The following is a 54368-nucleotide window of genomic DNA, read 5'->3' on the forward strand; positions in this document are numbered from 1 at the left end:
TCGGAGGTGGCCGGCGTGATGCGGTCGACCATGCCGTTCGGAAAGGCGACGTTGTCGCTCGCCCAGTTGGCCAGATCCTCGTCGATCAGGCGGGCCAGCCCAATGACGCCGTCCGAGGTGACATGGCCGTTATGAGGAATGTTGTCGCAGGACATGACTGTGAAGGGCACGATGCCGTCGGCGCGGCGGCGCATCAGCCCGGCCAAGATGAGGCCGAACACCGTCTTCGGCGTCGTGCCGGCCTGCGCATCGGCGACGATATCGGGATGGGTCGGGTTGAACTTGCCGGAGGCCGGATCGATGAAATAGCCGCCCTCGGTGATGGTCAGCGAAACGATCTTGATCGCCGGATCGGCAAGCTGGTCGATGATCGCGTCGGCGTCGCCGGGCGTCAGGAAGTCGATCATGACGCCGGTGACGCGGGCGCTCATATGGTCGGAATCCTGCTCGACCACGGTGGTCAGCCAGTCCTGCTCCTGCAGCTTGGTGCGGCCAACCTTTTCGCCCTCGAAGACGCCGGCGCCGATCAACGCCCAGTCATGGCCGATACCCGAATTGAAGAGGTCGTCGAGATAGACGGCCTGGTGCGAGCGATGGAAGTTGCCGACGCCGAAATGGACGATGCCTGGTTTGAGCCTGGCGCGGTCGTACTGCGGACCGGCAACCTTGGCGGGGAGTTTGGCGAGGATGGAGGAAGAGAGTTTCACGGTCATCTGCTTTACCCTTTTGCCGGTGCTTACCCGTTGCCGGCCTGACAATTCCGCCCTCAACCCTCTGAGGAGAGTGCGGGGACGGCACGTGCCTTTGGCATTCGTGCCGCCCCGCCTCGCGACGCCTTTCTCCCCGGAGGAAAGGGATAGGGGCGCCTCCCCCTCAACTCATCCGCCTCAGCTCATCCATTGGCCGCCATCGACATTGTAGGTCTGGGCGACGATGTATTCGGCCTCGTCGCTGGCCAGGAACACCGCCATGCCCGAGAGGTCTTCAGGCTTGCCCATGCGGCCGTAAGGCACGCCCTCGCCGACCAGCCGCTTCTTCTCGCCCTTCGGCCGGTTCTCGTACTTTGCAAACAGCGCATCGACGTCATCCCACATGTCGCTGTCGACGACGCCCGGCGCGATGCCGTTGACGTTGATGCGGTGCTTGATCAGGTCGAGCCCGGCAGACTGGGTCAGCGAAATGACCGCCGCCTTGGTGGCGCAGTAGACAGCGACCAAAGGCTCCCCGCGCCGACCGGCCTGGCTCGCCATGTTGATGATCCTGCCGCCCTTGCCACGCGCGATCATCGAGCGCGCGGCGGCCTGCAGCATGAACAGCGTGCCGGCGACATTGACCGAAAACAGTCTGTCGTAGCTGGCCTTCGATATTTCGACGATCGGCGCCAGGTCGAACAGAGCGGCGTTGTTGATCAATATGTCGAGGCCGCCGGTTTTGGCCTCGACCGCCTTCACTGCCGCCTCGATCGAGGCGAGCTCGGAGACGTCCAGCCTGACCGCATAGGCCGCCGCGCCGATCGCCGCCGCCGTTTTCTGCGCGGCCTCCAGGTTTATGTCGGCGATCGCCACCGTGGCACCTTCGCGCGCGTAGGCTTCGGCAAAAGCCCTGCCGATGCCGCGCGCCGCCCCGGTGATCAGCGCCGATTTGCCTTTCAGCCTCACTGCGTCAGCGCCTTTCCGTCGGGGCCGAAGCGATGCATCCGGACCTTGTCGGGCGTGAGATAGATGGTGTCGCCGTGACGGACGGGCATTTCGCCGTCAGCGCGCACGGTCAGCGTCCCGACACCGTCAGCCTGGACGTGCAGGAAGGTGTCGGAGCCGAGATGTTCGGCAACACCGACAGTGGCTTTCCAGTCGCCCGCCGTGGTCGAGATGTTCATGTGCTCGGGACGGATGCCTATGGTCTTGGCGCCGTATTTGGCGGCCGGCGCCCCTTCGATCAGGTTCATCTTCGGCGAACCGATGAAGCCTGCCACGAACAGGTTCTTCGGCGACTTGTAGAGTTCCATCGGCGAGCCGACCTGCTCGATGTTGCCGGCGTTGAGCACGACGATCTTGTCGGCCATGGTCATGGCTTCGATCTGGTCGTGGGTGACGTAGATCATCGTCGTCTTGAGCTGATGATGCAGCTCGCTGATCTCGAGACGCATGGTGCCCCGCAGCGCCGCATCGAGGTTGGACAGCGGTTCGTCGAACAGGAAGGCCGAGGGCTGGCGCACGATGGCGCGGCCGATGGCGACGCGTTGGCGCTGGCCGCCGGAGAGCTGGCCCGGCCGGCGCTCGAGATAGTTGGTAAGGTTCAGGACGCGCGCGGCGTCCTTCACCTTCTTGTCGATCGTCGCCACATCCTCGCCCGCCATCTTCAGCGGGAAGCCGATATTCTTGGCGACCGTCATATGCGGGTAGAGCGCATAGGACTGGAACACCATGGCCAGCTTGCGCTTGGCCGGCGCCTCGCCGGTGACGTCGCGGCCATCGATGTTGATGGTGCCGCCGCTGGTGTCCTCGAGACCAGCGATGAGACGCAGCAGCGTGGACTTGCCGCAACCCGACGGGCCGACGAAGACGACGAACTCACCGTTCTCGATGACCAGGTCGAGACCCGGAATGATGACCGTCGATCCGAAATGCTTGGAGACGTTCTTGAGCGTGATATTTCCCATGGTTTCCTCCCCGAGGGGTAAGTATTTGGTTTTACGCAATTCCGGACGGAAAACCGCTGCACACTTTTCCTGGAATTGCTTTCGCCGGTTGCTTCAGGCCGTTTCGGTTTACTTCACGGCTCCGAACGTCAGGCCGCGCACCAGCTGCTTCTGGCTGAACCAGCCCATGATCAGGATCGGGGCGATGGCCAGCGTCGAGGCTGCCGAAAGCTTGGCCCAGAACAGGCCTTGCGGGCTTGAGAACGAGCTGATGAAGGCCGTCAGCGGCGCCGCCTCGGTGGTGGTGAGACGAATGGTCCAGAACGCTTCGTTCCATGCCAGGATGATGTTGAGGAGCATGGTCGAGGCGATGCCCGGCACAGCCATAGGGGTCAGCACATAGGCGATCTCGCCCCACAGCGTGGCGCCGTCCATGCGCGCCGCTTCGAGGATTTCGCCCGGGATTTCGCGGAAGTAGGTGTAGAGCATCCACACCACGATCGGCAGGTTGATCAGCATCAGCATGACCATCAGGCCGATGCGGCTGTCGAGCAGGCCGGTGTCGCGGAAGATCAGGTAGATCGGGAACAGCACCGCGACCGCCGGCATCATCTTGGTCGAGAGCATCCACATCAGGATGTCCTTGGTCCACTTGCCCGGCGAGAAGGCCATCGACCAGGCGGCCGGAACCGCAACGATCAGGGCCAGGATGGTCGAGCCGACCGCGAGCAGCACCGAGTTGAAGAAGAACTTGAAGTAGCCGCTCTGCGCCTGAACCTCGGTATAGCTCTCGAACGTCCCCGACGGGATCAGGGCGAAGCCCTGGATGGCTTCCTGCTCCGACTTGAACGAGGTGATGATCGTATAGAGGATCGGGAAGAAGATCAGCAGCGCGACGATCCAGGCGGCGCCCGTCGCAATGACCTTGTGTTGGGTGGTGACTGCACGTGCCATCGTATCCTCCCTTACTTGTCCAGGTTCTTGCCGACTGCGCGCATGGCGAAGAAGGCGACGATGTTGGCGAGAATGACGGCGATGACACCGCCGGCGGATGCCTGGCCGATTTTGAACTCCAGCAATGCCTTCTGGTAGACGAGGAAGGGCAGGTTGGTGGAGGCGTAGCCGGGGCCGCCATTGGTGGTGACCAGGATCTCGGCATAGACCGACAGCAGGAAGATGGTCTGGATCAGGATGACGACGGTGATGGCGCGCGACATGTGCGGCAGCGTCAGATAGATGAAGCGGCTGACGAAGCCGGCGCCGTCCATCTCGGCGGCTTCCTTCTGCTCACCGTCGAGCGACTGCAGCGCGGTCAACAGGATCAGCGTGGCGAAGGGTAGCCATTGCCAGGCGACGATGATGATGATTGCCGTCATCGGATGCTGCCCGAACCAGTCGATCGGTTGAGCCCCGAAGAAGCGCGCAATGTCGGCAAAGACGCCGTATTGCGGGTGCATGATCATGTTCTTCCAGACCAGTGCCGCGACCGGCGGCATAACGAAGAACGGTGAGATGACGAGGATGCGCACGATCCCCTGTCCCCACATCGGTTGATCGATCAAAAGCGCCAGCAGGATGCCGCCGATCACGGTAATCAGCAGAACGCTGACCACCAGGACAAGCGTGTTGAGGATCGACTGCAGGAAGGCCGGGTTGGAATAGAACAGCGCGTAGTTGGAGAAGCCGACGAACCCGTCGCGGACCGGATTGAGCGGATTGTACTGCTGGAAGGAGAACCACAGGGTGATGACCAGCGGCACGATCATCCAGACGAACAGCAGCACCACGGATGGCGCCATCATGAAACGGGCAAGCGAACGGGTCTGCTGAGTAGCCATGACGGTCACCCTTCAAGGTCAGCCAAATTTTCAAGTGTGGGAAAGGGGCCGCCCGAACTGGGATTCGGGCGGCCGTTGCCGGTCAAGGAGGAGACCGGCAGTCGGCACCGGGAGGAGCCTTACTTGCTATAACCGCCTTCGGTCATTGCCGCGGTGGCAGCGTCCTGGGCCTGCTTCAGGGCATCGTCGACACTCGACTGGCCGGCAAGAGCCGCCGAGAAGAGCTGGCCGACGGTGGTGCCGAGGCCCTGGAATTCAGGAATGGCGACGAACTGCACGCCGACATAGGGCACCGGCTTGACGGTCGGATGCGTCGGGTCGGCGGCGTTGATGGAGTCCAGCGTCATCTTCGCGAAGGGCGCTGCCTTCTGGTACTCGGCGTTGGCGTAGAGCGAGGTGCGCGTGCCTGGAGGAGCGCTGGCCCAGCCTAGCTTGGAGGCGACGAGCTCGGAGTAGTGCTTGCTGGTTGCCCAGGAGACGAACTTCTGAGCCGCATCAGCTTTCTGCGTACCGGCCGGAATCGCCAGCGACCATGCCCACAGCCAGTTGCCGCGCTTGCCGAGACCGGTGTCAGGCGCCAGCGCATAGGCAACCTTGTCGGCGACCTTCGAGCTCTTGGGGTCGGAGACCATGGATGCGGCGACCGTGGCGTCGATCCACATACCGCACTTGCCCTGCTGGAACAGCGCCAGGTTCTCGTTGAAGCCGTTGGACGAGGCGCCCTCGGGGCCGTCGGCCTTCATCAGGTCGACGTAGAACTGCAGCGTGTTCTTCCATTCCGGCTGGTCGAACTGCGGCTTCCAGTTCTCGTCGAACCAGCGTGCGCCGAAGGAGTTCGACATGGCGGTGAGGAAGGCCATGTTCTCGCCCCAGCCGGCCTTGCCGCGCAGGCAGACGCCGTTCACGCCATTGGCGCGGTCGGTCATCTTGTCGGCGGCCTGCTTGATGAAGTCCCAGGTCGGCGCGTCGGGCATCTTGAGGCCGGCCTTGTCCATCAGGTCCTTGCGGTACATGACGAAGGAGCTCTCGCCGTAGAACGGTGCTGCATAGAGCTTGCCGTCGACCGAAAGGCCCCCGGCGATGGCCGGCAGGATGTCCTTGACGTCGTAGTCGTCGCCGAGCTTGTCGAGCGGCAGGAGCCAGCTCTGCTTGGCCCAGATCGGAACCTCGTAGGTGCCGATGGTCATCACGTCATACTGGCCGCCCTTGGTGGCGATGTCGGTGGTGACACGCTCACGCAACACGTTCTCTTCGAGCGTGACCCAGTTGAGCGTGATGTCGGGGTTCGCCTTGGTGAAGTCCTCCGTCAGCGTCTGCATGCGGACCATGTCAGCATTGTTGACGGTGGCGATGGTGATGGATTCGGCATGTGCGGCGAAGGCAAGAGCGCTGGCCGACAACAAGCCCAGGGTGAGCGTGCGCAGTTTCATCAAATTCCTCCCATGAACCAAGATGAGCATTTGCCTTGGTACTGAGCAATTACTCACTCGATGTTAATTATGTCAAGCCGGATTCGATGCTGCAGCGCAGCAGGCGCGGTGCCGCGAGGCATCTGGCGGGGAGAGAATATTGAAATAGATTGGGAGGGTAGCTGTCGGCGATTAGCAGACCGGCTTTGTGCTCGCCACAGCAACCCCATCCATGATGGAGCCAAGGACCAATGCCCTCAGCCGTGAGCTGGGTAGCTTCCGACAGAATATTCGAAAACCGTGCCATAGCGGGTTTGCTTGGCTCTGGTCAGCGTTTCTGTCACCCGGATCCAGTTGGGTTCGTCCTTGCGCAGCCTAACTTCCCGGCCGATTGCCTTTGCAGCAGCTTGAAACGGCGCGAATGCTTCGATCACGTGCGTCACACGCACGGTGTTGTTTTCGATTTCTTCGACACGATAGACTTTCATCAGCCCGCTGATCGATCCTGTTTCAATCCGCGGACGATTGATCCTCTTCGATTGAGTCGCCACAAGCACGGGGCCTGCCAGGCCAGCGATATCGACAGCGTTTTTGTCAGGCTTGGTTAACCGCCCCGCCGCAGTGCGACTGCGTGCTGGTAAGTCTTCTTGGAAAAGCCCACGGGGTCCTCTGCCCTAGGCGCAGGCGATCTCAGCCAGGATCCAGTCGCGGAAGGCGCGGATCTTCGGCACGTTGCGGCGCGCCGTCGGATAGACCAGCCAATAGGCGTGGCCGTCGTCGCCAACCAGGTCGAAGGGCTGGATCAGGCGGCCGTCGGCGAGTTCGGTCTTGAACAGCGCCGTGGTCAGGATCGCCACGCCATGGCCGGCGATCGCCGCATTCGCCTCATAGGCCTGAGCGCCCATGCTGGTGCCGGGGCGGCTGGCAAGTTCATCCGCAGGCACGCCGGCCAGGGCGAACCATTCCCGCCACCAGATGTCGCCGGGATCGAGAATGGGCAGCTTGAACAGGTCGGCCGGTTCGTGGACGCCGCCGATGCTGGCGGCGAGTGCCGGACTGAGCACCGGCGTGAAATCGGCCTTGAACAGAAGATGTGTTTCCACCCCCGGCCATTTGCCGCTGCCGGAGCGGATGGCGATGTCCATGTCCTCGCGGGCGAAATCGATGACCCTGTTCGAGGTATCGACGCGCACCGCCAGCGACGGATGCGACAGCTGGAAGGAGCCGAGATGTTGCGCCAGCCAGTTCGAGGCGAAGGTCAGCAGCGTCGAAACGCAAAGCACGCCATCAGCGCCGCCGCGTACGGCCGAATAGGCGCTCGAGAGCAGGCTGAACGCCTCGCTGACGGCAGGCGCCAGGCGCTGGCCGGATTCGGTCAGCACGATCTGGCGCGGCTGGCGCAGGAACAGCGGCGAGCCGACGCGCTCCTCCAGGAGCTTGATCTGGTAGCTGGCGGCGGCCTGGGTCATGCCGAGTTCCTGCGCAGCCTTGGTGAAGGAGAGATGCCGTGCGACGGCCTCGAACACCCTGATGGCCTGCAGCGGCGGCAGTTGGGAAATCGACGGTGACGAGCCGAGATGGGGCATAAGCCCTCCTTATGGGTCATGATCGACGTTTGATTGGCGGCAAGGGCCAATCAGACCGATATTTGGCGTCGAAGATCAATCCAGTTCAAGCATAGCGGAGGCTGAAGATCATGACCACGGTACAGCAAAAGCTCCATTCGATCCCGGCGCAGAGCTGGTTTTCCGTGCTGGCGCACGAATTCTCTCAACTTTTGAGCCGCCGGCGCGGCTATGTCGACGTCCGGGAGTTGTCCCCGCATTTGCAGCGCGACATGGGCTTCCTCGATGGCAACGACGTTTACGGGCGGCATAAGTAGCCGTGCCGATTTTATCGCCAGCTCAGGTGTCGAGCAGGGCTGAGGCGGTCCGCTCGTCGGTGATGAGGCCATTGACCAGTCGCCGGTTCACCGCGGCCAGAATGCCCGGCAATTTGCGCTCGCCCATGGCGAGCGCAATGACCAGCGACTTTTCGCGTGACGGCAAGGCCGCCGACGACACCCGGTCGTTGGTGATGCCGTCGATCATGCGGCCTTCCCGGTCGAACACCCAGCCGACGATCTCGGCGACCCCGCCGGCCTTTTGCAGCGCCTTCAATTCACTTTCCGAGATGAAGCCGTCCTCATAGAGTGGCGCCTTCGGGCCGAGATCGCCGATACCGACAAAGGTGACGTCGGCTTCCGCGGCAAGCGCCAGCGTCGGCTGGATCATTGGCTGCGCGAGCAGCATTTCGCGTTCTTCGGGTGACGAGGCGATGACCGGCAGCGGCATCGGAAACGAGCGCGCCTTGACCCTGTCGGCCATGGTGAAGATGACGTTGTAGAAGGCGGCGGAGCCGTCGGGCGAGATGTTGCCGGTCAACGACACCACCTTATGCTGCGAGCATTCCATCGGCGGTAACTGCTCGATCGCCGCCTTCAGCGTGCGGCCGGTGCCGATGGCCATGACGATCGGCGTCGGCGACCTGAGCCGCCGCTCGATCTCGGCCGCGGCCGCCTCGGCAATGCCGATCGTGGTCGAGGACGAGGTCGGATCGCTCGGCACGACTTCGACCAAATCGAGCGCGAAGCGCGACCTCAGCCGCGCGGCAAGGTCGAGGCAATTGGCGATCGGGTGGTCGACGCGCACCTTGATCAGTCCTTCCGAAACCGCCAGCGATACCAGCCGCTGCGCCGTCTGCCGGGAGATGCCGAGCGTGGCGGCGATCTGGTCCTGCGTGTTTCCGGCGACATAATAAAGCCAGCCGGCGCGCGCCGCCTCGTCCAGCCTGTTGCTGCCGCCGTCCTGCCGCGAATTCAAAATCCGTCTCCCAAGCCTGCCCCATTGGGCGAAGCGTCATAGTCTTGCAGGGAATGCGGCTGCGCGCAATTGTCTATACGAAGGGCAATTGCCTGACGCGCCGGTCGGACGGCAGCGAGGCAATCGCCCCAGCCAAAATCGCCGGCGAACGGGTTCGGCGGTTTATCTCCCGATACAAACACTTTAAGGGGATCGGCAAAAGGAGCCTCGCATGACGCCGAAAGCGGTTTTCTGGGATATGGACGGCACGCTGGTCGACAGCGAGCCGCTGCATGAAGCCGCCCTGGTCGCGGCGCTGCGCAGCGTCGGCATCGCGCCGCCGGTCGACCTGCATGAGCGGGTGCTGGGCATCGCCGCATGGCCAGTCTACGAGATGCTGCGCGCCGAGTTCGGCCTTGACCTGCCCTTCGATGACTGGATCGTGCGCAAATACGATCATTACATGCCGATGGCCGCAACGCTGAAGCCCCGCCCCGGCGCGATCGAGGTCTTCAACGAATTGCGCGCGCTTGGCGTGCAGCAGGCGGTGGTGTCCAATTCAGACCGCGTGATCGTCGATGCCAATCTGAACGCGGTTGGCCTGATCTATCCCGGCATGCGCACGATCAGCCGCAACGATGTGCGCGAGGGCAAGCCGCACCCGGAACCCTTCCTGCGCGCCGCTTGGCTGGCCGGCGTCGACCCTGCGGACGCGGTGGCGGTCGATGACAGCGTCACCGGCGCCACATCCGGTCTGGCAGCCGGGATGCGGACGATTTTCTGGCCGGAAGCGCCGATGGCAGGACCGCCGGGCGCTGTTGTTATCAATAGTGCTGAAGAGCTGCGAGGCGAACTCGGTCTCTGAGACCGATTGCGAACGTCAGCGCTGCCCCTCATCCGCCCTTCCGGCACCTTCTCCCCGTTGAACGGGGAGAAGGCAAGAGCGATCAGCTCCGGTAGACCGGTTCTTCCTCGTCGAGGATTGCCTTCAGCTCGGCAAGGTGACGCTCCGCCTGTCCGGGATAGTCGTCCATCTCCCTGGCCGCCTTTTCGGCAATGGCGTCCGAGAGCGTTCGCAGCGGACGGCCGGTCCACAGCGCCTTGATGTAGGTCTCGGCGGCGCGCTCGAAATAGAACATGCGGTTGAAGGCGTCGGCGACGGTATCGCCGATGACCATGACGCCGTGATTGCCCATCACCATCACCTTGACCTTGGGATCGGTGAGCAGTTGCGAGCAGCGCTCGCCCTCTTCCTCGAAAGCCAGTCCGCCATAGTGGGCGTCGACGACATGGCGGTTGAAGAACATGGCCGAGTTCTGGTCGATCGGCGGCAGGGTCGAGTCGGCCAGCGACGCCAGAACGGTGGCGTGAATGGAGTGGACATGCATGGCGCAGCGGGCGTGCGGGACGTTGCGATGGATGGCGCCATGCAGGCCCCAGGCCGTCGGGTCCGGTGCATTCGGGCTGGACAGTGTTTCGGGATCGTTGGCGTCGATCAGCAGCAGGTCGCTCGCCTTGATGCGTGAGAAATGCACCTGATTGGGGTTCATCAGGAATTTCGTGCCGTTCTCGTTGACCGACAGCGAGAAATGATTGGCCACGGCTTCATGCATGTTGAGCCTTGCGGTCCAACGGAAGGCAGCGGCGAGATCGACGCGCTCCTCGTAATAGGGCAGGTTGGTCAGCGGCTCTTTCTGCAGACGGGCGATGCTCATCCTAAGATCCTCCATTTCCCCGGAGAATGCCGCGCCCAACCGTGGCCAGCAACCGGTAAGTGCTGGGTCAGGCGGCGGAGCGGGCCGACTGCAGCCCGCCATGCTCGACGATGAAGTCGATCACTTCCTGCAGGCCCTTGCCGCGCGACAGGTCGGTGAAGCCGAAGGGGCGCTTGCCGCGCATGCGGGCGGCGTCGCTCTCCATGACTTCGAGGTTGACGTTGACATAGGGGGCCAGATCGCTCTTGTTGATGATGAGGAAATCGGAACGGGTGATCGCCGGCCCGCCCTTGCGCGGGATTTCCTCGCCCTGGCAGACGGAGATGACATAAAGGGTCAGGTCGGCAAGGTCGGGCGAGAAGGTGGCAGCAAGATTGTCGCCGCCGGATTCGATGAAGACGATGTCGAGGTCGGGAAACTTTTTGTTCAACCCGGCGATCGCCTGCAGATTGATGGAAGCATCTTCCCGGATAGCGGTGTGCGGACAGCCGCCGGTCTCGACACCGACGATGCGATCCTCGGGCAGCGCCTGCAGGCGAGCCAGCATCAGGGCGTCTTCCTTGGTGTAGATGTCGTTGGTGACGACGGCGATGGAAAAATCGTCGCGCAGCGCCTTGCAGAGCTTTTCGGTGAGCGTCGTCTTGCCGGATCCGACAGGGCCGCCGATGCCGATGCGCAGAGGACCATTGGCCTGAGTCATGCAGAAAACTCCGTGATGGCGAGGATTGCGAAGCTGAGCCCGATCAGCAGGCAGAGCGGCGAATAGAAACTGACGTCCAGCCGCGCAAAAGGCTGTTCCGGCGCCAGCCGGCGCCACCAAGGCGTGAAGCCGGCGATGCCGCGGCCGAGAAACACCAGCCCGATGAGCAGCGCCGTGGCGGCGAGGCCTTCCCTGGGAAAAGGCGAGGCAAAGACACCTGTGAGCGCCAGCGGCCACAGCGTTGCCAGACACAGGCAAGCGGCAACGGCAAAACAGGCAATCGGCGTCGGCATTTCGTCGACGCCGCGAAAGCCGACAACGGCGTGAGCGCAGGAAGCACCGTCCCTGCCCGGCCAGATGCCGCCGAGGCCCCAATAGACATGCAGCGCGGTGATCAAAAGCAGGACTGCCGAGAGGGGGAAAGCGAGGACAGTCATGAGCGGAACAGCCTGGAATATTGCGTCTCGTGCTTCATCGCCATGACGTCGGAGACGAAGGCGCAGCCGCCGAGCTCGTCCAATGTCGAGCCGGCCGCGCGCGCGGCGGTCGCCAGCGCCAGCGGCTCGAAGCCGGCGAGCAGGGCAGTCGCTCCGCTTTGGCCGACGACGCCGAGCCGGATCGACGCCTGGACGAGGTTGGAGAAGAAGGCCTGCAGGAAGGCGGACAGCGCGTCCTGAAGCGCAATGCCGTTGCCGCCGGCAACGGCGCCGACGGCGACGCAGTAGGCGCATTCGGCCGGCAAACGCCCTAGCACGGGGTTGGGCCAGGCCGATGCCGCTTTCAGGAACGCGGCGCCTTGCAGCATGGTTTCGGTGTGGCGCTCGGACGATCCGGCCAGCGCTTCGGCGAGCGCGGCGATGTCATCGAGGTCGCCGTCATCGCGGGCGCGACGCCAGGCCTCGGCGAACAGCACTGCGTCGTTCCAGCCCGAGCCCATCTCGACGAGCGTTTCGAGCCAGCCGGCCAGGCCTTCGCTGTCGACTACCAACCCGCCATGCACCGCCCGTTCGAGGCCGTGACTGTAGGAGAAGCCGCCGACCGGAAAGGCCGGCGACAGCCACGCCATCAGCCGCAGCAAAGCGATGCCGGAAGGCTGGTCAATCATGATCGTGGTGATGCCCGGCATGAGAATGGCTGTGGGAATGGGACTCGCTGTGCGCGTGAGAATGCCCATCATGGGAATGCGCTTCGGCGTGGCTGTGCGCGTGACCGTGATCGTGGCCGCCGGAATAGGCGCCACGCACCGGGTTGAACGACTCGGAGACCTCGTGCACCGTGGCGCCGAGCCCCTCCAGCATCGCCTTGATGACATGGTCGCGCAAAATCAGGATGCGGCCTGGCTCGATCGCCGCCGCCAGATGCCGGTTGCCGATATGCCAGGCGAGTTCGGTCAGATGCACCGCGTCGCGGGCGCGGATGTCGTAGATTTCTTCAGGCGCTGCCGTGATTTCGACATGGCGGCCGTCCTCCAGCACCAGCCGGTCGCCATCGTTCAGGGTCACAGGCTCGGGCAGGTCGACCAGCACCTTGCTGCCGTCGGCAAGTTCGATGGCGCGGCGGCGCAGATGGCGCTCGTCATGCGGCAGAACGGCACGACCGGACGGGGTTGTGGTTTCGGCACGGCCGGCAGGCAACACCGAGACGGCACGCGGGAATTTGGTGAAATCGGTGTTGAGGTTGAGTTTCATCGGATGGAACCTCCGTTCGCTTGGGCCCGCGCGCGGGCCGGCCGCGAAAGCACGCGGTCGAAATAAGCATTGACCCGTTCTGACTCGACCGGGAATTTGCCGGCGCGAGCCCAGCTGCCCATGTCGCCAAGCAGCACGTCGACGGCGGAGAACCGGCCGCCCAGCGCAAACTGCCGGTCGCCCAGCCGAAGGTCGAGCGCCTTGGTCTCGGAGGCAAAATCGTAGGCGGCGGCGGGGCCGACATCGACCCGTACTTCCTTCGGCAGCAGGAAGCGGTGGCGCAAATTGTTCCACAGCGGCGCCTCGAACTCCGACTGGGCGAAATGCATCCAGGAATCCATTTCGGCGCGCCCGGCGACACCCGGATTGGCGCCCATGCCCTTGTCGGCGTGCTTGTCGGCGAGATAGACGCAGATTGCCGCCGAATCCGTCACCGTCAGCTCATCGTCGATCAGGATCGGCACCTTGCCCGACGGGTTCAGCGCATAAGCTTCCGGCGAGCGCAATTTGACCTCGACGAATTCATAGGGCTGCCCGAGTTCCTCGAGCATCCAGAGAACGCGGCTGACCCGGGATCCACGCGATCCGATGGCCTTGTACATGGTTGAACCCTCTTTCCCCCGAACCCTAGACCATAGCATTCGCTCAGACGATGGTGTCGAAGAGCCGCAGGATGAACGATACCTGGTAGATCAGCGTGCCGGCGACGAAGGCGATGTGAAAGCGGCGGTCGCGCACCAGTATGGCGGCGATGCACAGCGCAACAAAAACCGGCGTGCGGAACAGATATTCATGGCCGTAATGAGCGAAGTGCTCAGGCCCTTTCAAAAGCGTATCGACGACGTCGAGCAGGTAGGTGACGCCGAGCAGGCCGAAGAACCAGGCGCGCCGCGAATAGAAGTAGTCTTCATAGCTGGTGTAATCGAGCATGGAGTCAGGAAACAGCAGCGCGCACAGCAGGAACAAGGTGACGGCATAGGAGATGATGAAGAGGTATTTGCCGAAGGTCCAGGTCTCGATCGTGTAGAGGCCGAACTCCCACCACCAGAAATGTACCAGCAGCAACAACATGGAAGCGACCCAGGCGAGGTGCACGGGATAGAGCTTGTACTGGCCGGGATGCTGGACGATGCGGGCGAGCCCCGACAAAAGGCGCGTGACGCCAAGCCCGATCACCATGCCCATGACGATGCGAATATGCGGGAAGACGTCGTGGGCAGAGACGATTTCGGTGGCCATGACCAGTTGCGCGGTTTCTTTGAGCCGCATATTGCGGCCGCCCCGACCGGGTCGCAACGGATTTTGCCGGGTCGATCAAATCGCCCCTCGCATCAAAACAGAAAATACCGCTGCGCCATCGGCAGCACGGTTGCCGGCTCGCAGGTCAACAACTCGCCATCGGCGCGCACTTCGTACGTCTCCGGATCGACCTCGACATGCGGCGTGGCGTCGTTGAGCACCATCGAATGCTTGCCGATGCCGCCGCGTGTGTTCTCGACCGCGACGAACTGTTTTTCCACGCCGAGCCGGCCGTGCAGGCCCGACTCGAGTGCTGCCTTCGAAACGAAAGTCACCGACGAGTTGGTCCTGGCCTTGCCATAGGCGCCGAACATCGGCCGGTAATGCATCGGCTGCGGCGTCGGGATCGAGGCATTGGGATCGCCCATCGGGGCGGCAGCGATCATGCCGCCGATCAGCACCATGTCCGGCTTCACACCGAAGAAGGCCGGGTTCCACAGCACCAGATCGGCGCGTTTGCCGATCGCGATCGAGCCGATATCCCTGGACAGGCCATGCGCGATGGCCGGGTTGATGGTGTATTTGGCGATGTAGCGGCGGACGCGGAAATTGTCGTTGTTGCCGGTCTCCTGCGGCAGCGACCCGCGCTGGCGCTTCATCTTGTCGGCGGTCTGCCAGGTGCGGATCGCCACTTCGCCGACGCGGCCCATGGCCTGGCTATCCGACGAGATGATCGAGAAGGCGCCGATATCGTGCAAAATGTCTTCGGCGGCGATGGTTTCCTTGCGGATGCGGCTTTCGGCAAAGGCGATGTCTTCGGGGATGGACGGCGACAGATGATGGCAGACCATCAGCATGTCGAGGTGCTCAGCCAGCGTGTTCACGGTGTAGGGCCGGGTCGGGTTGGTCGAGGACGGGATGACGTTGGGCAGGCCGCAGACCTTGATGATGTCAGGGGCGTGGCCGCCGCCGGCGCCTTCGGTGTGGAAGGCATGAATGGTGCGGCCCTTGATCGCCGCGACGGTGTTTTCGACAAAGCCGGACTCGTTCAGCGTGTCGGTGTGGATCATCACCTGCACGTCGTAGTCATCTGCGACCGACAGGCAGCAGTCGATGGCCGCCGGCGTCGTGCCCCAGTCCTCGTGCAACTTCAGCGAGCAGGCGCCACCCAGCACCATCTCTTCCAGCGCTGCCGGCAGGGAGGCATTGCCCTTGCCCGACAGGCCGATGTTCATGGGAAAGGCGTCGAAGGACTGGATCATACGCGCCATGTGCCAGGGGCCCGGCGTGCAGGTGGTGGCGAGCGTGCCATGCGCCGGACCGGTGCCACCGCCGAGCATGGTGGTGATGCCCGACATCAGCGCCTCGTCGATCTGCTGCGGGCAGATGAAGTGGATATGCGCGTCGAAGCCGCCGGCGGTGAGGATCTTGCCTTCGCCGGCGATGATCTCGGTGCCGGGGCCGATGATGATTGTCACACCATCCTGCATGTCGGGATTGCCGGCCTTGCCGATGGCCGCGATGCGGCCGTCCCGGAGGCCGATGTCGGCCTTGAAGATGCCGGCTGAGGCATCGACCACCAGCGCATTGGTGATGACGGTGTCGACCGCGCCTCCGGCGCGGGAAACCTGGCTCTGGCCCATGCCGTCGCGGATGACCTTGCCGCCGCCGAATTTCACCTCTTCGCCATGGATGGTGAGATCCTTTTCGACCTCGATGAACAATTCGGTGTCGGCAAGGCGCACCTTGTCGCCGACGGTCGGGCCATACATCTGCGCATAGGCGGCGCGGGTAATTCTAGCCATCAGCAAATGCTCCTAAAACCGGTCTGGCCGAAGCCGAACTCCACATCGTCGCCATCCAATGGTCATGCAATGACCCGCTCGGCGACACCTTCTGATCCCATTTGGCGGTTGAGGTTGACATGCAACCCCGAAACGACCGTTTGCCAAATCCCTGGCCCATTCGATGGAAGGAAAATTCATGCGCAAAATCATCGTTCTTGCAGCCGTCGCCACGCTGGCCTCCGCGACAATTGCCGGCGCCCAGCAGCAGCCCACGCCGCAACCCAAGCCTGCGGCGCCCAGCGCTCAGCCGGCAGCGCCGGCGATCCAGAAGGTCAACATCGTCGATATCAGCGAATTGCCCCAGGCCACCCAGACGCAGGTCAATCAGGTGATCGCCCAGCGCGGCGATGCCGGCTTGCAGAAATTGCGCAGCTCGATCGACGCGACGCCGCAGATCAAGTCTGCGCTGCAAGCCAAGGGCCTCACCTCCGCACAGGTGGTTGCCGCCAGCATGACCACCGATGGCGCACTGACCCTGGTCACCAAGAAGGCGAGCTGACGACAAGGCCTGGCGGGTCGGTATCCGACCCGCCGGCCCTATTGCGGAGGGAACCTTCGCCGGACGGGAGTCGTTTGGCTTCTTTGGCGCCGAACGGCGTTGCGCAGAAAAGTTCGCCAGGAGCGACCTATGCCGACCATTCCCTTTGCCGACGCCAGATGGCTCCAGAGCATTGCGACTTGCGTGTTCCTCGCGGCCTACGGCCCGCCTGTCGCGCGGGCCCTTGAAAGCCAGGAGACCGTCAACCGGATCGTCGGCTCCGACGTGCGGCAGGAAGAGGCGCACACGACGACGGAGACCGGAAAGCTCATCGCCGCGATCGAGCGGACGCGTGAAAACATCGGCACAGTGCGCAAGACATCCAAGCTCGATACGGTGGATATCGTCTTCCTCACCGATGCGGCGCGCAGCGAAGGCGGTCCGCCGCCTGCCGTCGAAAACAAGGTCAAGCAGCATCAGGACGACATTACCGAATTGCGCAAGGAGATCGACGCCAACGCGCTGCTGTTCAATGCTATCGATTCCAGGCGCGTGCTGGCCGAGGACGTTCTGGCCGTCGAATTCGACGGCCCCGCAGGAATCGTCATCTATGCCGCGGCAAGGCCGTCGAATTGATCCCAGGGCGTTCGACCCTGTCGACCTCACAGCTTGCCCATGATTTTCTGCTGGAAGCCATAGACCTCGCGCTTTCCCCCGAGCGGCACCAGCGTGACGTCGCGCTGCTGTCCCGGTTCGAAGCGCATCGCCGTGCCGGCGGCGATGTCGAGACGCATGCCGCGCGCTTTGTCGCGGTCGAATTTCAGCCCCTCATTGGTTTCGAAGAAATGGTAGTGGCTGCCGACCTGGATCGGCCGGTCGCCGCTGTTGGCGACTTTGAGCGTCACCGTCGGCAAACCCTTGTTGAGCTCGATGTCGCCGCTTGCGGTGATGACTTCGCCGGGGATCATGTCAGGCCTCACAGAACGCCGAAGACCAGGCCGACTCCGACCGCAGCACACGCCGCACCGGCAGCGCCGGTAAGGCCACGAAGGCCCATGCCGAGACCGAGGCCAGCGGCGATGCCTATGGCATGGAGAAGCGCGGTGGCGACGGCGAAGCCGGCCATATAGCCAAGCCCGCCGGCATTTTCCGACACTTCGGTGCCATGGGCATGGCCATGGAACAGCGCGAACAGGCCGATGATGGCGACGCCGGCCGTAACAGGCAGATCGACCGCCAGCGCCACCAGCAGGCCGAGCGCAACGATGGAGGCGAGGATGCCCGGCTCTACGAAAGGCACAGGCACATGCAGCATGCCGAGCGCGCCGCCGACCAGCATGACGCCGACAAAAGCCAGCGGCCAGGCCCATATCGCCTTGCCGCCCTTGAGCGCTGCCCACAGGCCGACGGCGACCATGACCGTCATGTGGTCGAGACCGGACAGCGGATGCGCGAAGCCCGCAGCGAAGGACGAGGTGGCGCCGATGCCGACATGGGCATAGGCCGGCATGGCCGCCGCCAGCAGCAGGAGCGCGGCAAGCGTGGTGCGTTTGGTCGCGGAGATCATCGGTCTACCTTCCAATTCAGGATAACAATCAAGCGGCCTTTCGCGGGCCGCAGCCCTCCGCCTTGAGCACGCGTCTGGTCGAGGCCGGATATTTGTTCAGCTTCTCTGCCGGCCGGATCGGCCGGGTCGAAAAATTGCCACCGCAGTTCGGGCAGACACCGCCCAGCACGTTCTCGACGCAGCCGGCGCAGAAGGTACACTCAAAGGTGCAGATCAGGGCATCCGTCGCGTCCGGCGGCAGGTCCTTGTCGCAGCATTCACAGTTGGGCCTGAGTTCGAGCATCTCCTTCTCCTCACCGGATCGGTTCGTGCACGGTCACCAGCTTGGTGCCGTCGGGAAACGTCGCCTCCACCTGCACGTCGTGGATCATCTCGGCGATGCCTTCCATGACCTGCGCCCGGGTGACGACATGGGCGCCGGCCTCCATCAGTTCGGCGACCGGGCGGCCGTCGCGGGCGCCCTCGACGACGAAATCGGTGATCAGCGCGATCGCTTCGGGGTGATTGAGCTTGACGCCGCGTTCGAGCCGCTTGCGCGCCACGATCGCCGCCATGGCTATGAGCAGCTTGTCCTTTTCTCGCGGCGTAAGGTTCATGCGCTTCCCTGAGTTTGGCCTGGATTTGGTTCAGAGTGACCATAATTTGGGCAGACCGGCCCGCCCGTTGAGCAGTTCGACGAGCGGAACCAGCCGCTTGCGCAGCTGGTAACCGTCCTCGGCAAACAGCCTCGCAAGAAGCTTGCCAGATTTCTTCACGCTCCAGGCGCTGGCACCGCCCTCAGCGCCGATGATGTCGCGGGCCGGCTCGAGCAAGGCTTCCGCCTGCGGTGAAACCATCAACAGCGTCGCCACGGCAATGGCGCCGCCGGCAACCGCCGGGCGGCCAAGGGCTGCCGCTATGGCCGGCCCGATCCGGAAATCCTCGGCATGAATGAGCGCACCGTCCCCGCGGACCCGCCAGCGGTCGTGGAAAAGACCTTGCGCGGCCTGTTCACCCATCGCCAGGCGGCCAAAGACGGTTGCCTCGAGCACCAAAGCCTCGGCGCCTGCGGAAAGCTCCACGTCGAGCGTGCGGGCAAAGGCCGAGCGGTCGAAGACGATGGTTTCCTGCGGCAGCCAGGCAATACGGCCCTCCGCGCCGACTTTAAGCTTTACCCGCACTTCGGCACGATCGCTTTCGGCGCGATAGATCTTTTCGCAGGCCTGGGTGGTGATCGAAGCGGAGGCACCTGGCCCGACCTCGATGTCCCAGCCAAGCCGATCACCGCCAGTCAGCCCGCCCGCGGTGTTGATGAGCACGGCTTCAAGCGGATCGGCCGCAACCGCCGGCATGCGGATCTTGGCCGATCCGTCCTGATAGAGGCGCGAAAGCCTGGTGCGGCCGGCGCTGATGCCGCATGCAAGCCGAGCCGCGCCTGCGACGCGCTGGGCCGGCAGCACCCGGGTCAAGCCATGTTGCAACGTATCCATCGCCCCAACGTTAAGCACTCCGGCTGCTTTGTCGATATGTAGCTAGTTGATATAGCTTGTTGCTTGACAGCGTTTCCGTTTCTATAGAGGGAGCCACTTTGGAACGGTCATGCCGCGCCTGGCGGGTTTTGAAGGCGATGGGGATTTTCATTCCAGGCAACAGGGGGGCCAACCAATCGGCACCGCCAAATGACAAAATTGGGGAAGGAATCGAATGGCTGACGAGCTGGCAACGGAAATCATCGCCAAGATCAAGGCTCATGCCGAGCCTAGCGGCGAAGAGATCACCACCAATACGGAACTGACCGCGCTTGGCATCCATTCGCTGGAATTGACCGAGATCATCTTCGATCTCGAGGAACAGTACGGCATCGAGATCGAGATGAACACGGTCGATGCCTGGAGCAATCTGAAAAATGTCGGCGACATGGTCGAGGCTGTTCGCGCGCTGATCGCGAAGAAAGCCTGAATGCACAAGCGCGTCGTCATTACCGGCATAGGCGGCATATGCGGCCTCGGCACCAATGCGCCCGCGATCTGGAACGAGATGCGCGCCGGACGTTCCGCCATCGGCCAGATCGACAATCCGCTGCTGCATGATCTGAAGACCAAGGTCGGTTGCGAGATCAAGGCAATGCCCGAGCATGGCATCGCTCACAGGCAGACCGTGTCGATGGACCGCTTCAGCCTGCTGGCGGCCATTGCCGCGCGCGAGGCCATGCAGCAAGCGGGGCTTACCGCTGATGAGGCCACCACCTACCGGATGGGCGCGGTGGTTGGCGTCGGCGTCTGCGGCTGGGAAGCGATCGAGGAAAACTATCGCGCCATCCTGATCGACGGAAGAAACCGCGCCGGCATCTTCACCGTGCCGAAGGTGATGCCAAGCGCCGCGGCCGGCCAGGTCAGCATGGTGCTTGGCCTGCGCGGGCCGGTGTTCGGCGTCACCTCGGCCTGCTCGTCGTCCAACCACGCCTTCGCCTCGGCGGTCGACCAGATCCGGCTCGGCCGCGCCGACGTCATGGTCGCCGGCGGCACCGATGCGCCGCTGGTCTGGGGCATTCTGAAGGGTTGGGAAGCGTTGCGGGTGCTGGCGCCCGACACTTGCCGGCCGTTCTCTGCCGACCGCCAGGGCCTGTCGCTGGGCGAAGGTGCTGGAATGGCGGTGCTGGAAACCTATGAGCACGCCATGGCGCGCGGCGCTGACATTCTGGCCGAGATTGCCGGCGCCGGGCTTTCGGCCGATGCCTCCGACATCGTCGCGCCGACCGTCGAGGGTCCGACGGCGGCGATGCAAGCCTGTCTTGCCGAGGCCGGGCTCAATCCAGAGGACGTCGACTATCTCAACGCCCACGGCACCGGCACCAAGGCCAACGACCAGATCGAGACGGCGGCGATCAAGCGCGTATTCGGCGACCACGCCTACAAGCTCTCGGTGTCGTCGACCAAATCCATGCACGCCCATTGCCTCGGCGCCTCGGGCGGCCTGGAAATGATCGCCTGCGTGATGGCGATCCGCGAAGGCATCGTGCCGCCGACGGCCAATTTCCGGCAGGCCGACCCCGATTGCGATCTCGACGTGACGCCCAATGTGGCGCGCGAGCGCAAGGTGCGGGCGGCGATCAGCAACGGTTTTGCCTTTGGCGGCACCAATGCCGTGGTGGCGTTCAAGGCGGTCTGACGCCGGGCTGCCGGCCGCTAGTGAAGATTGTGTGTGCACCACCGGCCGGTTGATCGGCAAAGACGTCGCGGATAATCCTTCGCAACCCGCCAAACGGCGCGATGCCGCGCCAAATTCCCGACCGGAGCTTTCGATGACCGACCTGTCCGCTTTCCCGATCACCAAGCGTTGGACGGCCAGCCATCCCGACCGCCTGCAGCTCTATTCCGCGACGACGCCGAACGGCGTGAAAGTGTCGATCGCGCTGGAAGAACTCGGCCTGCCCTACGAGGCGCATCTGGTGGATATCGGCAAGGACCAGAGCTGGACGCCGGAATTCCTGGCGCTGAACCCGAACGGCAAGATACCGGCCATCATCGACCCCGATGGCCCGGGCGGTAAGCCCTTAGGCCTGTTCGAATCCGGCGCCATCCTGCTCTATCTCACCGACAAGACCGGCAAGCTGATCCCGGCCGATCCGGCGCGGCGCTACGAAACCATCCAGTGGGTGTTCTTCCAGATGGCGGCGATCGGGCCGATCTTCGGACAGGTCGGTTTTTTCAACAAATTCGCCGGACGCGAGATCGCCGACAAGCGGCCGCTGGATCGCTACCGCAACGAATCGCGGCGGCTGATCGGCGTGCTCGAGACAAGGCTGAAGGGCCGCAGCTGGATCATGGATGACGATTTCACCATCGCCGACATCTCGATGCTGGGCTGGGTGCGCAATCTGATCGGCTTCTACGAGGCGCGTGAACTCGTCGGCTTCGACGATTTCCCCACCGTCGCGGCATGGCTGGAACGCGGCCTGGCGCGGCCAGCGGTGCAACGCGGCCTCACCATACCGGCCAAGGCCTAACGATCAAAGCCGCTTGAAAGCGGCTCTGAGCTCTGTTGTTTGACGCAATTCCGGGCGAAAACCGCTTCACACTTTTTCCGGAATTGCTCTATTTTGCCTTGGCTTTGGCCTTGGAGCCGCCTCTGCCCATGACAGACGCGGCGAGCGATGCTGCGCCCTTGGCCGTGGCGACGACCGCGCCGGCGGCAACGTTGGCTGCATTGCGCATGGTGCCCACGGAGCTGCCGCTGGTTGCCGGCTTCTTGGCCTTGGCAGGCTTTGCTGCCGCCTTGGCCGCTACGCCCGGCACCACCTTCTTCGGCGCGGCCTTGCCGAAAGCCGGCTTTGCATCCTTGGAGCGCGCCGCGATGGCGGGACCCGCGCCTGCTTTTGCCTGAGTGGCTTTTGCCGGCGATGCCTTGGATTGAGCTGTCTTGCTCTTGACGGGTGTTTTTGCCTTGGTTGCCATTTTGACGGTTCCCTCACGGCGGCACGATTGCCGGTCGGAGAATAACGACCTGAAAGTCTTAAGGTTCCCGTTCTGAAATCCGGCGAATTACGCCTGATCGCCGACAATCAGGTCGGCGGACCTGCGCCGGCCTAGCACGCGGTCGATATTGGGCATGTCGTTGGAAGCGATCCAGGCGCGTGCGTCTTCGTCGGAACGGCCATGCTCGTGCCAGCGCTCCAGAAGGCGGCGCTCAAGTTCAGTACGCGGCGCGTCGACAAAGATGGTGAAGTCGAACAGTGGCGCCAGCCGCGACCACGGCTCCTCGTCGAGCAGCAGGTAGTTGCCTTCGACCAGGATGAACTTGGTCTCGGCGGCAACGATGGAGGCTGCCGCGCGCGACAATTCCATGCTGCGGTCGAACACCGGAATGGCAATGTCGGGCTCGCCCGCGCGGATGCGCTTCAACAGCGCCTCAAAACCGGCGAAATCGAAGGTTTCGGGCGCGCCTTTTCTTGGCCGCAGACCGCGCTGGTCGAGGACGGTGTCATCATAGTGAAACCCGTCCATCGGCACGATTTCCGAAGCGCCTTCCGGCAACAGATCATGCAGGCCGGCCGACAGCGTCGACTTGCCGGCGCCGGGCGGGCCGGCAATGGCGACGATGAAGCGCTTCGCCTTGCCGGCGCGCTTGAAGATGGTGGCGGCGAGATGGGCGATTTCGGACATGAGAGCCTTTTTTGCAGCCGGATGGTTTCAGTCCCGCATCTTGGCGGCTGTCGGTGGAAATTTCAAACCCTGAACTTGCGATGCCGGCAGGGCTACGCTGACTTGCCGATGCGCAGGAAATCGCTGTCGAAAGCGATGTCGCGGGTCGAACCGTCGGCTCCAGTGACGCGCAACTGCCCACCGGTCGTCGCGATATCGCGCGGCGGCTCGCCGCCAGCCTGCGGCAACGCGCCAATGACATGGCGGAAGGAGACTTCGCCGCCGAGTTCAAAGGCGGTCGCCACGCCTTCGCGTTTCAGCCAGTTGTCGCCGACCGATGCGGCATGACCGACGGCGGCGCGGCCGTCCTCGATGCCGAGCACGCCGCGATGGCGGCCGCTCCATGGCGCGTAGTCGCGGCCGCCATTGCTGAACCACAGCATGGTGACCGGCAGTTCGCCAGGGTTCTTCAGCACCAGCACCAGATCTTGCTCGGCCCGGCGCGCCAGCGCCGTCCAGCCCGGACCGCCATGATCGGCCTCGACCATGGTGATGAAATCCTCGCGCCGATCCTGCATGCGGTAGTCGGTGAGATCGAGCGTGCCGCCGTCGGCCGCCGGAAAGCGCGTCAGGTCGCTGGTGCGCGCCGGATAGGCAAGCTTGAAGCGGCCGCGGGCCGGATCGGGCTCCAGCGGTGTGTCCAGCGTCGCGGCAAAGCGCTTGGGAGAAAAGGCCAGCCGGCCGCCGTCGCGCATTGCCGTCATCGGATGATGGGCGGCGGAAACCGCACCCGAGCCGCCGGAAAAGACATGTTCCTGGTAGAGGAAGGGGTGCCCGTGACGCAGGGTGAAAATCTTGTCGACGGTGGCGCCCATCACCGTGCGGCGCAAACGGAAGACCGTCCGCCAGCCGTCGGATGTCGCCTCATTGGAGACAACATCCCAGCCGCTGTTGGCGGGCCAGCCATGCAGGGGGGCGGCCTCGATATCGCTGGCCGAAAACGGCGCGCAGAGGAAATCGCCCGACAGCCGCACGGTGCCTTCAGGCAGGTCCGGCGGCGGCGTCTCGCCGGCATCGACCCATGGTGCACGGTGCAGCGGTTTCAGCTGGCGGCCATCGCTGTCGACCGTCATGTCGGCGATGTGCCCGACCGTGAGGTCGAGCGTGACCGAAATGCCTTTTGCCTTGATCGTGACCCTGTCCATCCGTGCACCTGCTGATTCTGATGGCAGCGAACAAACCCGCTCCGCGATTGATGCGCAAGCACGGCTTCCGGCATTTTGCATCAGACCAGTTCCACCCTCCGCCGGGAGGGCGGGGCGCCTACTGCCGCTTGTACTCCCTGATCGGCGACTTGGTGCCGTCGGTGTAAGTGACCTGCACCGCCATCGACGTCACGCTGTCGGCGACCTTGAAGTAAGGCTGGTAGTCGTAAGGGATGGCGTAGGGATCCTTCTTGTCGCAAGGCGGCATCTTGATCTCCTTGTCGAGCGCGGTGCCGTTCAGGCTGTAGCGCACCTCCTTGATGCCGCAGCGGAACGACAGCATCTGGGAGAAGTAGACCAAGCCGTGATTGCCGCTGGCATCGAAGGCGATCCACGACGTCCAGAACTGGTCGAGGATCTGCTTGTTGCCCTGCTGCAGGGCGGCTTCCGGATCGAAGCTTATGTTGAACGGCCCCGTCTCACGGCCCCTGAGATCGAGATATTTCACCCCGATGATGGTGGCCGTGGTGATGTCGGGCAATTCGAAGCTCGGATTGGGCATCGGCTTGCCGGTGCGCTGGTCGTTCATCGCCATCAGCCCGGTGTCGGTGAACGGACCGGATTCACCCAGGCGCCAGGAAATGCCGGTCGCCGCCTCGGGCAGCGAGATGGAAATCGTCCAGCCGGCATTGGAGCGCATCGGCGTCAGCGACGGGGCGAAGCGGGTGGGGTCGAGAACGTCGCCCAGCGCGGTCAGCCGGCTGCGGCTGCGGTCCAGCCAGTCGGCAAGCTCGCGCTGGTCGACGAAATATTTGAGCAGCCCGCCATCCTTTTCGTAACCCATGAATTTGGTCAGCGCCTCGGCTTCGCTGCGCTTGTCGGACAGCGACTGGACGCCGAGGCGGTCCTCGGAAAACTCCTGCGCGAGCAGATAATAGGCCGGCGCGAAATCCGGATTGGCCGCAATGAAGGCATTGAGCTTGTCGAGGCGCTGGGCGTCATTCAACTGCATGACGTGGACCAGCTTGATCGACAGCGCCTTGGCCTTGTCGGCAAGCTGGCCGAACACTTCGCGCGCGCCGGCCTTGCCGTCCTGCACCCGCAGCAGCGTGGCAAAGCGCGTATAGGGATCGACGGCGTCGACGTCGAAGCCGGCAAAGGCGAGATAGGAGCGGCGGGCATTGAGCATGTCGCCGGAAAGCTCGTAGACGCGGGCATTGTGGTAGAATTCGTCAGGCCGCTTCGGCTCGGCGATCGCTCCGCCCTGCGCGGCCAAGGCGGCAAAGCCCTTGGCGATGGTGTCGATGGAGGCAGCGATCTGCTCGGTGGTCGCCTGCAGCTTGTCGGCCTGCTCGGCCTGTTTCTGCTGGCCGGCGGCGAGCGTTTCGGTGGTCTGCTTGACCTGATCGACGGTCTTTTGCGTCTGCGCGCCCTGCTCGGTCTGCTGCTGTTGGTTCGAGGCGATCTCCTCGGTCTTTTTCGCCACCGCATCGGTCGATTGCTTGACCTGGTCGACCGTCTGCTGCGTCTGCGTCACCGTCTGCTCGATCCTGGCCACGCTCGCCGAGACGATGCCCAGCTCCTGCTGCAGTTGCGCGATGGCCGGCACCAGGCCGGCGATCACCCCGTTCTGCGAATTGGTCTGCTGCTGCAGGCCGTAGACGCCGCCCGCGACAGCCGCCGCACTGGTGGCAAAGATCAGCGCCGGCAAAGCCTTGGCCGCGAGCACCAGCCTGAGCACAATGGCGATGGCGATGATGGCGGCGGCGACCGAGGCGACCAGCGCGATATAGGCGGCGAACGGTGCCAGCGGATTGAGGATGTCGGACGCCGCCCCGCCGATGAAAGCGACGCTGCCGGCCCATTTGCCGGTGCGGCTGAGCGAAGCCCTGATAAGAGATGGCGCAGCAGCGCCGATGTCACCGGTCATTGTCAAATCCCCCAAGCAATTGCCGCAGCTATAGCAGCAGCGCGACCCCGCAGGCAAAACAGGACAGGAAACAGGCGATTTCGGGGCGGGCAACAAGCTTGGGTTCCTCGCCCCCGCAAGGCGGGGGAGAGGTGGCCGCGAAGCGGCCGGAGAGGGGGCTTCGTAGAACGCCATGCTGCAAAGAAGAGATCCGGACCGTACTCTGCCGCTGTCTGCGCCATCCCCCTCTCCGTCTCGGCTTCGCCGAGCCACCTCTCCCCCGCTCCGCGGGGGCGAGGAAAACCGGGCTTGTGCATTAACCAAATGGACGCAGCTACCGGGTTACGTTAGCTTGGCCTCATCTCAGCAACAGCGCCGCCAGAACAGAACTGCCCTTGTCCAACCTGCCTTTCCTCTCACTCGTCCAAAAATTTGTCGCAGCCTTCCTGCTGCTCGTGTTCGTTGCCGGCTGCAGCACCACGGCGCCGCCTGACAGCGTGCTGGCGGTGCCGGCGGCGCAGGAGAAATATGCGGCCATCGTTGTCGATGCCGGCTCAGGCAAGACCTTGTTCGAGGTCAGTTCGACGGCGCAGCGCTATCCGGCGTCGCTGACCAAGATGATGACGCTTTATCTGCTCTTCGAGGCGCTTGAGAGCGGCCGCGTCAGCAAAGAGACGCAGATCCCGGTTTCCGACAACGCAGCCCGGCAGCCGCCGACCAAGCTGCGCTTCAAGCGCGGCGAGAGCATCGATGTCGATTCGGCGATCCGGGCGATCGTGGTCAAATCGGCCAATGACGTAGCGGTGGCGGTGGGCGAATATCTCGGCGGCAGCGAAGACCAGTTCGCCGCGATGATGACGTCGAAGGCGCGCCAGATCGGCATGAGCAGCACCGTGTTCCGCAACGCATCGGGCCTGCCTGACAGCGGCCAGCACACGACGGCGCGCGACATGGCGGTGCTGGGCATGGCGCTGCGCGCCCGCTTCCCGCAGCAGTTCCACTATTTCTCCGAGAGCGACTTCATGTTCCGCGGACGGCTGGTGCGCGGCCACAACGACATGCTGGGCCGCGTGCGCGGCGTCGACGGCATCAAGACCGGCTACATCAAGGCTTCCGGCTTCAACATCGTGACGTCCTACAATGCCGACGGCCGCCGGCTGATCGTGGTGGTGATGGGCGCCGACAGCGCCCGCCAACGCAACGACCATGTCGAAGCGCTGATCCAGCGCAGCCTGTCGCCTGCGATGGCAGACACGAAGACGCGGCTGATGTTTGCGCAGCAGCAGCAACCGGCTTCGCCGCTACCCGGCCTGCCGCCACCTGGCTCGTCGCTCCCTGGCTTGCCTGGTTTCCCAGCTCAATAAACAGCCGGCAATCCTACCGCACCACCAGAACCGGCGTTTCCGTCAGCGACAGCACTTCAGCCGTCTGGCTGCCGAGCAGCAGGCGGCCGAGGCCCCGACGGCCATGCGAGGCCATGACGATCAGGTCGCAAGCCTCGGTGCGGGCGACGTCGAGGATCCCTTCGGCAGGCGTCTTGTTTTCGATGTGCAATGTCTTGGCCGGCACGCCGAGTTCGTCGGCCGAGGCCTTGCATCGGTCGAGCACCTCGCCGGCGTAACGGCGGGCAGTTTCCTCATAATTGACCAGTTCGTCGCCGGCCGTGAACCCGGCGACGGCGCCGCCCCAGGCCAGGACCGGAAACGGCTCGGAGACATTGACGAAGATGACGGTGGCCGCAAGGCTGTTGGCCAATGTCAGCCCGTGGGCAACGCCCTTGCCGGCGAGTTCCGAACCGTCGGTGGCGATCAGGATATGCTTGTACATGGCGACGACCTCTGTGTGGGGCGGACCTTTGCCCCGGTGGCCTGGCGAAGCGCTTCACTGCGACACCGTCAGCTCTCCCATGGATATAAGTGCCCGGCCAGGTTAGCCACAGGGTGAGGATGAGGCCAGCCGGCGATGACCATGGCGCCAGTGCGATGGCCGTGCTCTCTTCCTGGAAGGGGCAAGCAATCGCACAGGCTGTTTCCCTGCGCGATTGCAGGCAGACTTGCCGGACGCCCGCCGCCGCCATTGATCACAACCGCTTGCACAAGCCGCCAATCTTCATCGCCACAGTGGCTATGCCGCGCCGGCTTGGCGTATCGTGGGCGCCGCGACAGCAGGAGCCGGCACCATGAGCACCGCCCCAAAACCTTCCGAACAGGCCGCCGACGAAAACGACAGCGGCGGCGAGTATTTCGAGGCGCCGCCCATCGGCGATCACGAAGCCGAGCTGGTTGCCGACGAAGCGCTCGAAGCGCCCGATGTTCCGGACTCCGAACCCGCCGGGCATGGGCGCCTGAAGCCAAAGCGAAAACCGTCGGCGATATCGGGCCGCAAGTTCCGCAAGCGCGACCTTGTGCGCATCGACGATCTCAGGCCGAGCCTGGCCGACCGCATCCGCTCCGACCATCCCGACCTGCCGCGCGGCGCCCGCATCAGCCGCGAGGAACTCGGCCGCTACCGCATGCGCTACATGGAGGAGTTGCTGCAGCAGGAGCATGGCGAATTCTCCGAGCTCGACCGCCAGGTGGTCGAATCGATCGCCAGGCAGGACACGATTTCGGAAAACTCGGAAGAGGAGTTCGAGGAGCACAGGTCGTTCGCCGACCGCGTCTCCGACAGTATGGCGGCCTTCGGCGGCAGCTGGTGGTTCCTGATCTCGTTCGGCAGCGTGCTTGCCGTGTGGATCGGCATCAATTTGATCGCGGGCATGAGCAGCGCCTTCGACCCCTACCCCTTCATCCTGCTCAACCTTCTGCTCTCCTGCATCGCCGCCATCCAGGCGCCGATCATCATGATGAGCCAGAGACGGACGGAGGCCAAGGACCGCCTGCGCTCCTTCAACGACTACCGGGTGAACCTGAAAGCCGAGCTGGAAGTGCGCCACCTGCACGAAAAGCTCGACTACCTGATCTCGCGCCAATGGACCCGGCTGGCCGAAATGCAGCAGATGCAGTTGGACGCGATGCATGAGCTGACGGGAGCGAAGAAGGCGAAGCGAACGACACGCAGGGTGCGGCGGAGGGTGGCGAAGGTCGACGTGGCAGGGTGAGGAATGGTCCGCGTAGCGGACGTAACGCCGATTGCTTGGCTTTTCGAATGACGAACGCCCTGATCCTGCGAAGGGCGGGACGCGGGACAATCCGGCCAACCTTTGCGGACCGGGCCAAGTTCGCGGCGCAATTGCCCGTTGAAGCCCGCCGCGGCTTCCGCTAAGAAGCCGTGGCTGGCCGGCCTATCGGCTGGTTCGTTTTCAGGCTCCCTGAAGGCACCCGTAGCTCAGCTGGATAGAGCGCTGCCCTCCGAAGGCAGAGGTCACAGGTTCGAATCCTGTCGGGTGCGCCAATTGTTTCAACTGCTTAGCGTGATTTTGGCTTCTTTGCGGACAAAGTCCCACACACGCAGCCCACAAATAGTCGGCAGAGCGGAGCCGTACCCCTCGTGCCTTCGCCTCTCCCCCAAGGCACCGAACCCCCTATCAACTTCTCTGAGGCAAGGTGTCTGAAAGGCAGACTTGATCTGGATCGATGGCAAACCACGTCAAAGCAAACATTCGCCCAGCCCTGCTCTCGTTGGCATTGCGTGCATAGGTTTCGCCGACTTGATTGCACAGGAAGACCGGCGCTTCGCTTGACAACTTCGATATTGCTCGCCCATGCGGAAGCCATCCTTGGCCCCGAAATTGCCGACGAGGCGCCCACGTCTTCGGTCTTGACCGGGTACGACGAAGAACGGTTGCTTAGCCACATTCGCCTGCTCGACGCCGCGACCGAAGATGCCGACTGGCGAGAGGTCGCCAGGATCGTCCTGCATATCGATCCTGAGAAGGAGCCGGAACGAGCGTTCCGGGCTTGGGAGACCCATCTCGCTCGCGCCCGATGGATGACGACGAACGGCTACAAGTATTTGCTCGCCGGCGGGGCGCCCCACTAGCCTTAGTCTGCGCAGGGAAGCTGCGGGGTGGGAGGCCTGCGCCAAAGATGGCGATTTGCCATCCTGTGGCCGTGAGGGAAGACGATTTTTTTCATGCCCTCCCGGATATTTACACCCGGCCACCGATTCCCTTAATGGAAATGCAAGCAGGAGGGACAACTGAGATATGCCGCACGCTGCACCGGCAGACAAAGCCGTCCGGGTTTCGGTGCTCTGCCAGACCTTTAATCACGCATCCTTCATCGACCAAGCCTTGTCCTCCATTGTCACGCAGGAAACCACCTTCCCGTTCGAAGTGATCGTGCACGACGATGCATCAACCGACGGAACGACAGACATCGTCCGCGCGTACGTAGCGAAATATCCGGGAAAGGTGAGCGCGATAACACAGCAAACCAATCTCTATTCCTGCGGCATCAGGGGCATGGTCGCGAAGTTTCTGCTGCCATTGGCTCGTGGCGAATACTGGATCGTCTGCGACGGAGATGACTATTTCACCGACGAGTACAAACTGGAAAAGCAGGTCAGATTTCTGGATGAGCGGCCAGATTATTCGTTGTGCTTCCACCCGGTTGAGGTTCGTTTTGAGGACAACAGCGAACCTACCTATCAGTTTCCTCAGAATGTAGCTGTCGGTAGACTCAACCTGGAAACCCTGTTGTCTGGGAATTTCATTCCGGCCAATTCGGTGATGTTCCGGCGCCAATCCTACCGTGACCTGTCGATCTCAAACATGTTACCGAACGACTGGTATCTGATCCTGTTTCACGCCATGGCTGGCAAGATTGGCTTTATCCCCGAGATCATGGCCGCATACAGACGTCATGAGGGCGGGATTTGGGGCACTCGAGATAGGGCGCATCTGCGCACTCACGGTCTGAGTATTATCGTCATGCTGCATGAGGTATTGAAACTGTGTGGCGGCCAGCCGTTGCAGCAACAGATCGTAAATGCGCAGATCACCGCCCTCGAAAGGGAAATTATAGCGCTTTTCGGTGTTCGTGGACGTTTATGCATAGATGCGGTGCGGAGTTGGTAGTGCGGCGCCTCGCAACTCGGCTGGCAGGACGCACCAGGCGGGCGGCCCGGCTTGACCTGGTCAGGACATCATTCCTGTTCAACGCTGCCTGGTACCTTGAGCGCTATCGTGATGTGCGCGATGCCGGTGTCGACCCTGCTTTGCACTACCTTCTCCATGGCGGGTTCGAGAATCGCGACCCTAGCCCGAGCTTCAGCACTGCCTGGTATTTGGACACCTATGAGGATGTGCGCGCCGCCCGTATCAATCCGCTGTTGCACTACCTCCAGCACGGCAAATCAGAGGGGCGCACCTTCGCCACCCATCTGAAGGTCATCAATGATCTGCTCACGATCACTCACAAGGTGTTCGTGATCGGCAGAAACAAGACAGGAACGACGTCCCTCGCCGCGGCCTTGGAGGCGGTTGGCTACAGGATTGGCTCACAGCATCAAGCAGAGGCTCTGCTTGATGATTGGCACCGTCGCGATTTTCGTGCCCTGATTGATTATTGCCATTCGGCGGATGCCTTTCAGGACGTGCCGTTCAGCCTCCCCTCTACATACAGAGCGCTGGATATCGCCTTCCCTGGCGCAAAGTTTATCCTGACAGTGCGGGATTCCGCGGATCAGTGGTACAAATCGGTCACGACGTTTCACGCTCATCTGATGGGCGTGGACAGACGGCCGACACCAGCCGATGTCAAGCAGTTCGGCTACCATGAACCGGGTTGGTTATGGCGCCAGCAACTCTATGTCTACGGCATCAATGAAGCGTCCTTGTACGACCCGGAGATTTACAAAGCGCACTATCTCAAGCACAACGCTGACGTGATCGAATATTTCAAGGATCGGCCTCAAAGCCTGCTCGTACTCAATCTCGCCCACAAGACGGCTGCCGGGAATCTCGCCCGGTTCCTCGGTATTGGCCAGTTGGGGATGACGATCCCACACCTGAATGCAACGCCTCAAAAATTGCGGCAAGGCAAGGCATGAGCACATCGACCCTCTACCTTGATCATTGCCATGAGCTGGCCCTGGTTGGCGGCATCCCGCCGCGGCCCCACGGCGAAGCAACCCTTGCCGACCGGCCTGCGAGGAGCAGCATCCGTTATGTCGAAGCCAAGATGCCGGATTGGCGGCGCCTCACGGAATTGAGCGATCTTTGTGCGGAGCAGAATCAGTGGACCAATAGCGGTCCCCTGTCGCTGGCGCTTGGTCGCATCATCAGCCATATCGCACATGTGCCGGATTCATACTGCACTGTGATGGCCAGTTCGGGAACTGCGGCGCTGTATGCTGCGGCTGGCATATTTGCCGCGAAGGCTGGCAAGCCTCTGCGCTGGGCGATCTCGGCTTTCGGGTTCTCCGCGACGCGGACAGGCCCGTTCGCGGGAATGACCATCGCGGTCGATTGTGACGAGCAGGGCTTTCTCGACCTCTCCGCGCTTGGCAAGATGCCAGATGATTGTTGGGACGGGTTGCTGGTCACCCGACCTTTCGGGCTCGAGCGCGATATGTCGGCTTACCGCCACTTTTGCGGCGCGCGGGGCAAGCCCTTGATCGTCGACGCTGCGCTGGCTTTTCCAGGGCTTCGCGCTATCGGGCCGGACGTCATCGAAATCGTTAGCTTCCACCACACCAAGCCGTGGGGCTTCGGCGAGGGAGGATGTCTATTCGTGCCTGCGGCGGATGGGGCGCTGGCCCACTCGATCCTGAGTTTCGGTGAGGATCAGCCGGCCTGGGTCCTGCCCAGCGTCTCCAACGGCAAGCTGTCGGACCTCGCGGCTGCGGCGATCATCGATCGGCTCGAGACGATGCCAGAATGGTCGCCCCGCTATCATACTCAACGCCGACGCATCGTCGAATTAGTCGACCAATTCGACCTTGAGCGGTTGGGAGGCTACGACACCGTTACCATCGCAGCCAGCGTGCCAGTTCTGGCCTGCGGGTCGATCGGCATCGATGACCTGCCGGATATCGGTTTCGAGTGTGGTAAGTACTACGCGCCGTTGTCAACCTCGGCCCGGATGGCCGGTTCTATCTATGATCGGATTGTTAACATTCCTTGTCATGGCGACATGGCTGATATAGCCGATGCGCAAATCGAGGCGCTGCTGGAGCGCATGGCGCGCGGCGCCGTCTCTATCGGAGCCGCCACCAGGGAGTAAGTCATGTTCTGGCTGCCGGGGGTGTCGTGAAGGTAGTTGTTTTCGGCGACGGGCCGTTCGCCAGCCTGGTGTGGTATTGCCTGAAGCATGACAGCAGCCATCAGGTGGCGGCCTTCACCGTCGAGCGTGGCTTTCTTTCGAAGGCCCGGCACAACGATCTGCCGGTCCATGCCTTCGAGGACATCGGAGATACCTTTGATCCATCGGAGACAGCAATTGCGGTCGCGATCGGGCCACACGACAACAATCGCGTCAGGGCAAGGCTGCTCGATCAGGTCAAGGCGCGGGGTTTCCAGACGATCAGCTATCTGGCGAGCCGCGCCATCGCCGCGCCCGATTTCAGGGTCGAGGAGAACACCTTCATATTCGACGGCGCAGTGATCCAGCCTTTCGCGACAATTGGCGGGAACTGCATCATCCGCAGCGCCGCGCATGTCTCGCATCATGTCCGGATTGCCGATCACTGCTTCGTTGCTGCGGGAGCCTGTATCGGCGGGAGCACCAAGATCGAAGCAGGCGCGTTCATCGGCCTGAATGCCACGATCCACGACAACATCGAGATAGCGCCGAATTGCGTGATCGGCGCGGGATCCGTCGTGACCCGATCGACCGAAGCCAGCGGAACCTATGCCGGAGTGCCAGCTCGTAGGCTGCGCCAATCATAGACACCGTGCCTACAATGTGCGTGCGTCAACCGCGTGCTGCCAATCGCTTTGTTGAAACCTTCTTCGCTGACTTAGCCATATCCTCACGCCCGAGCCCGCTGGGCTTCGTCAGCGCCGACAGTTGGGCGTCACCATGGGATAGTCCGGCTTCAACCCTCGCGGTAGCAGGCGCACACGATCCGCTTCCGTCGCCCGGTTGAGATCCGCTGGGACAGCGGGTAATCTGGCTGGACGAATAGATCGCGTTGCTGTGCTGTTCAGGAGCTCCGGCACTGTGCTATTGGGCCAAAATGGCAACGCATCGGAACCACGATCTTGACGGCCTTCGCGGCTTGGCCGCGTTCAGTGTAGCGGTGGGGCATTGCGCTTCTGTCGCCGGCGGCCTTGGGCCAGCCTATCGAATGACGGTTGCGACCGCGCCGGATGCGAGCCTGCATGATGCATTTTTCCGCCTGCTGCACATCATCTTCCACGCCGACGCTGCGGTCATCGTGTTCTTTGTGCTGTCTGGCCTAGTGCTCTCCCGGTCGCTCAGACTGAGGGACGATGGCATTGTTTCTTATGTCATTCGACGGACCTTCCGCCTCATGCCCGTCGCCGGTGTCTCGGCGCTCATAATCGGCTACCTGACGCCGGCGAGCACGTGGGCGCAGATCCTCGGCGCCTCGATCTTCTACGACACGTCGCTGAACGGAGTTCTGTGGACCTTGCAGATCGAGGTTTGGGGAAGTCTTTGGGTTTACGCGGCCGCGACGGCGAGACGCATACACCCAGCGCTTTTCTGTGCCCTGCTGGCCGCCACGTTCGCAGTGTCCTATTTCGACCATCGCCCTATCCCGCTGTTCATGAGCGCCTTTGCCCTAGGCGCGATCGTCGACGACCTTCCAGCCGTCGCACCCAATCGTATCACCGCATCGCTCGGGCTTGTCGCCCTGATGACCGCGGATTTCGCGATGGACCCAGGCTTCGCAATGCGGTGCTGGCAGATGGCCGGGGCTTTCTGCGTTGTCGCCTACGTCTCACGACATTCGGTCTGGCTCACCGCAAATTCATTCGCCCACTTTCTCGGGCGGGTCAGCTACCCGTTTTACCTGCTCCACTTGGCCGGTGCGCTGATCATCGTCAAGCTTGGCATTAAGGCGCTCGGACTGGATCCGTATTCGCTCTTCGCCACCTACAGCGTGGCCTCGATCGCCATCGCCGCGTTGCTCGCGTGGCTCGTTCATACCGCCGTAGAAGCGCCTGGCATGACCGCAGGCGAGACGGTCAGACGTCTCCTTGCGACACCTAGAACCGCACCCGCGTCGGCTAGTCCAGTATCTCAACCGTAAGTCCCTGACAGGTGATGTCGCCAGCGCTAGCCGTGCCGTTCTGGCCCGTGCACTTGACGGCTATCGCCACATTGTCGGAGTTGGCCGCGGTGCCTTGCCTCACGACAGGAACAAGAGCTGTGACGAAGCCCACGCCGCTGTATTCCCGATTGCCGGCAGAGGTGATGAAGATGTCGGCCTGCAACCGCCACGGCGCGTTGTTAAATGTTGAGGCGTAATCAACGACAGAGTTTGCGCCAAACCACAGCGGCATTGTTTTGGTGTTGGCGTTGGCTGCCACGGTACCCCAAGCCGTCAGCCGCACCTTCTGCCCCGGCAGCAGCGTGCTCGCCGGGATCGAATACGTCATCAGGTCTTCCTGGGTGGTTATAGCCGTGGTTGCGGCCGAACCGGTGTTGCGGCTGACTTCCTTTGATGTGACGCCATTAACGACTCGCTGCCCGGTGGCGGCGCCAATGACGTTCGCGCCGTGCAACCTAACGTCCGCGAAGGGCGAGGCGCCGAGATCGACTTCGTAGTTCGACTCAGCAACCTGGTTGTTGTTCTCCGCCGTGAAGTTGCCCACGCGGACTTTCTTAGCCCCGCTCTGCACTACCAGCCCGGACTTTTGATCATAGGCGAAAAGGGCGTTGACGATCGATAAAGCGTGAAGGCCGACGACCGCGTCTCGGCTCTCCTTCGAGAGGCTGGCCGTTCTGGTCGAGAGGATGGTGCAATTCGGGCGCGCTGTAAGGCGAATTCAGAATTGGCCTCTCATAAAAGCTATTCAACGTCTCCGCCCCGAACCGAATGCAGCTGCCAGTACCCCACCCGTCTTTGTAGCTGTATTATAGCTTGAGAAATACATCCAGACGCGTTTAACGTGCCTGACGCGCAATCAGTCGTGCGTTATTTAGGTTGTTCGACAGCCAGCCTCGCGCGGCGACCGCCCTAAGCGTTCCGCTTCCGCGTCGGCCGGATCGCGGCTCCCAGCGGCCCAGCCTGCCACATCGGAGGTGGCGCGCTTCGCGTACGTCTAGCGCGCCGGAAGCCAGCCTGCCGCTTCGAAGAAGCCGGGCACGTCATCCAGGCCGTGGGCGATCGCGTCCGGCTGGTAGTCGGGCGGTGGGCGGCGCCCTGTGCCGCGGTCGACCCATACGGCGCGGAAGTCGAGATCGCGCGCGGCGGTCAGGTCGAGATGTGGGCTGGCGCAGATGTGCACGAGCTCGTCCCTGGTCACGCCAAGGGTTCGCCACGCATGTTCGAAGATCTGCCGCGACGGCTTGTAGGCCTGCGCCTGTTCGGCGGTGATGACCCGGTCGATGGCGCCGCCGAGCTGCGCGACGTTGCCGGCGATGATGGCGTCATCGGTGTTGGAGATGATCGCCAGCCTGAAGCCGGCATCCTTTAGCCGGCGCAGCGTTGCGACGACTTCGGGAAAAGGCGGCATCGTGCCGATCGACGAGGTCAGCAGTTCCGCATCATCGGCCGCCGCTTCCAGTGAGAACTCACGCAGCGCAAGCCGCAGCGCCTTTGCCGTGACGTCGGCGAAGGACAGATGCGGCCTGGTGTGCTCGAGCTCATGCTCGTGCCGGTCATAGACTGGGATGAAGTCTTTCGCTTCGATCTTGCGGCCCTTGCGCGCAAGGATCGTTTCCATCGCCGCCATCAGGCCTTCGTCCCACTGGATCAGCGTTCCGTAGCAATCGAATGTCAGCCAGGTCGGGCGCGGCCCGTTCAATGCCATTTGAATACCTCAGGGAAAGGTGGCTGGACACTGGCAGCGATTTCAGTCATTTGAAAATTAAATGTTGCGGTCGAGTCAAGTGGGAATTCGATGGAGCTGGATCTCGATTTGTTGAGCCTGCTTCGGACTTGACGCACGCTTGGCAGAACGCGTAGCGGCGCCAACATCTGGCACACTCTCCCTTGTTGACGCCCATCCTTTCCAGGTTGGCCAGATGACAGGCTAAGACATCCTTAAGATACCTTGCACGTTGCTGGTACTTACCCTCTGGCCTTTTCAATCCGCCGCGCTATCTCCATTTCGTTAGGTCTTGCTGATGGAGGTTTTGATGGATCGGCGATCATTCTTGACAGCATTGTTCGGCGTTGCGGGGGCCGCGGCGCTTGCTACTACGGTTCGGCCTCTCGAGGCCATGGCCGGGGTTCCCAATGTCGGCAACGGCATTCTCGATGAGCTCGACAAGCAGGATGCCGGTGCTTTCGGTGACGACGAAGGCCCGGGCGATGTCGAGCAGATCTATCATCGGCGATGGCACCGTCGCCATCACAGGCGGCGCGTCTGGAGACGGCACTGCCGCACGTTCTGGCGGCATGGCCGGCTGCGCCGGCGCTGCTATCGCAGGCGCTCCTATGTCATCTTGCGGTTCTAGCCGCAGCTTGGGGGTTTGGAATAGTCCTGCCCTGAGGCGCAAATACTGAAACCGGCCCATCCCGATTTGCTTCGGGATGGGCCGTTCAGGCTTGCCCCGCCACCGCCGCCACCGAGTCGCGCTCGACCAGCGGGCACTCCAGCTTGGTGATGGGATAGCGGCCACGGCCGGGGGGCGGCGGAACCTCGAGCTGCTCGATCGCCCATTGGCCCATCGCCATGTGCGGCAGGATCGATGTCGTCAGCGGCGGAAACAGATGCCGGGCGATCTCCTCGTCGTCATAGCCGACAACCGAAATGTCCTGCGGTATGTGCAGCCCCGCCTCCTTCAGTGCCTCGTAACAACCGATGGCCGTGCGGTCGTTCTGGCAGAAGATGGCGGTCGGGCGATCTTTCAGCGCCAGAAGCTTGACGGTCGCGGCATAGCCGGCGCTGGCCGACCAGTCGCCTTCGACCACCAGCTCCGGATCGAACGGGATGTCGGCGGTGGCAAGCGCCCTGCGATAGCCTTTCAGCCGGTCCTGCGCCGCCTGCATCCATGGCTCGCCGGTGATGGTGGCGATGCGGCGGTGGCCATGGCCGATCAGATGCCGGGTCGAGCTCTGCCCGCCGGCAATCTCGGAAGGCACGACGGCCGGGAAGGCATAGTCCGACGTGTAGCAGTTGAGCAGGATCACCGGGATGTCGAGGCCGTAGAGGAAGTCCGGCGCCGTGATCTCGCGGGTGAAGATGGTCATGTAGATCAGCGCCGAGATGCCGCGCTTGCTGAGTGCCGCAATGGCGCGTGGCTCCATCACGGCGTCGCCCATGGTCTGCGCCACAAGCAACACATTGCCGGCGTTCCACGACGCTTGGCGCGCTCCCTCGATGGCGACGACGGCTTCCGGACTGGTGGCCAGCTGATCGACGGCGAAGCCGATGACCCCATCAAGCCCCTCGAAGGCGGGAACCGGCTTGCGCAGCGCCGAGAAGGCGGGGGCGGCGTAGCCGAGCGCCCGTGCGGCCTCGATCACCCGATCGCGGGTCTGCTGCGATAGCCTGATCCCCGGCGAGTTGTTAAGAACGAAGGAAACGGTCGCCTGTGAACAGCCGGCCGCCCTGGCGATATCGGTCATGGTGACGCGACCGACCTTGGCGCCCTTCGCCGGCGCTTTGCGCCGCCGCGCCGTATCGGTGGTCTCCGGATCCTTCGTCTCGCTCATGGCATTTTTTGTCCCTAATCCCTCGCCTCTCTAGCGGCAGCCTGTCAGGCCGACAAGATGGCGTGGCGCCGTCGATTAATGAAAGTGATCGAAGGCGTTTATGTTTATTATCAGGTTTGAAGTTCCTCCACCATGCGACTCCGCGCTCGTGAAACTTATAGACTGCAAGGCATCCACCTGGATGCAGCCGATGCGGAACGCGTTCGGAAAAGAGCCTCATGGCCCCGTCGAGCGTTGGCTTGAGGCCTTCTACTAATACTGTTTACTAATACAAAAATGCGCTGTAACGTCAATTCGTCGCGCCCGGCTCCGGTTATGGCCAGCGCGGCAGAAAGTGCCGTGAGCAGCCTGATGCGAGCGGGATTTGCCTCCGCAAGCTTTGTCTCGGACATATGATATGTCAGACAAATCGGACTATTTACGAGCGCGAGATGAGTCTCTAAAGTCCGCATCGTGACTGGAACGACGCCATTCTTTTTGAGTGCCGGGAACCCCTGAGGAGGAGGGCGTCCAAGCCGCAAGCGGCAAATTCAGGTGAAGGCAAGAACGGTCAGTCCGACGACTGAACCAAAATGGGAGGTTGAACATGAATTCCTTGATACGACATGCATCCGTTGCCACCGCAGCCCTGCTGCTTGGCCTGACAGTGACGGCGATCGCGCGCGCCGACGACAAGCCGACGCTGGCCTTCGTGGTCAACGGCGCTTCCGACTTCTGGAAGGCGGCCGAGGCCGGCGTCAAGAAGGCGCAGGCCGAACTGCCAGACTACAATCTCGAGCTCAAATATCCCGAGCAGTCCTCGGTCGCCATCCAGCAACGGCTGATGGACGATCTGGTGACGGCCGGCGTCAAGGGCATCATGGTTTCGGCCGTCGACCCCAAGACCTCTACCGACGGCCTGAACAAGATCGCCTCGGAAACAGCACTTTTCACCACCGATAGCGACGCCCCGCAGACCAAGCGCGTCGCCTATATCGGCTCGTCCAATGTCGATGCCGGCAAGCAGGCGGCCGAGATCGCCAAGAAGGCAATGCCGGACGGCGGCAAATGCCTCGGCTTCGTCGGCCTGCTCGGCGCCGACAATGCCAAGGAACGCATCCAGGGCATGAAGGACGGGCTCGCCGGCAGCAAGATCGAACTGGTCGACGTGCGCGGCGACGATATCGACCAGGCGCGCGCCAAGAAGAATGTCGAGGACGCGCTGGTCGCCAGCCCCGACATCACCTGCATGGTCGGCTTCTATTCCTACAACACGCCGCGCATCTATGAAGCGCTGCGCGACGCCGGCAAGCTCGGCTCGATCACCGTCGTCGGCTTCGACGACGATCCGATCACGCTGGGCGGCGTCAAGGAAGGCACCGTTGCCGCGACCGTCGTGCAGCAGCCCTTCGAATGGGCCTATCAGGGCATGAAGCTGATGGCCGCCTACCTCAAGGGAGACAAGTCGGGCATTCCGGAGGGTGGCCTGATCATCATCCCGACCAAGATCATCGGCAAGGACGATGTCGACACCTATGCCGCCAATCTGAAGGCGATGTCCGGAGGCTGAGACCACGAGCAGTTATGCCGGCTCAGGGTTCTTCTTGAGCCGGCGATCATATTGACGGGCCTTGTCAGGCCCGTCAGTCTGCTGAAGGGGCCGTTTTGGCCCAGCGGCTGCTGTCAGGCTTGATGAACTATTCCGACACATCCATTGCAGCGACTACCCCGTTCCTCGGCCTCGAGAACGTGCGCAAGACCTATCCGGGCGTGGTTGCGCTGGATGGTTTTTCCATGGAGGTCAGGCCGGGCGAGGTGATTGGCCTCGTCGGCGAAAACGGTGCCGGCAAATCGACCTTGATGAAGATCCTCGGTGGCGTCACCAGGCCGGACAGCGGCACCATTACCGTCGACGGCGTTGCGTATGACGCGCTGACCGTCGAAGGCAGCCTGGGGTCGGGCATTGCCTTCGTGCATCAGGAACTCAATCTGTTCGAAAACCTCGACGTCGCCGCCAATATCTTCTTCGGCCGCGAACCGTTGCGCGGCGGGCCGCTGAGACTGGTCGACCGCGCCAGGCTGCGCGACATGGTGGCGCCATTGTTGAAGCGCGTCGGCGCCAATTTCTCCGCCGACACGCCGGTCTCGGCGCTGTCGCTTGCCCAGCAGCAGATGGTCGAGATCGCCAAGGCGCTGTCGATCAAGGCGCGACTGGTCATCCTCGACGAGCCGACATCGAGCCTGCCGATCGCCGAAACCGACAAGCTGCTCGATGTCATCAAGGCGCTGAAGGCCGACGGCATCAGCGTCATCTTCATTTCGCACCGCCTGCACGAGATCGAGCGTGTCGCCGACCGCGTCGTCGTGCTGCGCGACGGCATGCTGGCCGGCACCTTGCCGAAGAGCGCCATCAACCACGACCAGATGGTCAAGCTGATGATCGGCCGCATGCTGAAGGAGCGCGAAAAAGCCTCCGAAGCGGCGCGGGCACCGGGCGCGACCGCACTCTCGGCCAAAGCTGTTCGCACCCCCGCCTACCCTGCCCGGCCGGTCGACCTCGACGTCAGGCGTGGCGAAATCCTCGGTCTTGCCGGTCTCGTCGGCTCCGGCCGCACCGAACTGGCGCGGGTGTTCTTCGGCATCGACAGCACGCTTGGCGGCGCGCTCGAACTCGACGGCAAGCCGCTGGTGCTGGGCTCGGCCGCCGATGCCGTCGCGCACGGCATATTTCTTGTGCCGGAAGACCGCAAGCTGACCGGCATCCTGCTCGATCTGTCGATCGCGCAGAACATTTCGCTGCCCAATTTGCCCGCGCATGCGAAGCGTCGGCTGGTGTCTGCAAGCGCAGAGAGGGTCACCGCCGAGAAGCAGAAGAGCAATCTCGGCATCAAGGCGCCGTCGGTGCAGACGCGCACCGGCTCGCTGTCGGGCGGCAACCAGCAGAAGGTGGTGCTGGGCAAATGGCTGGCCATGAACCCGAAGGTGATGATCCTCGACGAGCCGACGCGCGGCATCGACATCGGCGCCAAGGCCGAAATCTATGGGCTGATGCGGGCGCTGGCCGATGCCGGCGTCGCCGTGCTGATGATCTCCAGCGACATGGAGGAGGTTATCGGCGTGTCCGACCGCATCGCCGTCATGCATGAGGGCCAGATATCGGGCATTCTCGACAAGGATCAATTCAGCCAGGAAAACGTGCTGTTGCTGGCGGTCGGCAAGCCGGCAAACTAGCCGGATTTTGGCATTGCCGTTCCGGCATGGGGAGAAGACGATGAGCAAAAAAGATCTCGGCCTGCTGATCCTGATCCTGGTGGTCGGTGCCATCGTTGCGCTCATCAATCCGCGTTTCCTGCTGCCGATCAATCTTGCCAACACCTCGAACCTGATCGGCCTGTTCGGGATTCTCTCGATCGGCCAGGCCTTCGTGATCATCACCGGCGGCATCGAATTGTCGGTCGGCTCGGTGGTTGCGCTGCTCGGTACGCTGTTCATCGACTTCATCGCCGTGCGCGGTTTGGGATGGCCGATTGCGCTGCCGCTGATCCTGGTGCTCGGCGGCATTATCGGGCTCGTGCACGGCTGGCTGATCACCCGGCTCAAATTGCAGCCCTTCGTGGTGACGCTCTGCGGCCTGCTGATCTATCGCGGCGTGGCGCGCTTCTACACCGCCGATGGCACCGCGGGCTTCGGCTTCGGCCAGAATTTTCCGGAGCTGGAATTCCTCACCGCGGGCCGGTCATGGGGCGTGCCGAACAGCTTCATCGCGCTGATCGTGATTTCCATCGTCATGTGGGTGGTACTGCACCGTTCGGTGTTCGGACGCTATCTCTACGCCATCGGCAAGAATGAGGAGGCGGCGAAATATTCCGGCATCCGCACCGGACGCGTCGTCATGGCCGCCTATGTCATCTGCGGCGTGCTCACGGCGCTGTCGGCGATCTACTTCGCCATGTATACGCGCTCGATTTCGCCGGCCAGCCATGGCCAGTTCTACGAACTCTACGCCATCGCCGCGGCCGTGCTCGGCGGCTTCTCGCTGCGCGGCGGCGAAGGCTCGCTGGTCGGCGTCATCCTCGGCACCGTGCTGCTGCAGGAGTTGCAGAACCTGGTCAACCTGCTCGGCATCCCGTCGTCGCTGAATTTCGCGGTGATGGGCGGCGTCATCCTCATCGGTGTGCTGGTCGACCAGCAATGGGGCGTGTTCCGGGCAAGGCGGCTAATGCTCGAGGCCAGCCGCAAGGGCGCCGTGGCAGCGGAATAGCGCTAAATCACGCCCGACAGGTCCGAGACTGCCATCGCCTTGCGCAGCACCTCGGCGAAGCGCTCGCCGGCAGCTTCGCGCGGGCCGCCATTGTCGATCGAGGTGACGCCGGGTCCTGACAAAGCGACATTGGCGCTGCGCGCGAGGCGAGCCAGCACTTCGCCGCGCGATTCGCGGCCGCGCTTGGCCAGCCGTTCGGCGAGGATTTCCGGCGAGGCGGTGATCTCGACCACAGCCAGATTGGCATAGCGCTCCCGCAGCACCGGAATGACCGCGCGCGACACATTGGCGACCGCGACATGGCCATTGGCGATCGACCAGTCGACATCGGCCGGGATCCCATAGCGCAGGCCATGCGCCTCCCAGGAAATGGCGAAAGCGCCGTCGGCCTCGGCCTCGACAAAGGCGGCGTCTGCCAGCGTGTCGTGATCCTCGCTTGCGGCGTCGCTCGGCCTGGTGATGACCCGACGTACGAACTCCAGCCTTGTCTCATCTGCAAACAGCGACCTGGCGTAGCCGATCACCGTATCCTTGCCGGCGCCGCTCGGGCCGACGACGGCGACAAAGACGCCGTTGCGGACCGGAAAGGCCTCGCTGGCGAGTTCGCGTTCGATCGAGGCCGAAACCATCATGCTACCCGGCGGCCCTGGCGCCAGACGGTGCGCACAACCGGCACATGGTCATCGACGCGCACGCGCACGAGGTCGGCGCGTCGGCCTTGTTCAATGACGCCGCGGTCGCTGAGGCCGATAGCCTCGGCCGGGTTCTTCGACACCATGGCGACCGCCTGCGGCAGGGAAATGCCTTCGACGACGTCGCCGAGGAAGAAGGCGGACTGGATCAGGCTGAACGGAATGTAGTCTGACGACAGGATATCAAGCAGGCCGTCGCCGGCCAGCGTGCGGGCCGAGACATTGCCCGAGTGCGACGCGCCGCGCATGACGTTGGGCGCGCCCATCAGCACGCCGAGCCCGGCCTCCTTCGACGCTTTGGCGGCTTCCAGCGTGGTTGGAAACTCTGCGACGCGCACGCCTTGCTCAATCGCCTCGTCAACATGGCCTGATGTAGCGTCGTCGTGGCTCGCCAGCACAATGCCGCGCTCGTTGCACGCGGCTGATATCACCACCCGGTTCGGCCCCGAATTCTGCGCCGATTCCCCCATCCGCTTTTCGCAGAACAGCTTGAAATCGCGGTCGGTCAGCTTCAGCTTGCGCTGATAGTAGTAGGCGTAGGTTTCGAGGTTGACGAACTGGCGCTGTCCCGGCGCATGATCCATCAGCGAGGCCAGCCTGACCCGCTCGTCGCCATTGAAATTGGCGAAGGCGGCGAGGCAGTCCGGCGCCGAAACCTCGCAGCGCAGATGCAGGAAGTGGTCGGCCCGCAGCCGGTCCTCACGCACGCTGTCCTCGATGGCGTCGGCGAGCTTGCGGATATCGTCGGAGGTGAGGTCGGCGTCCTCGTCCATGCCGACGCGCAAGGCGTCGAGCACGGTGGTGATCCCTGCAGTGGCGACCTGCGCGTCATGGGCGAGCACGGCGGCGATCGGATTCCAGCGCACCTTCGGCCGCGGCGCATAGTGACCTTCGAGATGGTCGGTGTGGAGTTCGACCAGGCCGGGGATGATGTAGTCGCCGCCCATATCTTCGCCGGTTCGGCTTGTCCCGGCGTCGATGCCGGCGACAAGCCCGTCGCGCAGCACCAGCGAACCCTCGACGATCTCGTCGGCAAGCACGATGCGGGCATTTGACAGAACAGTTTCGGCGGTCATTTCAGGCAGTCCTTGAGGGTGGGGCGGTCAAGCGGTTTTTCTGGCCGGGCGGCGCCCGAGCGCATGATGGGAGAGCACCATGAACGGGGCGCCCGGTTCGGTTTCGACAAATAGCGTCAGCGCATCCACCAGCACCGGCTGCTGCAGCACATCAGTGAACAGGCCGTCGATTGCTGCGCGCAGACGTTGGCTTTCCTGTGGCCCGGCCCGGCCGGACAGCGTCATGTGGAAGCGAAAGGTCTCGAAGACATAGGGGTAGCCCCACTGGCAGAGATTGCGGAACTCGGCGGGTTTGAGCGAATCCGGGCTTCGCCTTTCGATTTCCGCCTCGGTGAGCGGCGCGCGAAAACGGTCGAAGCCGAGCACGACGTCATCGGCGAAACGGTTGAGCGGCGGCAGCGGGCCTTCCGGCACCAAAGCGAAGAAGCCGTCGATCTGGCTGACGACAAGGCGCGGGATGGTGACGGTTGGCGTTGCCTCGGCAAAAGCGTCAAGTGCGGCGCGCAGCGAAGTTTCCGTCTCGTTGGCGGCCAGCCGGAAGGGGGCCTTCAGCGTCGCGTGAAAGCCGTAGCGGCGCGCTGATGCGGTATGAAACGCGACTTCCGCCGCCGAGAGGTCGGCCACCGCCTCGACCGGCCTTGTGGGGGCGCCGAAAGGGTCACGTCCCAGCCAGTTGGCGGCGAGCCGCGCCAGCGGTTCGTCCTGCCTTGGGGTGAAATAAATGGCATAACGCATCGAAAATCCTCGTTAAAGCGCGCCGCCTCTTGAGGGCTCGATGCGGCGCGCTTTAAGTCTGTTTGCTTTGGCATGTCGTTATCCCAAAACCGCTTCGCACTTTTGGGCGACATGCACCGTCCCGCTGCCATAGGTGATTTCCATGACGGATTGACGAAGCTTCTGCGGGTTTTCGATGGCAAACCGGCCAGGAAAGTCCTTAGCCGACGATTTTTTCCAGCTGGACCAACAGCTTGCGCTGTTCAGGCCTTCATCAGCCATTCGTGCTCGGGCGCGTTGTAGAATTTCCACGTCCGCTTCGGCCCGGCCATGACATTGAGATAATAGAGATCATAGCCGTGGCAGGCGGCGCAGGGGTGATAGCCCTTGGGCACCAGAACCACATCGCCATCTTCGATCGCCATGGCTTCGTCGAGCTCGCGGGCGCCGTTCTTGTCGGCATCGGTGTAGACGCGCTGGAAGGCAAAGCCCTGCGGCGGGTTGAGGCGGTGGTAGTAGGTCTCCTCGAGATAGGATTCATCAGGCAGATTGTCCTGGTCGTGCTTGTGCGGCGGATAGCTCGAGGTGTGGCCGCCGGGCGTGATGACCTCGACCACCAGCAGCGAGTCCGCCGGTTTGCCTTCCGGCAATATGTTGGTGACGTAGCGCGTGTTGGTGCCCTTGCCGCGAACTTCCTGGCCAAGATCGTCGGGCGCGATGACGCGGACGGCCAAGCCGCCGCCAAGGCCCGGGGCCGAGCAGACCGCGAGTTCGAGTTCGGTGTCGGCGGTGACCGACCAGTCCGACCCCTCAGGCACATAGACCGACCATGGCTTGCCCTCGAAGGGCGACATGCGCTCGCCAAGCAGGCCGAGTTCCCGGCCGCCGGCTTCCGCTTTGCCCTTGCCGGTGACGAAGACCAGGCACACTTCGCGATCGCCCGTCCTTCCCGAGGCGTTTTCGCCCGGCTTCAGCCGATTCAAGTCGAACCCAACATAGGTCCAGCCGGCGCTTTTGGGCGTGACATGGGCAACACGGCCATGGCCCTTGTCGGCTTTGACGAGCAGTTTCGACATTGCGGTCATTCCTTCGGTTCGGCGCCGGTCTTGGGGTCGCCAGCGCTCGGTTCATCCGGCGTTGCCGCCTTCTCGGCGACCGGCTTGTAGAGATAGAAAAACTGCCAGACGGCATAGCCGGCGAAGCCAAGCGCGATGACGCCCCAGAACGGCGTGCCCGAGGCGAATTCGATCCCGGCCCAGATCACGCAGACGGCGACGACGGCAACGCGCCGCCACAACGGCCGGAAGAACGGGTGCTCGTAATCCTTCATCGGATCGGCTCACGCATTGGGAAAGCCTTGCGTCTCCACCGTGTAGCCGGCGGCCGTCATCACCCGCATCAGTTCCTTGTGGCCGACTTGCGCCATCTTCAGCGGCGGGTTCTTCTTCGGGTCCTGCTCGGCCTCGACGACGAACCAGCCTTCATACCCATGGTCGGCGAAGCGCTGGACGATGGCGCCGAAATCGAGCGAGCCGTCGCCCGGCACGGTGAAGGCGCCGAGCGCCACGGCGTCGAGGAAGGACTGCTTCGTGCGGTCTAGCCCGTCGATCACGGCCATACGCACATCCTTCACATGGACGTGGCTGATGCGCTTATGGTGGTTGTCGATGGCGCGAAGCACGTCGCCGCCGGCAAAGGCGAGATGGCCGGCATCGAGCAGCAGCGGAATACCGTCGCCGGAATGGCGCATGAAGGCGTCAAGCTCCGGCTCGGTCTCGACCACCGCCGCCATGTGATGGTGATAGGACAGCGGCATGCCTTGCTCAGCGCACCATTCGCCGAATTCGGTCAGACGACGGCCATAGGCCTTCATCTCGTCACTGGTGAGTTTCGGCTTGGTGGCGAGCGGCTTCGAGCGGTCGCCCTGGATCGAGCGGCCGACCTCGCCATAGACGATGCAGGGCGCGTTGACCGCCTTGAACAGGTCGATCATCGGCTGGATGCGATCCTTGTTCTTGCCCATGTCCTCATCGACCAGCGTGCCGGAGAACCAGCCGCCGCATAGCGTGACGTCGGCCGCTTTGAGTATCGGCAGCATGACAGCGGGGTCGTTGGGGAACCGCCGACCCATTTCCATGCCGGTGAAGCCGGCCGAGCGCGACTGGCGCAGACATTCTTCCAGCGAGACGTCGTCGCTGAGTTCGGCAAGATCGTCATTCCACCATGCAATGGGGGACATGCCCAGTTTGGCTTTCAAGTCGTCACTCCGGTTTAACAGTTCATCTTCGGCCGCTGGCGCTGCCCCTCATCCGCCTGCCGGCGTTCGTCACTCGAAAAGCCAAGCAGTTGGCTTTTCGTCCGCTGCGCGGACCACTTCTCACCTCCCCGTATAGTGACGGGGAGAAGGGAGCTAGTATCAATCACCGATGGTCTGCATCTGCCGCTTATCGTCATAGGCCTTGCGCGCCGCGTTGACCTGGCTGCGCACCGAGACTTCCGGCACCGCGACATCCCACCAATGGCCGCCGGCATCGGTGGAGACAAGCGGGTCGGTGTCGATGACCAGAACGGTGGTACGGTCGTTCTTTTTCGCTTTCTGCAGCGCGTTCTCCAGGCCGGCGATCGACGGCACTTTTTCCGAAACCGCGCCCATGCTCGCCGCATGCGCGGCAAAGTCGATGTCGGGCAGGATTTCGTGACGCGAGTCCTTCAGGAGGTTGTTGAAGTTGGCGCCGCCGGTGGCCATCTGCAGCCGGTTGATGCAGCCATAGCCCCTGTTGTCGAGGAGCACGATGGTGAGCTTGAGGCCGAGCATCACCGAGGTGGCGATCTCGGAATTGAGCATCAGATAGGAGCCGTCGCCGATCATGACGACGACCTCTTCATCGGGCTTGGCCATCTTGGCGCCGAGCCCGCCGGCGATTTCGTAGCCCATGGTCGAGAAGCCGTATTCGGCGTGGTAGGAGCCCGGCGCGCCGGCCTGCCAGAGCTTGTGCAACTCGCCGGGCAAACCGCCGGCGGCATGCAGCAGCGTGACCTCAGAACCCATGGCACGCTGCACGGCGCCGATCACCTGCGCGTCGGAGGGGAAATCGACGTTGGTCGAGGCCGTGACCTTGCTGGCGTCAAGCTGCCAGGCTTTCTTGCCGGTGGCCGAATTGTCGGTCCAGACGGCCGGCGCTTTCCAGCCCTTGAGCGCGGCACTGAGTTCCGCGAGCCCTTCCGCCGCGTCGGCGACCAAAGGCAGGCCGCGATGCTTGCCGGCGTCGAAGGGCTGCACATTCAAGCCGACGATGGTCTTGCCGGAATTCTTGAACAGTGCCCACGAGCCGGTGGTGAAATCCTGCAGCCGGGTGCCAATTGCGAGCACGACATCGGCTTCTTCGGCCAGCCGGTTGGCGGCAGACGTGCCAGTGACGCCGACCGCCGCCATATTGAGCGGATGCGTGTCCGGCAGCGAGGATTTGCCGCCCTGCGTCTCGCAGACGGGAATACCGGCGCCCTCGGCGAATTTCGCCAACTCGTCCGATGCCTGCGAATACAGCACGCCGCCGCCGGCGATGATCAGCGGCTTCTTCGCGCCCTTCAGCGCAGCCACAGCGGCCGCCAGTTCGCCGCGGTCCGGGCGCGGCCGGCGCTGATGCCAGACGCGCTCGGCAAAGAAGCTCTCGGGATAGTCATACGCCTCGGCCTGCACATCCTGGCAGAGCGACAGCGTCACCGGGCCGCAATCGGCCGGATCGGTCAGCACCTGCATGGTGCGCGCCAGTGCCGGGATGATCTGCTCCGGCCGGGTGATGCGGTCGAAATAGCGCGACACCGGACGGAAGCAGTCATTGACCGTCGCCGTGCCGTCGGAAAAGTCCTCGGCCTGCTGCAGCACCGGATCGGGAATGCGGTTGGCGAAGACATCGCCCGGCAAAAACAGGACGGGCAACCTGTTTACATGCGCGAGTGCCGCCGCCGTCACCATGTTGAGCGCGCCCGGGCCGATCGACGAAGTCGCGGCCATGAAGCGGCGGCGGAAATTGGTCTTGCCATAGGCGATCGCCGCATGCGCCATCGCCTGTTCGTTGTGGGCGCGGAAGGTCGGCAGTTCGTTGCGCACCTGGTAGAGCGCCTCGCCCATGCCGGCGACGTTGCCGTGGCCGAAGATCGCCCAGACGCCGCCGAAGATCGGCACTTTCTTGCCGCCGATCTCGGTCATCTGCTTGCTCAGAAAGCGGGTCAGCGCCTGCGCCATCGTCAGGCGAATTGTCTTGCTCATGGTGTTTTCCTCCGCAGTCCTGTGCCGCGCCTTTATGCTGCTTTACGGCCACGCGCGGCAAGCCACGCTTCGGTCAACTGTTCGAAGCGCGCAGCCATGTCGGCGATTGCCTCGTCATCCGACATCTTGCCGGCCAGCCACTGTTCGGCGGCGTGGACGAAGATGGTGCGGCCGACGGCAAAACCCTTGACGATCGGCGCCTTGGCGGTCGCGGCGAAAGCGGCTTCCAGCTCGTCCTGCGGCGCTTCCAGGCCGAGCAGGACGACGCCCCGGCACCAGGGATCGTGCTTCAGGATCACGGCCTCGATCTTGGCCCAGGCGCCGGCCGAGGCCTGCGGCTCGAGCTTCCACCAGTCCGGCTTGATGCCAAGCGCGTAAAGCTCTTCCAGCGCGCGCGGGATTGTCGTGTCGTCGAGCTTGCCGTGCTTGCCGGCGATGATCTCGACCAGCAATTCGCGGCCGACCTTTCGCGCCGCCTCGAACAGGGAGCGCAGTTTCTGCTGCTGCTCTTCCTTGAGTTCTGACGGATCGTCGGGGTGGTAGAAGCACAGGCACTTGATGCAATGGTCGACCGGCCATTCCACCAGTTGCGAGCCGATGTCCTGCGAGAATTCGAAGCGCAGCGGCCGTGAGCCCGGCAATTCGACGGGACGGCCGAGCCAGGCAAAGGGATGGCGGGCGAATTCGAACATCGCCTCGCGGCCATGCTTCTCGTCGATCAGCATGCCGTAGCCGTCGCGGCCGGCGGCGACCTTGGCCGCAGCCTTGACCGCCAGCACCTTGAAGTCACGAATGCGGGCCGGATCGGCGCCGGTCTTGACTGCCACATCCTCGAGTTGCACGCGATGGTCGCAGGCGAGCGCCATCAGCGAGGGAATGTCGCGCCGGCGCGTCGTTGCCCAATGAATGTGGTTGATCGCCTCGTCCTTGCGTAAAGCGAGATGCTTGCTGCCGTTCTTGAGGAAGAACTGCAGCTCCTCGAAGGTCGGATATTCCGGCGCGCAGAGCAGCCGCGAAACGGCAAAGGCGCCGCAGGCATTGGCCCAGGTCGCCGACGTCGCATGGTCTTCGCCACCCAGCCAGCCGCGCAGGAAGCCGGACATGAAGGCGTCGCCGGCGCCGAGCACATTGTAGATCTCGATCGGAAAACCCTTGCCGACGATACCGTCTTCGAGGTCGTCGCTGATCGGTCCGTCATAGACGATGCAGCCCATGGCGCCGCGTTTCAGGACGATGGTGGCGGCCGACAGCGAACGGATGGTCTTCAGCGCGCTCAGGCAGTCATCGGCGCCCGAGGCGATCATTATCTCTTCCTCGGTGCCGACGATAAGATCGCAATCGGGCAATACCGTCTTCAGCTGGGAGGAGACGCGGTCGGATTTCACATAGCGCTCAAAGCCTTCGGCATGGCCGGCGAGACCCCAGAGGTTGGGGCGATAGTCGATGTCGAACACCACCTTGCCGCCCTTGGCCTTGATGATGCGGATCGCCTTGCGCTGGGCGGCATCACTGTTGGCGCGGGAAAAATGCGTGCCGGTGACGACGATAGACCGCGCCGAGGCGATGAAGGCCTCGTCTATGTCTTCCTCGGCCAGCGCCATGTCGGCACAATCCGAGCGGTAGAAGATCATCGGCGAAACGCCTTCGCTCTCGACCGAGAGCAGCACCAAAGCCGTCAACCGCTCCTTGTCGGTCTTGAGACCGTCGACATTAACGCCTTCGCGCCGCAGCTGTTCACGGATGAAGCGGCCCATCTGCTCGTCGCCGACGCGGGTGAGCAGCGCCGAGCGCAGGCCGAGTCTGGCGGTGCCAACCGAGATGTTGGCCGGGCAACCGCCAACCGACTTGGCGAAGGAGGTGATATCCTCCAGCCGCGAGCCGATCTGCTGGCCATAGAGGTCGACCGAAGCGCGGCCGATGGTGATGACATCGAGCGGAGCGTATTTCGCATCCACGGCTTCGCTCATTGGAACCTCCCGTCGGTCTTGTTGTCGTTAGAGTGGTTCGCCGCTTCTCGAAAACGGCGAACCACTCTATCTCTTTGTTTTTACGCAATTCCCAAGGGAAAAGCGCTTTCGCGCTTTTTCCCGGGGAAACCGCTCACACTTTCCCTGGAATTGCTCCTGCAACGTAGTTGGGGGACACGCGCGAGCGGCAGCGTGGCGCCGGCAATATGAAATAATAATTCCAATCCATAGTCAATATGGAATGAGCGTTCCTTCCCGGAAAAGTGCTAAGGATGATAGCCGCCGGCGGACTTTCGCGTCCGGCTCCGTTCACCAGGGGAGCGGACCATCATCGTTGAAATAGCCGGCGTTCGGACCATCGGCATCCAGGGTCGCAAGGTGTATGACGATGTCAGCCGCCTGCTGCACGGTGCGGTGGCCTTTGAAGCCGTTCAGGTCGGTAGCGGTATAGCCGGGCGCCGCGGCGTTGATTTTGATGCCGCGCGGCGCAAGCTCGCGGGCGAAGGCGACGGTGATGGCGTTCAGCGCCGTCTTGGAGCTGCTGTAGCCCATCAGGTTGACCGCCTGGTTCGGGGTGCCGGAATCGAGCGCCCGGCCGATGGATCCCGTGGAACTGCTCACCATGACGATGCGGGCGGCCGGCGCTGCAAGCAGCAGCGGCAGGAAGGCCTGGGTTACGCGGATCGGTCCGAACACATTGACCTCATAGGTTGCCCTGATATCGGCCAGATGCTGCTCGCTCGGCGGCAGTTCATAATTGATGGCGATGCCGGCATTGTTCACCAGCACGTCGAGACGAGGGTTTTCAGCGCCGACGGTTTTGGCCGCGGCGGCCACGCTGTCATCCTGCGTGACATCAAGCGCAAGCCATTGAACATCCAGGCCTTCGGCGCGCAATTCCTGCGCTGCCGCCGTGCCGCGCTCGGCATCCCTGGCGCCGAGCCAGACCTTGAAGCCCATCGTCGCCAGTCGCCGGGCGATCTCGCGGCCGATGCCCTTGTTGGCGCCGGTCACCAAAGCGTTTTTTGTTGTCGTCATTTTGATATCTCCATTTCTCCATGTCGAAGACCCAGAGATGGCGTGTCGTGGGGAACGGCGCGCGCCAAAAACTCTCCCGCTCTTGCCTAATCCTCTCATGCAGCTTGCGCGGGGTTCATTGATACACGATGCTAGCGCCATGAGCGAAGCACTGCGGGAGCTGATCGATATCGCCGGCCGCCATGCACAGGGACGACGGACGAGAACGGCTATCCCGCATGTTTCGATCGGCCGCAGCGAAACCACCACGGCACCCGTGGCGGGCGTGTGGGGTTCCGGGATTCTGTTCGTGCTGCAGGGTGCGAAGACGGTTCTGATCGGCGACAGGGCTCTGCGCTACAATCCCGCCAGCTATTTCATCTACACGGTGGAAACGCCCACCATCAGCCAGATCGTCGAAGCGAGCGCTGGGCGTCCGTACCTCGCCATTGGCTTCACCCTTGATCTGCCGGCCGTTGCCGCCCTCCTTGTCGAGCACGAGCCGGCGCTTGGCGGCGATAGTTTCGCCACCTCGCCCGTCACTGACGATTTGCTCGACGCATTGCGTCGCATCATGCGGCTGCTCGACCGGCCGGCGGAGATTCCCGTGCTGGCGAGCATGCTCGAACGCGAGATGCTGTTTCGGTTGCTGCAGGGACCCCAGGGTGGCAAGCTTCGCCAGCTGGCGCGCACCGACGGCCATCTGTCCCGCATCGGCCAGGCGATCGCCTGGATCCGGACGCATTGCCATCAGCCGATCCGGGTCAGTGACCTCGCGCAGATCGCCCATATGAGCGACGCTGCCTTTTACCGTCACTTCAAGGCGGCGACGGCGATGAGCCCGATCCAGTATCAAAAGCAGATAAGGCTGCTGGAGGCCCGCCATCTCCTTCTTGCCCAGCCGGGCAACGTTGCCAGCGTCGCTTTTGCCGTCGGCTATGAGAGCGCTTCCCAGTTCAGCCGGGAATATGCCCGCCAGGTCGGGTCACCGCCGGCGCGTGACGCGGCGCGGCTTTCCGCGGCAGGCGAGGAGGCCGTTGAGGTGATCTAGGCCTTGCGCTTGCGGCCGGTGCTGCGCCGCTTCTCGCCGACGCCGACGGTCAGCGCCATGGCCAGCGCCATCGTTGCCGACAGCGAGCGGAAGCCGGCGAAATCCGCTTCCGCAACCTCGAACCAGACCTCGGCGAACTGCGCCAGCGGCGAAAAAGAGCTGTCGGTGATGGCAACGATCGGCACGCCCTGTTCGGAAATGGTGCGGGCTTCCTCGATGGTGGCCGGCGCGTATGGCGAGAAACTGATGGCGATGACGGCGTCCGCCGGGGTGGCGAACGCGATCATTTCGGCATTCAGGCCGGCGGCCGATTCAATCAGCTGGTTGCGGATCTTCAGCTTGCCCAGCGCATAGGCGATGTAGGTCGCCACCGGATAGGAGCGGCGCTTGGCCAGGACGTAGATGGTCTC

The 54368-nt window shown here is 63.2% G+C and carries 61 protein-coding genes and 1 tRNA gene (2 of these 62 running past the window's edge); 21 read left to right on the top strand and 41 right to left on the bottom strand.

Going from position 1 to position 54368, the window contains the following annotated elements:
- From ACWGTO_RS13205 to ACWGTO_RS13240, 8 genes are all read right to left on the bottom strand, one after another.
- Positions 1–713, bottom strand: the 5' end (the start) of a protein-coding gene (locus ACWGTO_RS13205) for a mannitol dehydrogenase family protein (RefSeq protein WP_454575274.1). It extends 766 nt beyond the left edge of the window; only the first 713 of its 1479 coding nucleotides appear in the window; its start codon is at positions 711–713; the stop codon falls past the left edge of the window.
- Between the two features lie 174 nt (positions 714–887).
- Entirely contained in the window at positions 888–1658 is a 771-nt protein-coding gene (locus ACWGTO_RS13210; RefSeq protein WP_454575275.1) for an L-iditol 2-dehydrogenase, read from the bottom strand.
- The gene (locus tag ACWGTO_RS13215; protein WP_454575276.1) at positions 1655–2659 is read right to left on the bottom strand and encodes an ABC transporter ATP-binding protein; all 1005 of its coding nucleotides are present in this window, start codon (positions 2657–2659) and stop codon (positions 1655–1657) included. The genes ACWGTO_RS13210 and ACWGTO_RS13215 overlap by 4 nt, the downstream gene beginning before the upstream one ends.
- Positions 2660–2767: 108 nt before the next feature.
- On the bottom strand, positions 2768–3592 hold the full coding sequence (locus tag ACWGTO_RS13220; RefSeq protein ID WP_454575277.1) for a carbohydrate ABC transporter permease: 825 nt from the start codon (positions 3590–3592) through the stop codon (positions 2768–2770).
- Positions 3593–3603: 11 nt separating this feature from the next.
- Positions 3604–4476 (bottom strand): carbohydrate ABC transporter permease, encoded by an 873-nt coding sequence (locus ACWGTO_RS13225; RefSeq protein WP_454575278.1) that lies wholly within the window; start codon positions 4474–4476, stop codon positions 3604–3606.
- Positions 4477–4595: 119 nt separating this feature from the next.
- Positions 4596–5906, bottom strand: a complete 1311-nt coding sequence (locus ACWGTO_RS13230; RefSeq protein ID WP_454575279.1) for an ABC transporter substrate-binding protein — start codon at positions 5904–5906, stop codon at positions 4596–4598.
- Positions 5907–6142: 236 nt separating this feature from the next.
- A complete protein-coding gene (locus ACWGTO_RS13235; RefSeq protein ID WP_454575280.1) occupies positions 6143–6442 on the bottom strand; it encodes a hypothetical protein in 300 nt (99 codons plus the stop codon).
- A gap of 117 nt (positions 6443–6559) precedes the next feature.
- The gene (locus tag ACWGTO_RS13240) at positions 6560–7471 is read right to left on the bottom strand and encodes a LysR substrate-binding domain-containing protein (protein ID WP_454575281.1); all 912 of its coding nucleotides are present in this window, start codon (positions 7469–7471) and stop codon (positions 6560–6562) included.
- A gap of 110 nt (positions 7472–7581) precedes the next feature.
- Here ACWGTO_RS13240 and ACWGTO_RS13245 point away from each other — a divergent pair, with 110 nt between their 5' ends.
- Positions 7582–7767 carry a hypothetical protein gene (locus ACWGTO_RS13245; protein ID WP_454575282.1) on the top strand — a complete coding sequence of 62 codons (186 nt, stop codon included), beginning with the start codon at positions 7582–7584 and terminating at the stop codon, positions 7765–7767.
- A 22-nt stretch (positions 7768–7789) separates the two neighbouring features.
- Here ACWGTO_RS13245 and ACWGTO_RS13250 read toward each other — a convergent pair whose 3' ends face one another.
- Positions 7790–8746 (bottom strand): sugar-binding transcriptional regulator, encoded by a 957-nt coding sequence (locus ACWGTO_RS13250; protein ID WP_454575283.1) that lies wholly within the window; start codon positions 8744–8746, stop codon positions 7790–7792.
- A gap of 211 nt (positions 8747–8957) precedes the next feature.
- On the opposite strand from ACWGTO_RS13250, the gene ACWGTO_RS13255 reads away from it, so the two are divergent.
- Positions 8958–9590, top strand: coding sequence for an HAD family hydrolase (locus ACWGTO_RS13255; RefSeq protein WP_454575284.1), 633 nt, complete (start codon positions 8958–8960; stop codon positions 9588–9590).
- 82 nt (positions 9591–9672) lie between these two features.
- Here the strand turns inward: ACWGTO_RS13255 and ACWGTO_RS13260 are convergent, their stop codons facing one another.
- The 8 genes from ACWGTO_RS13260 to ureC form a co-directional block, all read right to left on the bottom strand.
- On the bottom strand, positions 9673–10440 hold the full coding sequence (locus ACWGTO_RS13260; RefSeq protein WP_454575285.1) for a class II aldolase and adducin N-terminal domain-containing protein: 768 nt from the start codon (positions 10438–10440) through the stop codon (positions 9673–9675).
- A 67-nt stretch (positions 10441–10507) separates the two neighbouring features.
- The gene (gene ureG / locus ACWGTO_RS13265) at positions 10508–11140 is read right to left on the bottom strand and encodes an urease accessory protein UreG (RefSeq protein ID WP_454575286.1); all 633 of its coding nucleotides are present in this window, start codon (positions 11138–11140) and stop codon (positions 10508–10510) included.
- Complete coding sequence (locus ACWGTO_RS13270; protein WP_454575287.1) at positions 11137–11577, bottom strand: DUF3995 domain-containing protein; 441 nt, start codon at positions 11575–11577, stop codon at positions 11137–11139. The genes ureG and ACWGTO_RS13270 overlap by 4 nt, the downstream gene beginning before the upstream one ends.
- A complete protein-coding gene (locus ACWGTO_RS13275; RefSeq protein ID WP_454575503.1) occupies positions 11574–12245 on the bottom strand; it encodes an urease accessory protein UreF in 672 nt (223 codons plus the stop codon). Before ACWGTO_RS13275 ends, ACWGTO_RS13270 begins: the two co-directional genes overlap by 4 nt.
- Positions 12238–12828, bottom strand: coding sequence for an urease accessory protein UreE (locus ACWGTO_RS13280; RefSeq protein WP_454575288.1), 591 nt, complete (start codon positions 12826–12828; stop codon positions 12238–12240). Before ACWGTO_RS13280 ends, ACWGTO_RS13275 begins: the two co-directional genes overlap by 8 nt.
- On the bottom strand, positions 12825–13430 hold the full coding sequence (locus ACWGTO_RS13285) for a glutathione S-transferase family protein (RefSeq protein WP_454575289.1): 606 nt from the start codon (positions 13428–13430) through the stop codon (positions 12825–12827). The genes ACWGTO_RS13280 and ACWGTO_RS13285 overlap by 4 nt, the downstream gene beginning before the upstream one ends.
- A gap of 43 nt (positions 13431–13473) precedes the next feature.
- The gene (locus tag ACWGTO_RS13290; RefSeq protein WP_454575504.1) at positions 13474–14067 is read right to left on the bottom strand and encodes a hypothetical protein; all 594 of its coding nucleotides are present in this window, start codon (positions 14065–14067) and stop codon (positions 13474–13476) included.
- Between the two features lie 92 nt (positions 14068–14159).
- Entirely contained in the window at positions 14160–15872 is a 1713-nt protein-coding gene (ureC, locus tag ACWGTO_RS13295; RefSeq protein WP_454575290.1) for an urease subunit alpha, read from the bottom strand.
- Positions 15873–16050: 178 nt separating this feature from the next.
- Between ureC and ACWGTO_RS13300 the strand changes: the two genes are divergently transcribed.
- Both ACWGTO_RS13300 and ACWGTO_RS13305 read left to right on the top strand, forming a co-directional pair.
- Complete coding sequence (locus tag ACWGTO_RS13300) at positions 16051–16413, top strand: hypothetical protein (protein ID WP_454575291.1); 363 nt, start codon at positions 16051–16053, stop codon at positions 16411–16413.
- A gap of 129 nt (positions 16414–16542) precedes the next feature.
- Complete coding sequence (locus tag ACWGTO_RS13305; protein ID WP_454575292.1) at positions 16543–17028, top strand: hypothetical protein; 486 nt, start codon at positions 16543–16545, stop codon at positions 17026–17028.
- 26 nt (positions 17029–17054) lie between these two features.
- Here the strand turns inward: ACWGTO_RS13305 and ACWGTO_RS13310 are convergent, their stop codons facing one another.
- The 5 genes from ACWGTO_RS13310 to ACWGTO_RS13330 are packed head-to-tail and all read right to left on the bottom strand — an operon-like array spanning position 17055 to position 19428.
- Positions 17055–17360, bottom strand: a complete 306-nt coding sequence (locus ACWGTO_RS13310; protein WP_181056564.1) for an urease subunit beta — start codon at positions 17358–17360, stop codon at positions 17055–17057.
- 8 nt (positions 17361–17368) lie between these two features.
- Positions 17369–17959 (bottom strand): HupE/UreJ family protein, encoded by a 591-nt coding sequence (locus ACWGTO_RS13315; protein WP_454575293.1) that lies wholly within the window; start codon positions 17957–17959, stop codon positions 17369–17371.
- Positions 17960–17987: 28 nt separating this feature from the next.
- Positions 17988–18242: a DUF1272 domain-containing protein gene (locus tag ACWGTO_RS13320; protein ID WP_454575294.1), complete on the bottom strand. Its 255-nt coding sequence runs from the start codon at positions 18240–18242 to the stop codon at positions 17988–17990.
- 10 nt (positions 18243–18252) lie between these two features.
- Complete coding sequence (locus ACWGTO_RS13325) at positions 18253–18555, bottom strand: urease subunit gamma (protein ID WP_023693076.1); 303 nt, start codon at positions 18553–18555, stop codon at positions 18253–18255.
- A 30-nt stretch (positions 18556–18585) separates the two neighbouring features.
- On the bottom strand, positions 18586–19428 hold the full coding sequence (locus ACWGTO_RS13330) for an urease accessory protein UreD (protein ID WP_454575295.1): 843 nt from the start codon (positions 19426–19428) through the stop codon (positions 18586–18588).
- A gap of 214 nt (positions 19429–19642) precedes the next feature.
- On the opposite strand from ACWGTO_RS13330, the gene ACWGTO_RS13335 reads away from it, so the two are divergent.
- From ACWGTO_RS13335 to ACWGTO_RS13345, 3 genes are all read left to right on the top strand, one after another.
- Complete coding sequence (locus tag ACWGTO_RS13335; RefSeq protein ID WP_454575296.1) at positions 19643–19897, top strand: acyl carrier protein; 255 nt, start codon at positions 19643–19645, stop codon at positions 19895–19897.
- Positions 19898–21106, top strand: coding sequence for a beta-ketoacyl-[acyl-carrier-protein] synthase family protein (locus tag ACWGTO_RS13340; RefSeq protein WP_454575297.1), 1209 nt, complete (start codon positions 19898–19900; stop codon positions 21104–21106).
- A 133-nt stretch (positions 21107–21239) separates the two neighbouring features.
- Positions 21240–21944 carry a glutathione S-transferase family protein gene (locus ACWGTO_RS13345; RefSeq protein ID WP_454575298.1) on the top strand — a complete coding sequence of 235 codons (705 nt, stop codon included), beginning with the start codon at positions 21240–21242 and terminating at the stop codon, positions 21942–21944.
- A gap of 88 nt (positions 21945–22032) precedes the next feature.
- Here ACWGTO_RS13345 and ACWGTO_RS13350 read toward each other — a convergent pair whose 3' ends face one another.
- The 4 genes from ACWGTO_RS13350 to ACWGTO_RS13365 all read right to left on the bottom strand — a co-directional run bounded on the left by ACWGTO_RS13350 (position 22033) and on the right by ACWGTO_RS13365 (position 26214).
- Complete coding sequence (locus tag ACWGTO_RS13350) at positions 22033–22392, bottom strand: hypothetical protein (RefSeq protein WP_454575299.1); 360 nt, start codon at positions 22390–22392, stop codon at positions 22033–22035.
- Between the two features lie 87 nt (positions 22393–22479).
- Positions 22480–23100, bottom strand: coding sequence for a nucleoside triphosphate hydrolase (locus ACWGTO_RS13355; protein WP_454575300.1), 621 nt, complete (start codon positions 23098–23100; stop codon positions 22480–22482).
- A gap of 92 nt (positions 23101–23192) precedes the next feature.
- The gene (locus ACWGTO_RS13360; protein ID WP_454575301.1) at positions 23193–24284 is read right to left on the bottom strand and encodes a hypothetical protein; all 1092 of its coding nucleotides are present in this window, start codon (positions 24282–24284) and stop codon (positions 23193–23195) included.
- 118 nt (positions 24285–24402) lie between these two features.
- Positions 24403–26214, bottom strand: coding sequence for a methyl-accepting chemotaxis protein (locus ACWGTO_RS13365; RefSeq protein WP_454575302.1), 1812 nt, complete (start codon positions 26212–26214; stop codon positions 24403–24405).
- Between the two features lie 374 nt (positions 26215–26588).
- Here ACWGTO_RS13365 and ACWGTO_RS13370 point away from each other — a divergent pair, with 374 nt between their 5' ends.
- Entirely contained in the window at positions 26589–27557 is a 969-nt protein-coding gene (locus ACWGTO_RS13370; RefSeq protein ID WP_454575303.1) for a D-alanyl-D-alanine carboxypeptidase family protein, read from the top strand.
- A gap of 13 nt (positions 27558–27570) precedes the next feature.
- Here ACWGTO_RS13370 and ACWGTO_RS13375 read toward each other — a convergent pair whose 3' ends face one another.
- A complete protein-coding gene (locus ACWGTO_RS13375; RefSeq protein ID WP_454575304.1) occupies positions 27571–28020 on the bottom strand; it encodes a universal stress protein in 450 nt (149 codons plus the stop codon).
- Positions 28021–28372: 352 nt separating this feature from the next.
- Between ACWGTO_RS13375 and ACWGTO_RS13380 the strand changes: the two genes are divergently transcribed.
- The 8 genes from ACWGTO_RS13380 (at position 28373) to ACWGTO_RS13415 (ending at position 35358) form a co-directional block, all read left to right on the top strand.
- Complete coding sequence (locus tag ACWGTO_RS13380) at positions 28373–29293, top strand: DUF1003 domain-containing protein (protein WP_454575305.1); 921 nt, start codon at positions 28373–28375, stop codon at positions 29291–29293.
- 216 nt (positions 29294–29509) lie between these two features.
- A tRNA-Arg gene (locus ACWGTO_RS13385) sits at positions 29510–29586 on the top strand.
- 285 nt (positions 29587–29871) lie between these two features.
- Entirely contained in the window at positions 29872–30174 is a 303-nt protein-coding gene (locus tag ACWGTO_RS13390; protein ID WP_454575306.1) for a DUF2285 domain-containing protein, read from the top strand.
- Positions 30175–30340: 166 nt separating this feature from the next.
- Entirely contained in the window at positions 30341–31213 is an 873-nt protein-coding gene (locus ACWGTO_RS13395; protein ID WP_454575307.1) for a glycosyltransferase, read from the top strand.
- The gene (locus ACWGTO_RS13400; protein ID WP_454575308.1) at positions 31213–32187 is read left to right on the top strand and encodes a sulfotransferase; all 975 of its coding nucleotides are present in this window, start codon (positions 31213–31215) and stop codon (positions 32185–32187) included. The genes ACWGTO_RS13395 and ACWGTO_RS13400 overlap by 1 nt, the downstream gene beginning before the upstream one ends.
- Positions 32184–33362, top strand: coding sequence for a DegT/DnrJ/EryC1/StrS family aminotransferase (locus tag ACWGTO_RS13405; RefSeq protein WP_454575309.1), 1179 nt, complete (start codon positions 32184–32186; stop codon positions 33360–33362). The genes ACWGTO_RS13400 and ACWGTO_RS13405 overlap by 4 nt, the downstream gene beginning before the upstream one ends.
- Positions 33363–33388: 26 nt before the next feature.
- The gene (locus ACWGTO_RS13410) at positions 33389–34027 is read left to right on the top strand and encodes an acetyltransferase (RefSeq protein ID WP_454575310.1); all 639 of its coding nucleotides are present in this window, start codon (positions 33389–33391) and stop codon (positions 34025–34027) included.
- A 290-nt stretch (positions 34028–34317) separates the two neighbouring features.
- Positions 34318–35358, top strand: a complete 1041-nt coding sequence (locus tag ACWGTO_RS13415) for an acyltransferase family protein (RefSeq protein WP_454575311.1) — start codon at positions 34318–34320, stop codon at positions 35356–35358.
- Here the strand turns inward: ACWGTO_RS13415 and ACWGTO_RS13420 are convergent.
- Positions 35336–35923, bottom strand: coding sequence for a hypothetical protein (locus ACWGTO_RS13420; RefSeq protein WP_454575312.1), 588 nt, complete (start codon positions 35921–35923; stop codon positions 35336–35338). The genes ACWGTO_RS13415 and ACWGTO_RS13420 overlap by 23 nt on opposite strands.
- 450 nt (positions 35924–36373) lie before the next feature.
- Positions 36374–37084, bottom strand: coding sequence for a haloacid dehalogenase type II (locus tag ACWGTO_RS13425; protein ID WP_454575313.1), 711 nt, complete (start codon positions 37082–37084; stop codon positions 36374–36376).
- A gap of 328 nt (positions 37085–37412) precedes the next feature.
- Here ACWGTO_RS13425 and ACWGTO_RS13430 point away from each other — a divergent pair, with 328 nt between their 5' ends.
- Positions 37413–37733, top strand: coding sequence for a twin-arginine translocation signal domain-containing protein (locus ACWGTO_RS13430; RefSeq protein ID WP_454575314.1), 321 nt, complete (start codon positions 37413–37415; stop codon positions 37731–37733).
- Between the two features lie 85 nt (positions 37734–37818).
- Here the strand turns inward: ACWGTO_RS13430 and ACWGTO_RS13435 are convergent, their stop codons facing one another.
- A complete protein-coding gene (locus ACWGTO_RS13435) occupies positions 37819–38934 on the bottom strand; it encodes a LacI family DNA-binding transcriptional regulator (protein ID WP_454575315.1) in 1116 nt (371 codons plus the stop codon).
- 586 nt (positions 38935–39520) lie between these two features.
- Between ACWGTO_RS13435 and ACWGTO_RS13440 the strand changes: the two genes are divergently transcribed.
- The 3 genes from ACWGTO_RS13440 to ACWGTO_RS13450 all read left to right on the top strand — a co-directional run bounded on the left by ACWGTO_RS13440 (position 39521) and on the right by ACWGTO_RS13450 (position 43174).
- Positions 39521–40483 carry a sugar-binding protein gene (locus tag ACWGTO_RS13440; protein ID WP_454575316.1) on the top strand — a complete coding sequence of 321 codons (963 nt, stop codon included), beginning with the start codon at positions 39521–39523 and terminating at the stop codon, positions 40481–40483.
- Between the two features lie 122 nt (positions 40484–40605).
- Positions 40606–42144 carry a sugar ABC transporter ATP-binding protein gene (locus ACWGTO_RS13445; protein ID WP_454575505.1) on the top strand — a complete coding sequence of 513 codons (1539 nt, stop codon included), beginning with the start codon at positions 40606–40608 and terminating at the stop codon, positions 42142–42144.
- Positions 42145–42184: 40 nt separating this feature from the next.
- The gene (locus ACWGTO_RS13450; RefSeq protein WP_454575317.1) at positions 42185–43174 is read left to right on the top strand and encodes an ABC transporter permease; all 990 of its coding nucleotides are present in this window, start codon (positions 42185–42187) and stop codon (positions 43172–43174) included.
- 2 nt (positions 43175–43176) lie between these two features.
- Here the strand turns inward: ACWGTO_RS13450 and phnN are convergent, their stop codons facing one another.
- From phnN to ACWGTO_RS13500, 10 genes are all read right to left on the bottom strand, one after another.
- Positions 43177–43806, bottom strand: coding sequence for a phosphonate metabolism protein/1,5-bisphosphokinase (PRPP-forming) PhnN (gene phnN / locus ACWGTO_RS13455; protein WP_454575318.1), 630 nt, complete (start codon positions 43804–43806; stop codon positions 43177–43179).
- Positions 43803–44942: an alpha-D-ribose 1-methylphosphonate 5-triphosphate diphosphatase gene (locus ACWGTO_RS13460; protein ID WP_454575319.1), complete on the bottom strand. Its 1140-nt coding sequence runs from the start codon at positions 44940–44942 to the stop codon at positions 43803–43805. The genes phnN and ACWGTO_RS13460 overlap by 4 nt, the downstream gene beginning before the upstream one ends.
- Positions 44943–44969: 27 nt before the next feature.
- On the bottom strand, positions 44970–45677 hold the full coding sequence (locus ACWGTO_RS13465; protein WP_454575320.1) for a DUF1045 domain-containing protein: 708 nt from the start codon (positions 45675–45677) through the stop codon (positions 44970–44972).
- Between the two features lie 78 nt (positions 45678–45755).
- Entirely contained in the window at positions 45756–45938 is a 183-nt protein-coding gene (locus tag ACWGTO_RS13470; RefSeq protein ID WP_454575321.1) for a hypothetical protein, read from the bottom strand.
- Positions 45920–46732, bottom strand: a complete 813-nt coding sequence (gene iolB, locus ACWGTO_RS13475) for a 5-deoxy-glucuronate isomerase (RefSeq protein ID WP_454575322.1) — start codon at positions 46730–46732, stop codon at positions 45920–45922. Before iolB ends, ACWGTO_RS13470 begins: the two co-directional genes overlap by 19 nt.
- Positions 46733–46737: 5 nt before the next feature.
- Positions 46738–46986, bottom strand: coding sequence for a DUF3329 domain-containing protein (locus ACWGTO_RS13480; protein ID WP_454575323.1), 249 nt, complete (start codon positions 46984–46986; stop codon positions 46738–46740).
- A gap of 9 nt (positions 46987–46995) precedes the next feature.
- On the bottom strand, positions 46996–47913 hold the full coding sequence (iolE, locus tag ACWGTO_RS13485) for a myo-inosose-2 dehydratase (RefSeq protein ID WP_454575324.1): 918 nt from the start codon (positions 47911–47913) through the stop codon (positions 46996–46998).
- Between the two features lie 159 nt (positions 47914–48072).
- Entirely contained in the window at positions 48073–49923 is a 1851-nt protein-coding gene (iolD, locus tag ACWGTO_RS13490) for a 3D-(3,5/4)-trihydroxycyclohexane-1,2-dione acylhydrolase (decyclizing) (protein WP_454575325.1), read from the bottom strand.
- Positions 49924–49955: 32 nt separating this feature from the next.
- The gene (locus ACWGTO_RS13495) at positions 49956–51890 is read right to left on the bottom strand and encodes a bifunctional 5-dehydro-2-deoxygluconokinase/5-dehydro-2-deoxyphosphogluconate aldolase (protein WP_454575326.1); all 1935 of its coding nucleotides are present in this window, start codon (positions 51888–51890) and stop codon (positions 49956–49958) included.
- 309 nt (positions 51891–52199) lie between these two features.
- The gene (locus tag ACWGTO_RS13500) at positions 52200–52928 is read right to left on the bottom strand and encodes an SDR family oxidoreductase (protein ID WP_454575327.1); all 729 of its coding nucleotides are present in this window, start codon (positions 52926–52928) and stop codon (positions 52200–52202) included.
- A gap of 139 nt (positions 52929–53067) precedes the next feature.
- Between ACWGTO_RS13500 and ACWGTO_RS13505 the strand changes: the two genes are divergently transcribed.
- Positions 53068–53958 (top strand): AraC family transcriptional regulator N-terminal domain-containing protein, encoded by an 891-nt coding sequence (locus ACWGTO_RS13505; protein WP_454575328.1) that lies wholly within the window; start codon positions 53068–53070, stop codon positions 53956–53958.
- On the opposite strand, the gene ACWGTO_RS13510 is transcribed toward ACWGTO_RS13505, so the two are convergent.
- A protein-coding gene (locus ACWGTO_RS13510) for a MurR/RpiR family transcriptional regulator (protein WP_454575329.1) crosses the window boundary here: on the bottom strand, positions 53955–54368 show its 3' portion. Its footprint extends 432 nt past the window's final position; only the last 414 of its 846 coding nucleotides appear in the window; its start codon lies off the right edge, out of view; it ends in the stop codon at positions 53955–53957. The genes ACWGTO_RS13505 and ACWGTO_RS13510 overlap by 4 nt on opposite strands.

Source organism: Mesorhizobium sp. PL10 (genome assembly GCF_053714315.1).

Bases quoted from the DNA above. Each gene is read 5' to 3' on its own strand.
- ACWGTO_RS13375 (WP_454575304.1), bottom strand. From the start codon at position 28,020: ATGTACAAGCATATCCTGATCGCCACCGACGGTTCGGAACTCGCCGGC.
- iolB (WP_454575322.1), bottom strand. From the start codon at position 46,732: ATGTCGAAACTGCTCGTCAAAGCCGACAAGGGCCATGGCCGTGTTGCC.
- iolD (WP_454575325.1), bottom strand. From the start codon at position 49,923: ATGAGCAAGACAATTCGCCTGACGATGGCGCAGGCGCTGACCCGCTTT.
- ACWGTO_RS13315 (WP_454575293.1), bottom strand. From the start codon at position 17,959: ATGATCTCCGCGACCAAACGCACCACGCTTGCCGCGCTCCTGCTGCTG.
- ACWGTO_RS13505 (WP_454575328.1), top strand. From the start codon at position 53,068: ATGAGCGAAGCACTGCGGGAGCTGATCGATATCGCCGGCCGCCATGCA.
- ACWGTO_RS13270 (WP_454575287.1), bottom strand. From the start codon at position 11,577: ATGACTGTCCTCGCTTTCCCCCTCTCGGCAGTCCTGCTTTTGATCACC.
- ACWGTO_RS13340 (WP_454575297.1), top strand. From the start codon at position 19,898: ATGCACAAGCGCGTCGTCATTACCGGCATAGGCGGCATATGCGGCCTC.
- ACWGTO_RS13350 (WP_454575299.1), bottom strand. From the start codon at position 22,392: ATGGCAACCAAGGCAAAAACACCCGTCAAGAGCAAGACAGCTCAATCC.
- ACWGTO_RS13220 (WP_454575277.1), bottom strand. From the start codon at position 3,592: ATGGCACGTGCAGTCACCACCCAACACAAGGTCATTGCGACGGGCGCC.
- ACWGTO_RS13245 (WP_454575282.1), top strand. From the start codon at position 7,582: ATGACCACGGTACAGCAAAAGCTCCATTCGATCCCGGCGCAGAGCTGG.
- ACWGTO_RS13480 (WP_454575323.1), bottom strand. From the start codon at position 46,986: ATGAAGGATTACGAGCACCCGTTCTTCCGGCCGTTGTGGCGGCGCGTT.
- ACWGTO_RS13300 (WP_454575291.1), top strand. From the start codon at position 16,051: ATGCGCAAAATCATCGTTCTTGCAGCCGTCGCCACGCTGGCCTCCGCG.
- ACWGTO_RS13405 (WP_454575309.1), top strand. From the start codon at position 32,184: ATGAGCACATCGACCCTCTACCTTGATCATTGCCATGAGCTGGCCCTG.
- ureG (WP_454575286.1), bottom strand. From the start codon at position 11,140: ATGACTCAGGCCAATGGTCCTCTGCGCATCGGCATCGGCGGCCCTGTC.
- ACWGTO_RS13500 (WP_454575327.1), bottom strand. From the start codon at position 52,928: ATGACGACAACAAAAAACGCTTTGGTGACCGGCGCCAACAAGGGCATC.
- ACWGTO_RS13335 (WP_454575296.1), top strand. From the start codon at position 19,643: ATGGCTGACGAGCTGGCAACGGAAATCATCGCCAAGATCAAGGCTCAT.
- ACWGTO_RS13225 (WP_454575278.1), bottom strand. From the start codon at position 4,476: ATGGCTACTCAGCAGACCCGTTCGCTTGCCCGTTTCATGATGGCGCCA.
- ACWGTO_RS13430 (WP_454575314.1), top strand. From the start codon at position 37,413: ATGGATCGGCGATCATTCTTGACAGCATTGTTCGGCGTTGCGGGGGCC.
- ACWGTO_RS13230 (WP_454575279.1), bottom strand. From the start codon at position 5,906: ATGAAACTGCGCACGCTCACCCTGGGCTTGTTGTCGGCCAGCGCTCTT.
- ureC (WP_454575290.1), bottom strand. From the start codon at position 15,872: ATGGCTAGAATTACCCGCGCCGCCTATGCGCAGATGTATGGCCCGACC.
- ACWGTO_RS13395 (WP_454575307.1), top strand. From the start codon at position 30,341: ATGCCGCACGCTGCACCGGCAGACAAAGCCGTCCGGGTTTCGGTGCTC.
- ACWGTO_RS13275 (WP_454575503.1), bottom strand. From the start codon at position 12,245: ATGATTGACCAGCCTTCCGGCATCGCTTTGCTGCGGCTGATGGCGTGG.
- ACWGTO_RS13380 (WP_454575305.1), top strand. From the start codon at position 28,373: ATGAGCACCGCCCCAAAACCTTCCGAACAGGCCGCCGACGAAAACGAC.
- ACWGTO_RS13305 (WP_454575292.1), top strand. From the start codon at position 16,543: ATGCCGACCATTCCCTTTGCCGACGCCAGATGGCTCCAGAGCATTGCG.
- ACWGTO_RS13255 (WP_454575284.1), top strand. From the start codon at position 8,958: ATGACGCCGAAAGCGGTTTTCTGGGATATGGACGGCACGCTGGTCGAC.
- ACWGTO_RS13285 (WP_454575289.1), bottom strand. From the start codon at position 13,430: ATGTACAAGGCCATCGGATCGCGTGGATCCCGGGTCAGCCGCGTTCTC.
- ACWGTO_RS13445 (WP_454575505.1), top strand. From the start codon at position 40,606: ATGAACTATTCCGACACATCCATTGCAGCGACTACCCCGTTCCTCGGC.
- ACWGTO_RS13465 (WP_454575320.1), bottom strand. From the start codon at position 45,677: ATGCGTTATGCCATTTATTTCACCCCAAGGCAGGACGAACCGCTGGCG.
- ACWGTO_RS13495 (WP_454575326.1), bottom strand. From the start codon at position 51,890: ATGAGCGAAGCCGTGGATGCGAAATACGCTCCGCTCGATGTCATCACC.
- ACWGTO_RS13330 (WP_454575295.1), bottom strand. From the start codon at position 19,428: ATGGATACGTTGCAACATGGCTTGACCCGGGTGCTGCCGGCCCAGCGC.
- ACWGTO_RS13290 (WP_454575504.1), bottom strand. From the start codon at position 14,067: ATGGCCACCGAAATCGTCTCTGCCCACGACGTCTTCCCGCATATTCGC.
- ACWGTO_RS13280 (WP_454575288.1), bottom strand. From the start codon at position 12,828: ATGAAACTCAACCTCAACACCGATTTCACCAAATTCCCGCGTGCCGTC.
- ACWGTO_RS13440 (WP_454575316.1), top strand. From the start codon at position 39,521: ATGAATTCCTTGATACGACATGCATCCGTTGCCACCGCAGCCCTGCTG.
- ACWGTO_RS13425 (WP_454575313.1), bottom strand. From the start codon at position 37,084: ATGGCATTGAACGGGCCGCGCCCGACCTGGCTGACATTCGATTGCTAC.
- ACWGTO_RS13325 (WP_023693076.1), bottom strand. From the start codon at position 18,555: ATGAACCTTACGCCGCGAGAAAAGGACAAGCTGCTCATAGCCATGGCG.
- ACWGTO_RS13310 (WP_181056564.1), bottom strand. From the start codon at position 17,360: ATGATCCCCGGCGAAGTCATCACCGCAAGCGGCGACATCGAGCTCAAC.
- ACWGTO_RS13435 (WP_454575315.1), bottom strand. From the start codon at position 38,934: ATGAGCGAGACGAAGGATCCGGAGACCACCGATACGGCGCGGCGGCGC.
- ACWGTO_RS13415 (WP_454575311.1), top strand. From the start codon at position 34,318: ATGGCAACGCATCGGAACCACGATCTTGACGGCCTTCGCGGCTTGGCC.
- ACWGTO_RS13470 (WP_454575321.1), bottom strand. From the start codon at position 45,938: ATGGCTGATGAAGGCCTGAACAGCGCAAGCTGTTGGTCCAGCTGGAAA.
- ACWGTO_RS13345 (WP_454575298.1), top strand. From the start codon at position 21,240: ATGACCGACCTGTCCGCTTTCCCGATCACCAAGCGTTGGACGGCCAGC.
- ACWGTO_RS13260 (WP_454575285.1), bottom strand. From the start codon at position 10,440: ATGAGCATCGCCCGTCTGCAGAAAGAGCCGCTGACCAACCTGCCCTAT.
- ACWGTO_RS13215 (WP_454575276.1), bottom strand. From the start codon at position 2,659: ATGGGAAATATCACGCTCAAGAACGTCTCCAAGCATTTCGGATCGACG.
- ACWGTO_RS13360 (WP_454575301.1), bottom strand. From the start codon at position 24,284: ATGGACAGGGTCACGATCAAGGCAAAAGGCATTTCGGTCACGCTCGAC.
- ACWGTO_RS13460 (WP_454575319.1), bottom strand. From the start codon at position 44,942: ATGACCGCCGAAACTGTTCTGTCAAATGCCCGCATCGTGCTTGCCGAC.
- ACWGTO_RS13355 (WP_454575300.1), bottom strand. From the start codon at position 23,100: ATGTCCGAAATCGCCCATCTCGCCGCCACCATCTTCAAGCGCGCCGGC.
- phnN (WP_454575318.1), bottom strand. From the start codon at position 43,806: ATGATGGTTTCGGCCTCGATCGAACGCGAACTCGCCAGCGAGGCCTTT.
- ACWGTO_RS13240 (WP_454575281.1), bottom strand. From the start codon at position 7,471: ATGCCCCATCTCGGCTCGTCACCGTCGATTTCCCAACTGCCGCCGCTG.
- ACWGTO_RS13450 (WP_454575317.1), top strand. From the start codon at position 42,185: ATGAGCAAAAAAGATCTCGGCCTGCTGATCCTGATCCTGGTGGTCGGT.
- ACWGTO_RS13320 (WP_454575294.1), bottom strand. From the start codon at position 18,242: ATGCTCGAACTCAGGCCCAACTGTGAATGCTGCGACAAGGACCTGCCG.
- ACWGTO_RS13365 (WP_454575302.1), bottom strand. From the start codon at position 26,214: ATGACCGGTGACATCGGCGCTGCTGCGCCATCTCTTATCAGGGCTTCG.